Raw genomic sequence first — 57,671 nt, forward strand, 5'->3', positions numbered from 1 at the left:
TACAACTTTGCCAAACGCCTCAAACGGCTCAAGGGATTGACACCCTACGAATTTGTTTGTGCGGAATGGCGGAAAAATCCTAGTAGCTTTATTCGAGAACCGACCCACCATACTCCGGGACCATACAGCTAGCCGATTCTTTGCTAGCCGTGCGGGCCCGGTTGCTGGCCCGGGCGAACCAACAACCGAACAAGGCTCTGAATGCGGGCCATGAAACCGAGGTGGAAGCAGTGCTGCGCCCGGCTGACCCCGTTGGTCCGGCTCAAAAGTTACGGCAGCAGCAGGTGCGGTATATGCGCCACCTCCGGCTCTTCGTGCCAGCTCCGAGTACCTTGGCCGATGCGGTTGCCCGTGACGCGGAGTTGGCGGCTGCTGTAGCAAGACCTGATTTTTATTACGGCCGTCAGTCCGTTGCGGAAGCCGTGGCCCTGCTGACCCAACAAGTGGCCGCAGTGCGCGCCTACGAAGCTGTTGCGTTGCAAAATCAGGCGGGTAAACTGGGCTCCACATGGCACAATTACATGATAAGGCTAGAAGCACATGCGGTGCCGGAGTCTAAGACCGTTGCACCGGGGGAACTGTACCAGGCTGAGCTTTACCTAACCGATGTTCTAAATGGTCGGCCCCTTTCCATTACTGTCGATGGCCAACCCATACGTGTCGGTCCGGACGGCCGCGGCCACGTTGCGTTTCGGGTGCCCGCGGGTTCCCCGCCGGGCCTTGCGTATTGGGAGGGCCGCATCCGCGCCGTCATCTACGGGCAAGACACCACATTTCGCCTGCGCGTACCTTACACCATTAAGGTCAGGTGAGGCAATGAAACCGCCATTTCTGCGTTAGCTGGGCAACCTACGGGCATTTATCGCTACTTTTGGCGAGTTCCCGGGCCCGGTGCGGCCCCTCCACGACAGGTATTTACATGAAGCTATTTCCCCGGCTGGCGCTGGCCGCCACCCTGAGTGCTGCGGCACCCCTGGCTGCCCAGGCCCAGCAAACCCAGGTTTTTGCCTCCGATGAGCGGCACTTTCAGGAAGGGTTGGAGTTGTTTGACCGCGGCCAGTACGGCGCGGCTCAGGAAGCCTTTCGGGCCTACCTCGCCATCGAGCCGGTGCACAGCAGCCAGGCCGGACCCACCGCCAGCGACCGCACCGCCGATGCCGAGTACTACTACGCCGTGAGCGGCCTCTACCTCTCGCATCCCGACGCGGAGGGGCTGATTCTGGATTTTGCCGCCCGGCACCCGGCCCACCCGCAGGCGGCCTCGGCCTACTTCGAGCTGGGCAAGTTCTACTTCGACCAGAAAAACTACGAGTCGGCCGTTCGCTACTTCACCAAAGTAGCGCCCGACAACCTGGGCAACGACCAGCGCGCCGAGTCCGATTTCAAGCTGGCCTACAGCTATTTCGAGCAGAAGGACTACGAAAAATCCCGCCTGCTGTTCGACCGCAACAAGCAGGTGCAGAGCCAGTATAAATACGCCAGCGCCTACTACGCCGGCTACCTCGGCTACCGCGCCGGCGACTACGCCGCCGCCCGCGCCGACCTGGCCGTGGCCGAGCAGAACGATGCCTACCGGCCGGTGGTGCCCGCCATCGTGACCCAGATTTACTACAAGGAAGGCAACTACGACGGTCTGATTGGCTACGCCACCAAGGCGCTGCAAAATACCCCGCCGCCCCAGAACTCGGACGAAATCCAGCTGCTGGTGGGCGATGCGTACTACCAGAAGGAGCAGTATAAAGAAGCGGCCGAATATTTCGATAAGTACGCCACCGGGCATAAGAACAAGATTGAGCCGGCGCTGCAATACAAGATTGGTTTCGCCAACTACAAGATGGGCGACTTCCCGGGGGCCATCGCCAACCTGAAAAACGTGGCCGTGCGCCGCGACTCGCTGGGGCAGAACGCCGCCTACCACCTCGGCCTGAGCTATGTGCAGGCCAACCAGAAGCCCCAGGCCGTGACGGCCTTCGAGGCCGCCCGCCAGGCCACTTTCGATAAAGGCATTGCCGAAAACGCCACCCTCAAGCTGGGCCAGGTGCAGTACGAACTGGGCAACCAGCCCGAGGTTATCAGCGTGCTCAAGGACTTCCGTAAGAAGTTTCCCCGCTCGAAAAACCAGCCCACCGTGGATGATTTGCTGAGTACCAGCTTCCTGTCGTCGACCGACTATGCGCAGGCGCTGGCTTACCTCGAAAGCATTGATGACCGCAGCGCCAGGCTGGATGCCACCTACCAGCGCGTGGCTTACTCGCAGGCCGCTACTCTTTATAATAACGGCAATTATTCGGCCGCGCTGCCGCTGCTGGATAAGTCATTGAAATACCCGGCCGACGATGCGTTGCGCGCCGCCGCGCAGGTGTTGCGCGGGGAGATTTACAGCGTGGGCCAGCAGTATCCCGATGCTATTACGGCTTACGTGGCGGCAGCCCGCTCGGCCCGCCAGGGCGGCGTGAGCCCCGAAGAGGCTGATTTTGAGCAGAAGGCCCGCTACGGTCTGGGGTACGCGTACTACAACACCAAACAGTATGACCGCGCCCGGCCGCAGTTCCAGGCGTTCCTCAACGACACCGACGCCAAGCCCTCGGACCCCAACTACTACGACGCCACCCTGCGCCTGGCCGATACGTACTACGTGGCCAAGGGCTACCCGCAGGCCCTCACGCTATACGATAAAGTAATCACGGCCAACGCGGCCGATAAGGACTACGCCTACTACCAAAAAGGTCGCACCCTGGGCCTAATGGGCCGCCGCGAGGAAGCCAACAGCACCTTGGCCGCCCTGCTCAAAACCAGCCCCAGCTCGCGCTACGCCGAGGATGCCGTGTTTCAGCAGGCCCAGCTTTCCTTCGAGGCGGGCGACTACCAGCCGGCCGCTACCGGCTTCTCCCGCCTGATTGATAACCGGCCCAACAGTCCGCTAATTCCGCAGGCCTTGCAAAAGCGCGGCGTGGCCTACGCCAACCTGCAACAGCAGGAAAAAGCCGTGGCCGATTTCCAGCGCGTGCTCACCGAGTACCCGCGCAGTGAGGCGGCCTCGCAGGCCCTCTACAACCTGCAGGAAAGCCTCGCGGCCCTGGGCCGGACCGAAGAATTTGACGCGGCGCTGGCTTCGTTTAAAATCCAGAATCCCGACAGCAAGGCTACCGAGAGCGTGGAGTTTGAAGCGGCGAAGTCGCTGTATCTGGCGGAGAAATACCCGCCGGCTATTCTGCGGCTGGAATCGTATCTGAAGCAGTACCCGGCCTCGGCCCTGGGGTCCGATGCCCGGTTCTTCCTAGCTGATTCTTACCTGAAAACCGGCGACAAGCAGCAGGCCCTAACCCGCCTGCAAGCGGTAGTGACCGAGGGTAAGAGCGAGTTTGTGAACCGCGCCGTGGGCCGCCTGGCCGACCTGGAGTTTGAAAATAAGCACTACGCCGAGGCCGCCAACTACTACGAGCGCCTGCGCGGGGCCAGCACCAACCGCCGCGAGGTGGCCAACGCTACCCTGGGCCAGATGCGCAGCCTGTACGAAGCCGGCGACTACCCCGGCACCCGCCGCGTGGCCGAGGAGCTGCGCACGCAGGCCGGGGCCACTGCCAACGCCACCAACGCCGCGCTGCTCTACTTAGGCAAAGCCAGCTTCCGGGCCGAGAGCTACGACCAGGCGGCTACCGAGCTGACCGCCGCCGTCGCGGCCGCGCCCAACGATGTGAACGGCGCCGAAGCCCAGTATTACCTGGCTGAAACCTATTTCAAACAGAAGAAGAACGAGGAAGCCAAAGCAGCGGCCCTGAAAGTCAATTCCGACTTCAGCAACTACGCCCTGTGGCAGGGCCGGGCCTTCCTGCTGGTGGCCGAGGTGTACGCCGCTGAGGGCGACAACTTCCAGGCCCGGGGCACGCTCAATTCCATTATCGACAATAATTTCCCGGTAGCCGAAATCGTGGAGGCCGCTAAGCAGCGCCTCAAAACCCTGGGGGCCGACCAGCCCGACGAGCCGGCGGCGCCCGCCACTACCCCCAAGGCCGTGCCGGCTAAAACGCCCGCCAAAGCGCCGGCCAAGGCTCCAGCCAAAGCACCCGCCCCGGCCAAACCGGCGGCCACGCCCGCCCCGGCCAAGGGCAAAGCCGCCGTGCCCCGCACCAACCTGCGCGGCACCACCACGGCCCCGGCCGATACCACCCAGCGCTAGGCCCGGCGTATTTCCTCATAGAAACCCATTTGCTGATGAAGCGTTTGTTGAATACTGATTCCAAGTCTGCCGGGCGTAGTGGCTTAGCGGCCGGTGTGGCCCTGGCGGCCGTGCTGGTGGCCACGGCGGTGCCCGTCGCCGTAGCGCAGGCCCAGCCCACCAAGGGCAAATACAAGGGCAGCATTGAAGAAGCCGAGATTGAAATCGTGAAGGAGCGGGTGAACCAGCTGCCCGAAGCGACCCGGAACTTCAATAAAATAAAGCTGCCCGCTCCGCCCAAAGTCGAGCGCAAGATGGCCTATACTTTCCCCGATTTTCGCCTGCCGGCCGACCGCCTCACGCCATCGGTAAAAGTGCTGACCATCCGGGCCGAGGAGCCCGCGCCGCTCACCGGCAACTTCGTGAAGGCGGCCATTGGCAACTACGGTACCTTCTACGGCCGGGGCTATTTCCACAGCACCCGCAACACCGACCACGCCTACGGCCTCGACCTCAGGCATATCAGCTCGATTCAGGGGCCGGTCGATGGCAAAAACTCGCGCATGTCCGAAACCAGCGCCCACCTCATGGGCGAGCTGTACCGGGGCACCGCCGCCTTCGGGGCCAATCTGGACCTGGGCCGCGAGCGGTATAATTTCTACGGCTACGAAAAGGCGGCCAACGGCGGCCCGGCCATCACCCCCGAGTCGGCCGACATCAAGCAGGTGTTCACCCGCGTCGGCGTGAAAGCCTACGCCCACAACCGCGACCCCGCGCAACAGCTGCAATACGATGCCAGCCTCGGCTACCGCTATTGGGCCGACAACTTCGCGGCCTCGGAAAACGATGTGTGGCTGAATGCCAAAGTTGGCTACGCGCTGGGCGAAACCAGCCGCGTAACCGTGGCCGCCGATGCCTCCTTCATCTCGGATAAGGACCAGGCGGCCGTCACGCTGGCGCAGCCCAACCCGGCGGCGCTGTCGCGCACCCGCACTTTCGTGCAGGCCACGCCCGCCTACGAATTCCTGAGCAAGCGCATCGCCTTCTCGCTGGGGGCCACGCTGGGCTACTCGTCCGACACGGCCACCAGCGTGAGCAAAACCGTGGTGTACCCGGCCGTGCGCCTGGGCTACACCGTCGAGCCCGAGAAGTTTATGGTCTATGCTGGCCTCGGCGGCTCCATGCAGCGCGTCACTCGCTACGACCTCAGCACCGAAAACCCCTGGCTGAACCGGGGCCTGAACGTGGCCGACACCCACCGCGGCCCCACCATCTACGCCGGTTTCACTTCGACGCCCGCCCGGGGCCTGGAGTTCAACGTGAAGGCCACCTACGCCCGCGACCGCAACCTGTACTTCTACCTCAACAATCCCGTCGACCCCACCAAATTCGACCTCGTGTATGACCAGAACGCCACCGGCGTGCTCAACATCCACGGCGAGGTGCTGTACAACGCCGCCGAAAAATTCCGCCTCGGCACGCGGCTCGACTATAATAAGTACGCCCTCAAAAACCTGCCGCAGCCCTTTCATCGCCCCGAGTTTCAGGGTTCGGTGTTCGGTACCTATAATGTGTTCGACAAGCTGATGGTGGGAGTGGAAGGCTATTTCATGGCGGCCAGCTACGGCATCAGCTACCGGCCCGCCGCTACCGTGGGCGCTGCCCGGGTGGCCGATTTCTATCGCGCTACCGACCCGCTGGTTGACCTTAATCTGCGCGCCGATTACCGCATTACGCCAAAAATATCCATCTTTGTAATGGGTAACAACCTTCTCAACCGTCAGTACCAGCGCTTCTACGGCTATCCCGTGAAGGGCATCAACGTATTGGGAGGCGCTACTTATACATTTTGAGTTAAGAGTTAAGAGTTAAGGGTGAAAATGTTAGTTGCTAAAAAGGCAACGCTTGCGCTCAATTAACTCATGGCTTTTAACTCATAGCTTTTAACTGTCTCATGCACCTCGCCGACCACATCCGTCCCTTGCTCCGTGACCACGACTGCGTGATAATCCCGGATTTTGGGGGCCTTGTGGCCGACGTTTCCGCGGCCCGCGCCCAGCCCGGCCGGCAGGCTCTGAGCCCGCCCACCAAGCTGGTAGCCTTTAATCAGGCCCTTACCCGCAACGACGGATTATTAGTTGATGCCCTGAGCGCGCACCTCGGCCTCACCATTGCCCAGGCCCGCGAGACGGTGCGTACCGCCGTGGCCGGCCTGCAGCGCGAGCTCGATGAAACCAACCGCACCGAGTTGCCGGGCATCGGCATTTTCCGCCGCGCTGTGGGCCGGGGCCTCGCTTTTGAATACACCGGGACGGATAACCTGCTGGCTTCGGCTTACGGACTGCCCGAGTTGTCCGCCCGCCCGGTACGCGCCAATGATGCCCGCCTCAAGCGTCCGCAGCCGTTATTGCGCGGCACGGCTACCCGCCGCTCGCGCTGGACGAAAATATTGCCCGCCGGGGCCATTGCGGTAGCTGCCGGCCTTTTCCTGATGGCCAACTACCAGGTGGCGAGCCTGTCCGGCAACTGGCGCGGCCAGCTGCCCAAGTGGGAGTGGGCCACGCGTCCGGCCACGGTTGTCACCCTCACCGAGCCCCAGCAGGCCACGCTTGGCCAGCACGACTTCGGCTCGGCCCCGATTGGCACCGAAGGGATGACACCCGTAGAAACCCCGGTTTCCATCCCTGAAATGGCTGCCTCGACTCCCGCGCCCGAGCCCGCGCCCGAGCCCGCGCCCGAGCCCGCTCCCGTAGCTGTCAAGCCTGCTGCCATCGTCACGGCTGCGCCGGAGCCCGCTGCGCCAGTGCCTGCCAAACTCACCGAAACTGCTCCTGCCGAAATTGTCGTCGCTACTGCCGCGCCCGCAGTAGCAGCGCCCGCCGCGCCCAAAGCGCCGGCCAAGCTGGCTACCACGACAATTAAAACCCGTACCGGCCGTTACTATGTTATTGCCGGAGCCTATCGCAACCTGGCCGGCGCTGAGAAGGGCCGCAAGCTGTTGGCTCGCACGGGGCACGCTTCCCGCATCATCCTGCCGCCTTATGGCAGCCGGTTGTTCCGTCTCACGGCCGCCGATTACCCTGATTTGGTATCGGCCCAGCGCGAAGCCCAGCGCCTGCGCGTGAGCACCCACTGTGATTACAATACGTTGAAATTTTAACCGTCCGCATGTCCGTATTCCTCCTGCAAGTGGTTCCTGCCGCTGCCGATAGTCTCAATACCGCCGTCACCACTGCTCCAATTGTAAACTCCGAAGTCCCCGTCATCGACCTGCTGATGCGCGGGGGCTTGATTATGATTCCGCTGGTAGCCCTGTCCATCCTGTCGGGCTACATCATTATCGAGCGCTACTTCACCATCCGCAAGGCCGCCGGCAACCCCGATGCTTTCATGGCGGGTATTCGCTCGCTCATGGTGAAGGGCGACCTGGCCGGAGCCAAACTGCTCTGTGCCCAAACGCCCTCGCCGCTGGCCCGCATGGTCGAAAAAGGCCTGCGCCGCATTGGCCTTCCCCTGAAGGAAATCGAAACCAGCGTGGAGAACGTGGGCAAGATTGAAATCGCCCGCCTTGAAAAGAACATCAGCATCCTGGGCATCATCGCCGGCATCGCGCCGATGATTGGCTTCGTGGGCACGATTATCGGCGTTATCAAGATTTTCTATTCCATCGCGGCTACTAAAGAATTCGGTATCCCCCAGGTTGCCGATGGCCTGTATGTGAAGCTGGTTACGTCGGCCACGGGCCTCATTGTTGGCATCATTGCCCACGTAGGCTACCACTGGCTGAGCATTTTGGTTGAGCGCATGGTATTCCGGATGGAGAACTCGGCAATTGAGTTTATGGATATCCTCCAGGACAATTAGGGGGAATTATAAATTATAAATTTTGAATTATAAATTGAGGATAGACCACAAGTCTGATTCTGTTTTCAAAATTTATAATTTATAATTCAAAATTTATAATTCCCAAAAATGAATCTATCCCGCCGTCATCGTCTCACGTCGCACGTCGAAACCGGGGCCATGAATGACATCATGTTCTTTCTGATGTTGTTTTTTCTGATTGCCTCCACGCTGGTTAACCCCAACGTTATTAAGCTCTTGCTGCCGAATGCTAAATCGAGTAAGCAGGTGATGAAGCAGCCCATCACCATATCCATCGATGCGGCGGGCCAGTATTTCGTGAACAAAAAGCCCGTAACCCCGGCATCCGTGGAGCAGGAGCTAGTGGCCTTAGTTGGTACCGCGCCCACCGAGGTACAGCCCACCGTGGTGCTGCGCGTTGATGCTTCGTTGAACGTTCAGAAGCTGGTTGACATTCTGGAGATTGGTAACCGGCTGAAGCTGAAAATGGTAATGGCCACGCAGGCACAGCAGGCGGCCAGTAAATAGGCAGAATCAGTCGCACCTACGCACCCTTCGTCCATGGCAATTGATTATCCCGAACCGCACCGCCGCGAGGCCCTGATTGGTACCCTGGTGGTCCATGGGCTCCTGCTGCTGCTCTTCATCTTCATGGTTTTCAAGGGCCCAAACCCGCCGCTGGCCGCGCTGGGTGGTGGCGATGGCGTAGAGTTGAACTACGGCCTCGACCCCGCGGGCTCGGGCGATATCCAGAGCATGGCCCCGGCCAACGACTCGCGCAACCGCGAGGATAGTCGCCCGCCCATTGCCAGCCCCGACCCGCAGCCGCGCCCCGTAGCCACGGCCACGCCCGACCTCACGCCGCCTTCGCAGGAAAAAATAATTACCAGCGAAGCCGACGAAAGCCCGGTTTCGGTCGCCCCCGTCGAAACCCCGGCTCCGGCCAAGGAAGAAGTGAAAGTGGTGCCCAAAGCGCCGCGCAAAGTTGCCGTCGCGTTCTCGCCTAAAGGCAGCGCCACCGGCGGCGGCAACGGCGTTAATGGCACCAGTAATGCCCCCACAGGCAATAGCAATGGTGACCGCCCCGGCACCGTGGGCGACCAGGGCGACCCCAATGGCACGCTCGATGCCACGGCCCTGTATGGCAATGGCGGCGACGGCGGTGGCAGCGGCCGGGGTCGCGGCCGAGGTGTGGGAGATGGCAATGGACTGGAGATGAGTGGCTGGCGGTTCGATAGTACGCCCAACGTGGCGGCAATTGACGATGAGTCGGGCGTCGTTCGATTCAAGATTAAAATATCTACTGATGGAGAAGTAGAAGCCGTGACAAAAGTGTCGGGTAACGTTTCGGCTGCCCAGGAAAAGCTTTGCCGTGATAAGCTGCTCAATGCCAACTTCGTGAAGACGAACAGCGCGGCGGGTGGCGCAACCGGCTTCTACACCTTCCGCTTTTCGGTTCGATAATCGGCTCGATAACAGTAAAAAGCCCCGTGCTCTGCCAGCCAGACACGGGGCTTTTTCTTTAAATGCAGTGCTGCTGGCGTTAATTTGCAGGTTCACTGCCATTATTACCTAACCGCTCGTGACTTATCCTGAAACCCTGGCTTACCTGTATGACCAACTGCCCATGTTCCAGCGGGTGGGGGCGGCTGGCTACAAAAAGGGGCTGGGCAACACGCTGGTACTAGCCGAGGCGCTGGGACACCCGGAGCGGCAGTTTCGCAGCGTGCATGTGGCGGGCACCAATGGTAAGGGTAGCAGCTCCCATATGCTGGCGGCGGTGTTGCAGGCGGCCGGCTATAAGGTTGGGCTCTACACATCGCCCCATTTGCGCGAATTCACCGAACGCATCAGGGTGAACGGGCAGGAAATAGCGCCCGAATACCTGGTGGAATGGGTGGCCCGCTGGCGGCCGCTGTTCGCGGAAGTGCAGCCTTCGTTCTTCGAAATGTGCGTGGCGCTGGCCTTTGCCTACTTCGCCGAGCAGCGAGTGGATGTGGCCGTTGTGGAAGTGGGCCTGGGCGGCCGCTTCGATTCCACGAACATCATCACGCCGCTGGTTTCGCTCATCACCAACATCAGTTTTGACCATCAGGCGCTGCTGGGCAATACGCTGCCCGAAATCGCGGGCGAAAAAGCAGGCATCATCAAGCAAGGGGTGCCGGTGGTGGTGAGCCAGACGCAGCCTGAGGTGGCCCTGGTATTTCAACGGGAGGCCACTGCCCAGCTGGCGCACCTGGTAGTTGCCGACCAGATTTACCAGGCGAGTTTCGCCGCCGAGCCTTCGCCCGAAACGGGCTTGCGGCCGCTGGCTATCACCCAGCACGGCCGGCCCTACCTACCCAACGCCGAGCTGGGCCTGCCCGGCGACTACCAGCAGTCCAACCTGCCCGGCGTGCTCGCCACGCTCGACGAGTTGCGCGCCCAGGGCTTCCGCATCACCGAGGCGGCGGTGCGCACCGGCCTGCGCCAGGTCACGACCCTCACCGGGCTGCGCGGGCGCTGGAGCATTATCGGCCGCCGCCCGCTGGTGGTGTGCGATACCGGTCACAATGCGGCCGGCCTGGAAATGGTGGTGACGCAGCTGCGCCGCCTGCCGCACCAGCGTTTACATTTGGTAATCGGGACGGTGAACGACAAGGACGTACCCGGAATGTTGGCTCTGCTGCCAACTGAAGGCCTGTTTTACTTTTGTGCGGCCAATATTCCCCGGGCTTTGCCGGCGGCAGAGCTGGCGGCCATGGCGGCCGCGGCCGGCTTGCACGGCCAGGCGCATGGTTCGGTAGCGGCGGCAGTGGCGGCGGCCCGCGTGGCGGCAACGGCCGATGATGTAGTCTTTATTGGTGGCAGCACTTTTGTGGTGGCCGAAGTAGAAGAGTTGTATTCTTAACCTATTGACAGTGGTTGCGAGCCGACCTCTGCCGCGCACTGCTGTTTCCCATTTTTATTCTTACTGATTTGCCTCGCGTTAAACTTCAGCGTTTTACCGACAACGCTATCCGACCTGACATTATTGAACCGGGCAAGCCCGAATACGAACAGCTCGGCGGCCGCTGGCGCACCGATTTCTTTCAGGAACCGCATCCGCTGACGCTGGAAGTCGGTTGCGGTAAGGGCGAATACACGGTGGGACTGGCGCAGCGCCATCCCGGCCGCAATTTTCTGGGTCTCGACATTAAGGGCGAGCGCATCTGGCGGGGTAGTAGCCGCGCGGCCGAAATGGGTCTGACCAACGTCGGGTTCGTGCGAATGCGAGCCGAAGAGCTGGCTGCTCAGTTTGGCCCCGGCGAGCTCAGCGAAATCTGGATTACGTTTCCGGACCCGCGCCCGCGCGACCGCGACATCAAGCGTCGCCTGACCTCGCCGCGCTTTCTGGGCTTGTACGAACAATTGTTAACTCCCGGCGGCCTGCTACATCTCAAGACCGATAACGAGGGTCTGTTCGAATTCACGCTGGAAACCCTGGCGGCGCGTCCCGGTACTACGATTGAGCGGCTTACGCGGGACCTGTACGCTGAAACGGACCTGGAATTCACCGAAGCCCAAGCCATTCAGACCAACTTTGAAGGGAAATACCGCGCAATTGGCGTTCCGATAAAGTACGTGCAGTTCCGGCTCACGTAATGACCGGCATCTGGGACTGGCAGATTTGTAAAGTCCCACTTTCGCTAGAAGCAACGCCCCGGCACAGACGAAAACCTTTGGTTGGTTTCGTCTGCGCCGGGGCGTTGCTTTTGGCATTTGATACGCCGGAAATTAAGTTGTTAGTCATTAGTTGTCAGTTGTTGGCAGGATGGCAATCGTCTGACTGACAACTAACAACGAGCAACTGACAACCCATTTGCTTTTGAACGACTATTTAGTCGATTTCCAGCGCTTCGAATACCGCTTCGAGCTGGTCGAAATCGCGCAGGCCGGGCTTCACTTCGTTTCCCGAGGGGAAGGACAGGCCGGCCAGCGGCAGCTGCGTGGCCAGCTCGTGGGCGCGTGCGGGGAGTAACCCGGGGCCCAGCCAGAGCGGCCGCTCACCGGCAATTTGCCGCAGGGCAGCCAGCGTTTCGGCCGATGCCGTGGCCGGTAATTCAACTACCAGACCCAGTAACGAATCGGGGAGAGGCTGGGCCAGCGCCGGGGCATCGGCCGGAAACTCCAGGTACACAGGCGGGGCAATTTCGGCCAGTTCAGCGGCCGTGCGGGGGGTGTGAAGCAGGACGGCATCCAGCGCGCACTCGGCGGATATTGCGTTGATTTCATGTGAGCTGAGTTGGTCGAACTCACCAATTAATTCAACTCCGGCAATCCAGCCGGCCAGCTCCTTCACCGTCTTGGTATCCAAGTGGCCGGGCAGGGCGGGGTCGAGAATAAAGGTGAGTTTATCGGCACCCATGCCGGCGCAGTAGCGGGCATCGGAGAGATTGTTGATACCGCGGATGAGAAGGGGAACGAGGTGGGGCACGAGACGCGAAAAGTTAAAAGGAAACTAAGGGCAGGCTGGCCAAGTCACAACGAAAGGCCACCGCCGCAGTGCTGCAAAAGTAGAGCCGGAGCGCCGGCCGGGCCGCGTTTGGAGAGTGCGCGCCGGCCGTATCTTCGTCCCCATGAACTCAACCCGCCGTGCCCCCTTGCTGGCTCCGTCGTTTCTGGCCGCTGACCTGGCCAATCTGCAAGCCGAAACCGAGCGTCTGGCTACCAGCGCTGCCGACTGGCTGCACTTCGACGTGATGGATGGCCGTTTCGTGCCCAATATTTCCTTCGGTCTGCCCGTGCTGCAAGCCGTGGCCCGCTACGCCAAGCAGCCCATCGACGTGCATTTGATGATTGAGGAGCCGCAGCATTACCTGTCGGCTTTCCGCGATGCCGGGGCCAGCATCATTACGGTGCATTACGAAGCCTGCCCGCATTTACACCGGGTTGTGCAGCAAATCAAGCAGCTGGGCTGCCGGGCCGGCGTGGCGCTAAACCCGCACACGCCGGTGGCGCTGCTCGAAGACATCGCGGCCGACCTCGATTTGGTCCTGATAATGTCGGTCAATCCGGGTTTCGGAGGCCAGACCTTCATCCCCAATACCCTGAAAAAGGTGGCTATGGTGAAAGAGCTGCTGCTTGATGCCGGCTCCGATGCCCTGATTGAAGTGGATGGTGGGGTGAATATGACCAATGCCGGCCCGCTGGTGGAAGCCGGGGCCGACGTGCTGGTGGCGGGAAATTTTGTGTTCAGCGCTCCCGAAGGGCCGGTAGCTACCCTGGCCAGCCTGCGCGACCACCTGGCCGGGCTGGAAATGGACACTCCGGCCGGTGGCCGCCGGCAATAGTTTGCGCCGTTCGCTCGTTCCTGCCCTCGTGAAAAAACTTCCTACGCCGAGTCTGCCGTCCGTGTCTTTATTGTCGAAAAAATCAGGTGCCTGCCTTGTGCTGGCGGGTAGTCTGGTGCTGGTAACACTAGCCGATACCGCCGTGCTGGCCCAGACGGTCGGTTCGGCAGAGGCGACAACGGCAGCGATAGTCACCCTCACGGGTAGCCTGCGCGATGCCAACGGGCTGCCGCTGGAGCTGGCAGCCGTGGGCGTGGAAGGCCAGCCCGGCGGGGCCAACACCACGTCCGAAGGCACATTTACCTTGCAGGTACGGGTGCCGGCCGCCGGCCAGTCGGTGGTGCTGGTCGTGCGCCGGCTGGGCTACCTCACGCTACGCCAGACACTACGGCTGCCCGCCGATGCTGTCCGCCCGCTGCGCCTGACCATGCGGCTCGACACCAAAGCGCTGGGCGGCGTGCGGGTCTTTGGCCGGTCCGACCAGGCCGATACCCGCGAGCAGGTCAGCGTCACGCGGATTGACCCCCGCTCGGCCAAGGAGATTCCGTCGCCGTTTGGCGATTTCAACGCCATTCTGAAGACGCTGCCGGGCGTTGTATCCAACAATGAGCTGAGCAGCACCTACAACGTGCGCGGCGGCAACTATGACGAAAACCTGGTGTACGTCAATGGTTTCGAGATTTATCGGCCATTTCTCGTTACCTCGGCGCAGCAGGAGGGGCTGAGCTTCATCAACCCGGATTTGGTGAAGCAGGTGGAGTTTAGCAGCGGCGGCTGGCAGCCGAAGTACGGCGATAAGCTGGCCTCGGTGCTGAGCGTGGACTACAAAACGCCGGAAAAATTCGCGGCCTCGCTCACGGGCAGCCTCGTGGGTGGCGCGGCGCACGCCGAAGCGCGTTCGGCCAATGGCCGCGTGAGCTACCTGGCCGGGGTGCGCTACAAAAATGCGCAGTATGTGCTGAGCTCGCTCCGGCAGCAGCAGGGCGGCTACAACCCCACTTTTTACGATGCGCAGGCTTTTGTCAATATCGGATTAGGCAAAAAGGAGGACATGCAGCGCACCACGCTGGGGCTGCTGGGAGTCATCGCGCACAACGATTACCGCTTCTCGCCCGAAACCGGCCAGGCCACGTTTTCGACCGGTACCAACCAGTTTACCCGGGTTTTTATCGGCTACGAGGGGCGCGAGCGGATGGAGTTTGATACCTATCAGACTGGCCTCAACCTGAAGCACGATTTTTCCTCGAACCTGCAAATGGAGCTGTTGGGCTCGGCGTTGATTTCGCGGGAGTCGGAGTTTCGCGATGTGGAAGCGGCCTACACGTTTGCCGAAATCAACCGCGACCCGACTTCGCCCGATTTCAACCAGGCGGTGCGGCAGCGCGACATTGGCTCGCAGTTCAAGCACTCCCGCAACTTTCTCACGGCTCGCATTTTCACCGCCGAAACCCGCGGGCGCTGGACGCCCGGCGGCAACCACACCGTGCGCTGGGGGGCTAAAGTGGGCCGCGAAAAAATCAGCGATACGCTCGACGAGTATAGCTTCGCCGATTCGGCCGACTTCGTGCCCGATGCCCGCCGCCTGCGCCTGCGCTCCGATTTGAGCCTGCTCAGTACCCGCAGTCAGGGTTTTATCCAGGATACCTGGGCCCTGGATTCGTTGCGGACGTTTACTTATGGGGCCCGCGCCCACTACTGGACCACCAACGGCCAGCTCGTCATCAGCCCGCGGGTGCAGTTCTCGCAAATCAGCCGCCGGCATCCCAACCGCTCATTCAAGGCGGCCGTGGGCGTGTACTACCAGCCGCCGTTCTACCGCGAGCTGCGCGACCAGCAGACCGTGCGTCTCGGCGTACAGCAGGCCTCCCTCAACCCTGAGCTGCGGGCCCAGAAGTCTTACCATTTCATCGTGGGCAAGGAGATTAATTTTCAGCAGTTCGGCCGGCCGTTCAAGCTCTCGACCGAAGCCTATTTTAAGCACATGACCGATGTGGTCCCCTACGATGTCGACAACGTGCGGCTGCGCTACTTCGCTAAAAACAACGCCCGCGCCTACGCGGCCGGTTTCGATGCCCGCGTGAGCGGGGAGTTTGTGAAGGGCTCCGAGTCGTGGTTCAGCCTCGGGGTGCTCACCACCCAGGAAAACCTGGCCGGGGATTCGACTACGCTCCGCGATGCCAATGGTCGGGCCACGGGCCGCGAGGCCAAGGAATATATCCGCCGGCCCCAGGACCAGCGCCTGAACGTGGGCATTTTCTTTCAGGACCATTTGCCCAACAACCCCTCGGTGCGCGGCTATGTGAACATCGTGTACGGCACCGGCCTGCCGTTCAGCCCACCCAGCGAGCCCGATTTGCGCGGCACCAATGCCCTGGAGCGCAGCTATAAGCGGGTCGACCTGGGTTTTTCCAAGGTTGTTGGCCTGAAAAACAACAACGCTCCCAAAGCGCATTTCTACAGTTTCGAGAGCCTGTGGCTGGGCCTTGAAATCCTCAACGTGCTGGCTGCTAATAATGTGGCCGGTTACAGCTACCTGCAGGACGTGAACGGCGTAACGTATTCGGTGCCGAGCTACTTGTCGCAGCGCGTGGTGAACCTGCGATTGATTGCCCGGTTTTAGGCTTGGGGTAGACCTTGATTAACGCCTGGCGCTTGTCCTGCCAGCTGCGAATGATGCTAAAGTAGAGCGTGTCGTTTCGTTCGCTGACGACGGGGGGAAGGGCAATGAATTGCTGGTAGGCTAGGCGGTAAGGCTGTTTATCGTATTTAGAGGCGGCCACATCCTGGCCGTAGCCTTCCCCGCCCAGTACCAGCATAGCCTCGCTGGAGTCGGGGTCGGGCGCCAGCCGCTGGCCCTGGTAATTGAGCACCAGTCGGGAGCCGCCAAGCTTGGTTACGTTTCGGAAAAAGATAAAATCGTGACTTATGCGGGTTGGCTCTTCAACCCAGCAGTCGGTGAACTCGACGCGGTAATTTTCGAAACGGATAACACGGGGAGTCACCACATACTCGCGGAGTAACACCCCATTTTCACGGGCAGCAACCGAATTGGCCGAGTTCCATTGCCCGGAATAGCTGTCGCGCACCGAAACGTCGATGTAGAGGTAAGCCAAGTACAAGAGTAAGCCGATGGGAAGTAAGACCAGGAGGCAGCCGGTTTTGCGTTGTGACACGTTGAAGGAGTTGAGGAGAATGAGGCCTCAAAGCTCGTATGCGCACTTCCGCACGTTCATGACAATTATCATTTTCGCTACCCGCCGCCCTCGCTATGCCAGCCGGTTGCGCAGCCGGCTCAGCGTTTCCGGGGCCATGCCCAAATGCGAGGCGATGTGCTGCACCGCCACCCGCTGAAACACCGTGGGAAAGCTTTGCAGCAGCAACTCGTACCGCTCGGTGGCCGTGCGGGAGCGCAGGTGCTGGGCCCGCTGCTCGCTGAGCACATAATACTTCTCAATCAAAAGCCGCCCGGTGAGGTTGAACTCGGGAAAGTCGCGGTAGAGCGCCTGGAGCTGTTCGAAGGAAATGGAAAGCACGGCGGAGGGCTCCAGCAGCTCCAGGTACTCGGCGGAAGGTTGCTGCGTCAGGAAGCTCACGATGGAAATTACGAAGTCGTTGGCCTGCATGAACCACGACGATACCTCGCGGCCGTGCACCAGCGTGTAGCCCCGCACCAGGCCGGTTTCCAGGAAATACAACCGCCGGGCTACCTGGCCCGGCCGGAGCAGCAGGTGCTGGACCGGTAAATTTTCCCGCACGGCCGCCGCCGTAATGGCTTGCGCCAAAGCCGGGCTAATGGGCTGAATACGATGAAGAAAATCAAGGAATGGAGTCATTTGATGCAAATTTCAGGGCAAGTACGCTACTTCCCTGCAAAGCTGCTTTTTGCTGCCGCAAAACCTTTCGTTCCGATTTCGGTAGTAGCTACGCGACAGAAATTGGCTTTGCTTGTGCTTGCCGATGGCGTTTTCGCTATACCTTTGTGCCCGATGACCACCTTTTCCGCCTTTGTTTGTGCTGTTGCCGCCGCCCCGCTCACGGGCCGTCGGGCAGTTGCGGGCGTGCATCATCACCACCATCTGTGGGAGGCCGGGCCGTACGCCGGGTGCTAGTCTGGCACCCGCTGCCCGAGTCTCCACCGCCGCGCCCCGGAGTATATCTGCGCCGGGCCTAATCTTTTCAATTTCCGGGAAATTTCACCGCTGGCCAGTGCGCCAGTCGTGTATTTGTTCGCACCCGTGTGCGCCCCGCTTGTTTCCAGTTCCATGCTCCGTTTAGCTATTCAAAAGTCCGGTCGCCTCAGCGAGGACTCGCTTGCCCTCATTCGTGAATGCGGCATCAACTTCATCAGCAGCACCTACAAGCTCAAAACTGAAGCTACTAATTTTCCGCTCGAAATCCTGTTTCTGCGCGATGACGACATTCCCGGCTACGTGCAGGACGGCGTGGCCGACCTCGGTATCGTGGGCCAGAACGTACTGGTCGAAGCCGGTTTTCCCAATCTGGAAGTAGAAGCCCTGGGTTTCAGCAAATGTCGCCTGAGCCTGGCCGTGCCCCGCGCCGATGGCTACGCTTCGGTGGCCAGCCTGCAGGGCAAGAATATTGCTACCTCATACCCGAACATTCTGAGTCGCTACCTGGCCGAGCAGGGCGTGCAGGCTAATCTGCACACCATCAGCGGGTCGGTCGAAATTGCCCCCAGCATTGGGCTGGCCGAGGCCATTTGCGACATCGTGAGCAGTGGCTCGACCCTGCTCGGCAACGGCCTGCGGGAAGTAGAAACCGTGTTTCGCTCCGAAGCCGTGCTCATCGCCCAGCCCAACCTCACGGCCGAACAGGCCGACCTGCTCGAGCAGCTCCGCTTCCGCATGCAGGCCGTGCGGCGGGCCAAGCGCAGCAAATATATTTTGCTCAACGCGCCCATCTCGGCCCTCGAAGAAGTGCGCCGCCTGCTGCCGGGCATCAAGTCGCCCACCGTGACGCCCCTGGCCGAAGCCGGCTGGGTATCCGTCCAATCGGTGGTGCAGGAGGATGATTTCTGGCACATCACCAGCCAGCTGAAGGCCGTTGGGGCCGAAGGCATCCTGGTATTGCCCATTGAAAAGATGATTTCCTAGTCTGGTCGTCCCATGCAGTTCTATTCCAACCCCATTCCCAGTTCCTGGTCTGCCCTTCAGCAGCGGGCCGCGGCCGGCGAGGCGCCCCAGGTGGCCGCCCGCGTACGGGCCATTTTTGGTCAGGTAAGAGAGCAGGGCGATGCCGCGCTGCTTACGCTGGCCGCCGAGCTTGATAAAGCATCCCTGACCAGCCTGCTGGTTTCGGAGGCGGAATTCACCGCCGCCCTGGCCCAGGTTCCGGCCGATTTGCAGGCCGCCATCCGGCAGGCCCAGGCCAATATCGAAGCCTTTCACGCCGCGCAGCGGGAACCCGAACTGCGCGTTGAAACCATGCCGGGGGTGTTTTGCAGCCGGCGGGCCGTGCCGGTGCAGCGCGTGGGCCTGTACGTGCCGGGCGGTTCGGCTCCGCTGTTCAGCACGCTGCTCATGCTGGGCGTGCCGGCCCGGCTGGCGGGCTGCCCGCAGGTAGTGGTATGTACTCCGCCGCAGTCCGATGGCACGGTGAGCCCGGTTATCCTATTTGTGGCCCGGCTGCTGGGTATTTCGACGGTAGTGAAAGCCGGTGGGGCCCAGGCCGTTGCGGCGCTGGCGCTGGGCACGGCTTCGGTGCCGGCAGTCGATAAAATCTTCGGCCCCGGCAACCGCTACGTCACGGCCGCCAAGCAATTGGCCGCGGCGGAGTTCGGGGTGGCCATCGACATGCCGGCGGGCCCTTCGGAAGTGCTGGTTATCGCCGATGAAACGGCTAATCCGGTTTTCGTAGCGGCCGATTTGCTCTCGCAGGCAGAGCACGGCCCCGATTCGCAAGTCGTAGTGCTCAGCACCTCGGCAGCCATGCTCGAACAGGTGCAGGCCGAAACCACGCGCCAGCTGGCCACGCTGCCGCGTCGCGACGTAGCGGCCCTGGCGCTTGAGAACAGCCGGGCTATTCTATTGCCCGACGTCGCCGCCATGCTGGCCTTTTCCAATCAGTACGCCCCGGAGCACCTCATTCTGGCTACTGACAACGCGGAAGCGCTGGCCGCGCAAGTCACCAATGCCGGCTCAGTGTTTTTGGGCCACCTCACGCCCGAAGCCGTGGGGGACTATGCCTCCGGAACCAATCACACGCTCCCGACCAGTGGCTACGCCCGCCAGTACAGCGGTGTTTCCCTCGATTCGTTTATCCGGAAAATCACCTTCCAGCGGTTGTCGGCCACGGGCCTGCGGGCCCTGGGGCCAGTGGTGGAAACCATGGCGGAGGCCGAGGGCCTGGCCGCGCACGCCCGCGCTGTTACGCTCCGGCTCGCCTCATTGGCTACCTCCGATGAGGATTCATCGGCCGTTGGGGCCGCTGCTGCGGCCAATCCGTACGCCGGCCTCATCCGGCCCAGCGTGGAGCGGATGCAGGCCTATTCATCGGCCCGGGATGAATTTGAGGGCATGGCCCCGGTGATGCTCGATGCCAATGAAAACAGCCTGGGTTCGGTGGGGCCCGATGATTTCAGCCGCTACCCCGACCCGCACCAGCGGGCCATTAAGGTTGAGCTGGCCCGGTTGAAAGGGATGGCCCCCAACCAGATTTTCCTGGGCAACGGCTCCGACGAGGCCATTGATTTACTCGTGCGTCTGACCTGTACGCCGGGGGGGGACGACCACATTGTTATCTGCCCGCCCACCTACGGCATGTACGAGGTGGCGGCCAATCTCAACGACGTGCGGGTGGAACGCCTGCTGCTCACGTCCGATTTTCAGCTCCCGGCCAATGCTGCCGAGGTACTGGCGGCATCCACGGCCAAGCTGGTTTTTCTGTGCTCGCCCAATAACCCAACCGGTAATCTGTTGGCCCAGCAGGCGCTCGAAACCATTTTGCGCACCTTCAAAGGGCTGGTTGTGGTCGATGAGGCGTATGCGGATTTCGCCGATGCCCCCAGCTGGACTACCCGGCTCGAGGAGTTTCCCCGCCTGGTGGTGCTGCAAACCTTTTCCAAAGCCTGGGGCCTGGCGGGCCTGCGCCTGGGGGTAGCTTACGCCGCTCCGGCCCTCATTGCTTATCTCGATAAGATAAAGCCACCCTACAACATCTCTGCCGCCACCCAGCAGCATGCCCTGGCCGCGTTGGCCACGGCCCCAAGCCTGGACCAGATGCGCGATGAGCTGCTGGCGGGTCGCCAGGACCTGGCCCGGCAGCTACCCCAGCTGCCAGGCGTGGCAAAAGTGTTTCCCTCAGAGGCGAATTTTCTGCTCGTACGCTTCAATACCGATGCCACGGCGGTATATGACCAGCTTCGCGCCCGGGGCATCGTCGTCCGCAACCGGACCACCCAGCCTGGATGTGCCGGTTGCCTGCGCCTCACGGTCGGCACTGCGGTTGAAAATGAGCAACTGCTCCAGGCGCTCACCGAAATTGGGCGCGGGCCCGCCGGCTAGCACCGTCCGCGCTTGCGCGCAGGTTTTAGTCTGGGCGCAGTCCATTATTCATTGTTGTTAATCGTTTTTGTGATTTGAAAAAGGCCCTGTTCATCGACCGCGACGGCACTATTCTTATTGAGCCGCAGCCCAGCCAGCAAATTGACGCGCTCACTCCCGATAAATTTCAGTTCCTGCCCGGGGCCATCAATGCCCTGGCCCGCATTGCCCGCGACCTGCCCGAGTATGAGCTGGTGCTGGTGAGCAACCAGGATGGCCTGGGTACTGCCAGTTTCCCCGAAAACACCTTCTGGCCCGCCCACCAGCTGATGCTGGATATTCTGGCCGGGGAGGGGGTAGTGTTTGCCGCCGAGCACATCGACCGCAGCTTTCCGCACGAAGGCCTGCCAACCCGCAAGCCCGGCACCGGGCTGCTGGGCCAGTACCTGGACCCCGCCAATGCCTACGACCTGGCCAACTCCTACGTCATCGGCGACCGGCAGACGGATGTGCAGCTCGCCGTTAACCTGGGCTCAAAATCCATTCTGATAGGAGCGGAGCCTGACCCCACCGCCGCGCTCACCACTACCAGCTGGGATGCCATTTACCAATTTCTTCGCTACCCGACCCGGGTCGCGGTCATCGAACGCAACACCAACGAGACGCAAATCGCAATCCGCCTCAACCTCGATGGAACCGGACAAACCAACATCCACACCGGGCTCGGTTTCTTCGACCACATGCTGGAGCAGCTGGGCCGTCACAGCGGTGTCGATTTGTCCATAAGTGTAAAGGGAGATTTGCACATTGATGAACATCACACCGTTGAAGACACTGCTCTTGCTTTGGGCACGGCCTTCTCGCAGGCGCTCGGCGACAAGCGAGGACTGGCGCGCTACGGGTTTTTGTTACCCATGGATGAAGCCCTGGCCCAGGCGGCCATCGACTTTTCGGGCCGGCCCTGGCTGGTATGGGAAGCCGATTTCAAGCGCGAGCGGGTAGGGGACCTGCCGACTGAATTGTTCTTTCACTTCTTTAAGTCGTTCACCGACAATGCCCGCGCCACGCTCAATATTTCCTGCACCGGCGATAATGAGCACCATAAAATTGAGGCGATTTTCAAGGCAGTGGCCAAGGCTATCAAAATGGCTTTGCAGCGGGATGAGTCGGCCGCGATTCCCAGCACGAAGGGAATCCTTTAGAAAAGACTCGTTGATTGAAATGTGTAATATTATTCAATTGAATAATAGTGTTATTGTGAATTAGCCGATTGTAGCTGATGGAAATTGCAGTTGTAGATTACAAAGGGGGTAACGTTCAATCGGTGCTGTTTGCGCTGGAACGGTTGGGGGCCCATCCCATTCTCACCGCCGACCCCGAAGTCCTGCGCCGGGCCGACAAGGTGTTGTTCCCCGGGGAGGGCGAAGCTTCCTCTGCCATGCAAGCTTTGCGGGAGGCTGGCCTGGACCGTGTGCTGCCCACCCTAACCCAGCCCTTTTTGGGTATTTGCCTGGGCATGCAGCTGTTGGGGGAGCACAGCGAAGAGAACGATACCCCAATGCTGGGCTTGTTGCCATTCCGGGTGCAGCGCTTTGTGCCCGATTCGGCGCACAAGGTGCCGCATATGGGCTGGAACAATCTGCAAGCCCTGCAAGGGCCTCTTTTTGCCGGCCTTACAGAAGCTGACCACGTCTATTTCGTGCATAGCTACTGCGCGCCGGTGGGAGCTTATACTACGGCTCAGTCCGCTCATCCAGCGCCGTTTAGCGCGGCGGTGCAGCATGGCAATTTTCACGGCGTGCAGTTCCACACCGAAAAGAGCGGAGCCGTGGGCACCCGCATCCTGGCCAATTTCCTGGCCTTGTAGGTTTACATCACCGTCAAACAGATTTTTAGTCTTGGAAATTATCCCAGCCATCGACCTCATCAACGGCCAATGCGTGCGGCTGAGTGCCGGCGACTTTGCCCGGCAAACTACTTATGATGCCGACCCGGTGGCGGTAGCCCAACGCTTTGCCGATGCTGGTTTGCGTCGCCTGCACCTGGTCGACCTGGATGGGGCCCGCGCCGGGCACCCCGTAAATCTGGCGGTGCTGGAAGCCATTGCCAGCCGTACTACGCTGGATATTGACGCCGGGGGCGGAATTCAGACCGATGCGGCCCTGGCGCAGGTGCTCGCGGCTGGTGCCCACCACATCACTGCGGGCAGTGTGGCGGTGCGCGAGCCGGCTACCGTTCAGGCCTGGATGGCTCGTCACGGGGCCGATACCGTCTTTCTGGGGGCTGATTTCAAGGGCGAGCACATCGTCATAAATGCCTGGGTCGACAAAAGCACGCTGACGCTCGACGGTTTCATTGCTGATTATCTGGCGGCTGGCGGCACTACGTTTATTTGTACCGATGTGAGCAAGGATGGCCTGCTCCAGGGCCCCTCGCTGGCCACTTACCGTCGTCTGGTTCAACAGTTCCCGGCGGCCCGATTCGTGGCCAGCGGTGGGGTCACCACCATATCCGACCTGGAAGAACTGGCCGAAGCGGGCATGCACGGGGCCATTATCGGTAAAGCGCTCTACGAAGGCACTATTGCGCTCGCCGATTTGCGGACTTTTCTATAAGGTCCGATATCTCAACAACTCTCGTTATACAACTCGTGGTAAAGAAAAGACTGATTCCCTGCCTGGACGTGCGCGATGGCCGGACCGTAAAAGGCATCCAGTTCGAAGGGCTGCGCGATGCGGGCGACCCCGTGGCCCTGGCGGCGCGCTATGCCCGTGAAGGGGCCGATGAGCTGGTGTTTCTTGATATCACCGCTACCAACCAGCGCCGCCAGCCCCTCACCGAGCTGGTGCGCGAGGTGGCGCGGGTGCTGGATATCCCCTTCACGGTGGGTGGTGGCATTGGGACGGTGGCTGACGTGGAGGCCCTGCTGCTGAGTGGGGCCGATAAGGTTTCCATCAACTCGGCGGCCCTGGCCCGGCCGGAATTTATTACCGACCTGGCCCGGCGGTTCGGTTCGCAGTGCATCGTGGTGGCGGTTGATGCCCGCCTTGTCGATAGCCAGTGGCAGGTGATGACGCGGGCCGGAACCCAGGCCACCGGCCGCGAGGCCGTAGCCTGGTGCCGCGAAGCCGCCAATCTGGGCGCGGGAGAGTTGTTGCTGACCTCGATGAGCCACGACGGCACCAAATCCGGTTTCGCGCTGGAACTGACCAGGGCCGTGAGCGAGGCAGTCCCGGTCCCGGTTATCGCCTCCGGCGGAGCCGGCCAACCGGCAGACTTCACCGCCGTATTCCAGGCTGGTGGTGCCGATGCCGCTTTGGCCGCCAGTATTTTTCATTTCAATGAAACCGCCTTGCCAGCTCTCAAGCAGTATCTGCACGCCGCCGGAATTCCCGTGCGTTTGTAACTCCTGCCGAGGAACTGCTGAACGTACTCATCGTTTATAGCTACCGTACTCACTACTTTGCTGAGTGGTTTGCCAACTTCAGACTCATGAATTCTTCTTTTGTTACTGGCATCGCCGCCGAGCTGCGTTTTGACCCGGTTACCGGCCTCGCGCCCGCCATTGTACAGGATGCTGACACCGGGCAGGTTCTCATGCTGGGTTATGTCAACGCAGAAGCTTGGAGCCAAACGCAGCAGCAGGGCCGGGTCACATTTTTTTCCCGTTCCAAAAATCGACTGTGGACCAAGGGTGAGAGCAGTGGCAATTTCCTCACCGTAGTCAGCCTGCACGTCGATTGTGATGCCGATACCGTGCTGATTCGGGCCATCCCAACTGGCCCCACTTGTCACCGCGGTACAACCAGCTGCTTCGAGCAGCCGGAGCAGCTGCAGGCCCCGGTGGCACCCATCGGGTTTTTGGCCGCTTTAGAGCGTTTGATAGTGCATCGGCAGCAATTCCCAGAGCAGGCACCCACGTCCTACACCGTCTCTTTGTTCAATAAAGGCATGGCCAAAATTGCGCAGAAAGTAGGAGAGGAGGCCATCGAAACGGTTATTGATGCCGTTGGGGGGCAGCGCGATACTCTGCCAGGGGAAGTTGCTGACTTGCTCTATCATCTGCTGGTGCTGCTCGTGGCTGCTGGTGTACCCACGTCGGAGGTTATTGCTGTTTTACAGGAGCGTCACCGTCTGCCCAATACCAGGCACCTTACTGAGGGTTAATAACAGCAGGAGTTGCGCAAACGAAAAGCCCGGTAAATACAATACCGGGCTTTTCGTTTGCGCAACTCCTGCTGTTGGGCGTTACGCTAGTGATTTTGCGCTCTAGTACGGTCAGGCAATCCATCCCGACTTTCTGCTTTTAGAAAGCTATTCAGGTGTTGTCAGCCCTGTTTGCTTTGATTTGTCGGCGGATTTTTTCCAGTAAGGCAATGGTTAAAATGATGTCTTCTTCTTCAGTAATGGAAAGTATTGTATTTACGCCGGGTCCATTTATTCGAATTTCATAGCTCGTATTTGCTGGTCCAGGGGTATTATGAGCAGCGTCCCGGAGTGAAGATTCCCTGGGTTTTATGAGAGGAGACCGCGCTATTGGAATAGCAGCTTCTGCAGCAGCCTGGGGCCGTACTGGAGGCTTTGTAGATTCATTTCCCAAGATTCCAAATAAGCTTGCAATTGCATCCTGACTGGTATTTTGGTCCATATTTTCCAGTCTGTTATTTCCCTGTCCCAGTTTTTCCAGAGTCATTTGTGCATTCGCTGGGTAGAGTGTTTCTGATGGTTCCTCAGTTCTGTTTTTCCCAGATGCTTTCTCAAAAGAGGTTAACTCCGCTTTTCCTGCTTCCGGTAGATAATTTGTTATTGGTGGGGTCGGTGTTGCCAGCTGTCGGCGGGGGAGCTGATTCGTCGTCAAGGCATCTATATCTGCAATAGTGTTGTGTTCATCTAGCAGCCCGACCATTCTTGCACCGTCCACAAACGCTTTTGCAACGCCTTGTGCGTTGATTTCCTCCACGCCAAACTCTCGCATTAGCATTACGTCCAGCATCTGTACCGGTAGTTCACGAGAACGAAACTTTCGACATAGCTGGGTGAAAAGGGGAGGAGTAAGGAAGGCCTCACGGTGAAACATAAGTTCTTCCTGCTTGTCGTAGGCGTGCTTTATGCGTTTAAAGAGCGTTGTCGTCGTCAACATCTCTCGTTTGCTGGTTATCAAGCCGAATTTTACCGCGGAGCCTATTATGGCTTTAAAAGAGCCACTGACTTTCCGGTTCAGCTTTCGAGCAGCGGTTTCTATAGTAGATTTTCCACCAGTGTCGTCCGTGATTTCAGCGAGCTCCCACGCTCCGGTGTAGTTGGTTCGGGGATAGTCTATTAGTTTCGGCATGCTTTGAGTATATATTGTTCACGGGTTCTTGTGCTGCAATAGTAGTGAATATTTTCTGTTAAATTTTAGTAAAAATAAGTTTAAAATATCGGTAATTTATATACTTTTAATTACTATTTATCTCATCTGGTCATGCTGTACAATTATCTCCGTTTGTCGGAGGCAACCTTCGAAGCCTGAGTTTCACACTCTAAAATAAATAACTCAATCTAAGACTAAAGTTCCCTAAGTTTCTTATGATTCATCATCTTTACGCTTCTCCTAGTTTTGACAATAGGCTTATCCCTACTATATTAGTAAATAAAAGTATAAAATGTAATGTTTTTTTTACTTTTAAATATCATTAAACTTTCCGTTATTGGAAAAGAGTCCTAAACAACCCGCTCAATTCAAGAAATGGAATGGGGAAGGAGTCTAACCGGCGTATGAACGAACACGCGGCAAAAATCACCTGAGAGACAGTTGGATGCTTCGATAGCACAACTGAACCTTTCGGGAAACTACGGTAACACCAACACGGTAGTGCATCCGTAGAAAATGTGAACAGACCCGTTAGAAATCGACAGTACCACAGTTAGCAATATGACAAGGCCTGACCATAATCGTCAGATGGTCCTGGCCGCATCACGACGGTGTAACACTCAGGCTACCATCTGCCGACGGGCACACTCAATAGCCAACTAAAGGCAAGCATAATAAGAACCGGTACATGGCTGAGTTTGGTCAGCCACTTTACTGCACTGGAAACTGCGCTCGACGGACAGGTTTTCGAACTACAGTTGGGAGAAAAACGCCGACACAAAGCGAGCTTCATGACCACAAGTCTTGCATTAATACTTAAAGTGGCCTTGTGTACTGCCATTGCTTAGAACGTATTCATTACCTCGTCTATCAGAACCACCGAAAAAACAACTTTTGGAGCTAGATGAGTGTGCAGTAGCTGGAACTTACTACTGGACTAAAAATCGGTTATCTTGTGGAAAAGACACCTTATCTTTTTGTCTTATAATTTATATTATGTTAAGTTGAGTATGTTAAGTTGAGTATTTGAAAATAAACTGATTCCAAAAAAATAGCCCATCCACTTAATGGACGGGCTATCCCCTTCGCAGTAAAACTGACTGCTTACTTTTTATTCAGAGACTGGAGTTTGGCATTCAAACGCTCGGAATCGGCATTACGGCCAAGACGGAAATACACCTTTTGCAGAGACGCGAGCGTGTTACGGTCGTCGGGCTGTAGCACCAGCGCCTTTTCAAAATAAGGAACCGAGGCCTCAAAATACTTTTTACCTTGAGATTCAAACTTCTTACCCGAAACCTGGTAAGTTTTCAAGTCCATCTTACTAGCCTTAGTGTAAGAATCGGCGGCCTTATTATAGTTGTAAACTCCGAGGTTGAACTGCGCGTCAAAATTGTTCGCATCTAACTCAACAGCCTTTTTATAGTCTGCCAGAGCCAGGTCAGCCTTTTTCTGCTGGTCGTACATAGAGCCACGAACTGCATACAAATTAGAATTGGTAGGGTCAGCAGCAATGGATTTGTTGATTTTACCCAACGCGTCTTCTCCTTTACCACTGGCAAGCGACATGTTCAGGTCTTCCAACATAAAAGCCTTATTGGTGGGATACGCAACGAGTGCGTCTTTAATCACCTTCGCGGCTTCTGCTTCGTTTTTCTCCATTTTAGCCATTTGGAGCAGGCGCGAATACAACGTCACCGACTTGTAGTTCATGCCCAACAGCTGATTGTAGCTGGCTTTAGCACTGGCAAAATCCTGCTTAGCTTCTGAAGCATAGGCCGAATACAGGACGGCGGTGGTATCCTGTGGTTTAATTTGGGCAGCCAGTTTGTAGCTGGCAATGGCCTTGTCGTAATCCTTCGCGTTGTAGCTATTCACCGCATCGTTGAAAGCCTGACCGTATAGACCATCCATGCGGGTCACGGCTTGCTTGCCAAACTCGCCCGTCTTGGTGTCCAGTTCCACAGTCTTAGCATACGAATCGAATGCCTTCTGCACGCCTTCGCCGGGCTGCAGCTGCTTGCTGTAGATGGGACTCTCCACCATGCCCTGATAGATTTCACCACGGGTAAACCAGGTTTTGGCTTTGCCCATGGTTTTTTCATTTACAATGGCCTTGTCAATATCCACACGGGCTTTGTCGAGCAGGCCGGTGCGCTGATTCAGGATGGCATTGGTTACGGCCGAAGTTTGCGCCGAAACCATCGAGGGCAAGCCGGCCGCCAGCACGACAGCAGCGGCAAGCGTCAAAAAAGTCTTCTTCATATAATCGGGAATATGCCCTGAATACTATGTGGCAGGCGTTTTTTGCCTGTCCAGCTACGCTATTCACAGCGGAGAAAAAAGAAAATATACGTGAGCAGAAAAATGTGCGTCCTTTTCAAAAACGAATGACTTCGGTCTTGGGTTCGCCAAAAATAAACGGGGCGGCCCAAATGGACCGCCCCGCTCCTATTCAGTTATTATGCCAAATCAGCTTCTTCAGCGGCGTCGGCTTCTGAAAGGCCGATTGCCGGTTCATCGGGCACAGCACTAACGGCTCCGTCAACGGCTACAAAACCTTCGGTTTCCGTCGTGACCAAAGTGACTTCGGTTTCCTCTTCCTTCTCATCGGCCGCCACTTTGGCTACAGAGGAGATTTCGTCATTCGCGCTGATTTTAATCAGTCGCACACCCTGCGTGGCGCGACCAATGGTGCGCAAGTCGCTCATTCGCAAGCGGATGGTAATGCCTGATTTGTTGATAATCATCAGGTCGTCCGTATCATTCACGTCCTTGATGGCCACCAGGTTACCGGTCTTATCGGTAATCTTCATGGCCCGCACGCCTTTGCCACCGCGCTTGGTTACGCGGAACTCATCGAGCGAGCTGCGCTTGCCGTAACCATTTTCGCTTACTACTAGCAGCTCCTGGGTGGGGTCGGCCAGGCAAACCATGCCCACTACCCGGTTGCCTTCAACCCCATCGAGGTTGATGCCGCGCACGCCGGCCGCGGCACGACCCATGGAACGCACCTGGCTTTCGTTGAAACGAACCGCGCGGCCCGAACGCAGAGCCAGCACTACTTCCGAGTTCGGAGCGAGCAGCTGCACGTCCAGAATCCGGTCGCCTTCGTTGATGGTGATGGCGTTGATACCGGCGGTGCGGGGGCGCGAATACGCCTCCAGCGGGGTTTTCTTCACCGTGCCCTGCTCGGTGCAGAACATGAGGAAGGTGTTTTCGAGGTAGTCCGGGTCTTTCAGCCCGCGCACGTTGAGCACGGAACGCACCTTGTCTTCCCGCGGAATCTCGATAAGATTCTGGATGGGCAGGCCTTTGGTGGCCTTCCCTCCTTCCGGCACTTCGTACACCTTCAGCCAGAATACCCGGCCCAACTCGGTGAAGAACAGCAGGTACTCGTGGGTGGTGGCTACGAACAAATGTTCGGTGAAGTCATCCTTCTTGGAAATGGCACCACGCGAACCCGCGCCGCCGCGGCCCTGGGCGCGATACTCGTCCAGATTGGTCCGCTTGATGTAGCCCTCACGCGAGATGGTGATGACCATGGCCTCATCGGCAATCATGTCCTCCGTCGAGAAATCACCACCGATGTAGTTGATTTCCGTGCGGCGAGCGTCGCCGTACCGCTCCCGGATATCGAGAAGCTCGGTTTTGATGATGCCGCGCTGCAACTCCTCCGATGCCAGCACGGCATTCAGGTGGTCGACGAGCTTCATCAGCTCGTTGTACTCAGCCACGATTTTGTCGCGCTCGAGACCGGTAAGGCGCTGCAAACGCATATCAAGGATGGCGCGGGCCTGTACTTCGCTCAAGGCGAAGCGCTCGATGAGCTGGCCACGGGCCACCTCGGGGTCGCGCGAGCCGCGGATGAGGGCAATCACCTCATCGAGGTGGTCGAGCGCAATCAATAGACCTTCCAGAATGTGGGCGCGCTTCAGGGCTTCGGCCAGCTCGTAGCGGGTACGGCGCACGATAACCTCGGCGCGGTGCTCCACAAAATACTGGATGAGCTGCTGGAGGTTCAGCGTCATCGGGCGGCCTTTTACCAGGCACACGTTGTTGACACCGAACGAGCTTTGCAGCTGCGTGTAGCGGTACAGGTTGTTGAGGACCACGCTGGGCATGGCATCGCGCTTGAGGTCGTAGACAATGCGCATACCGTCGCGGTCCGACTCGTCGCGCATGTCCGAAATACCCTCAATCTTCTTGTCGTTGATGAGCGCGGCGGTTTTCTCAATCATCGACGCCTTGTTCACCATGTAGGGAATCTCGGTGACGACGATTTGCTCCTTACCGGTTTTGCTGGTTTCGAACGTCGCCTTGGCGCGCATCACGACGCGGCCGCGGCCGGTTTCGAAGGCCTGCTTCACGCCCTCGTAGCCGTAGATGATACCGCCGGTGGGGAAGTCGGGAGCCGTGACGTACTGCATGAGCTCGGCCACCGTGATGTCGGGGTTTTCGAGATAGGCAATAATGCCGCTCACGACCTCCGTCATGTTGTGGGGAGCCATGTTGGTGGCCATGCCCACGGCAATACCCGACGTGCCGTTTACCAGCAGGTTGGGGAATTTGGCGGGCATTACGCTGGGCTCTTCCAGCGAGTCGTCGAAGTTGGGCTGGAAGTCGACGGTGTCCTTGTCGAGGTCACCCAGCATTTCGTCGGCAATGCGCTTGAGGCGGGCCTCGGTGTAACGCATGGCGGCCGGTGAGTCGCCATCGACGGAACCGAAGTTGCCCTGGCCGTCAACCAACGGATAGCGCAGGCTCCAGTCCTGGGCCATGCGCACCATGGTGTCGTACACCGAGGAGTCGCCGTGCGGGTGATATTTACCCAACACTTCGCCCACGATACGGGCCGATTTTTTGTAGGATTTGTTGTAGCCCACGCCCAGCTCGCTCATGCCGTAGAGCACGCGCCGGTGCACTGGCTTCAGGCCGTCGCGGACATCGGGCAGGGCCCGGGAGATGATAACCGACATCGAGTAGTCGATGTAGGCGCCCCGCATCTCGTCTTCGATGTTTATCGGAATGATTTTTTCGCCTTCCGCCATTGAGGGGGTTGATAGGCAGCTTAAAAAAACCCAAACGAGGGGGTTTTCAGCCGCACGGTGAATGGTTCTTTATATACGTGCGAAGATACAACAAAAAGGCCGCAACGACAAGCGCTGCGGCCTTATATGAGGTTCAACCGTTCCCCGTTTTGAGGTCCTGACTTCGGATATTTTTGAAACAACTCCCTCAGAATACCAAACAAAAAGCACGCGGACAGGTAGCGGCGAAAGGCTATTTGAGCGACTTGCTCTTATCCTGCGGATTGGTGCCCGACTTGGGATTATGGGTCTTGATTTTTTGGCCGATAGCCGGGTTCTGCATCTTCCAGAGCGGCTGGCCGCGGTAGCGCTGGCCGCTGTGCATATGCACCTTGCGCACATGGCAGGTTTCGATGGGGCAGGTACGGCAGCCCACGGCCACGAACAGCAGCAAACAGGGAACCAGGCGGAGGAGCAGCTTCATGCGGGCAAAGGTAAGCAGGCGAGACAACGGAGGAGAAATAGCGGTAGAACGCGGGCTCCTCCCCTTTTAAGCAGTCGTTCAAAAGCAAACGGGTTATTAGTTGGTCGTTGTTAGTTGTTAGTCAGCCGATTACCACCATACTAACAACTAACAACTTAGTCGATACCGTCCCACTCGGCCAGGAAACGCGCGACGTAGGTTTCCATGAAATCATGCCGCGACTGCGCCACCTGGCGGGCGGCATCGGTATGCAGCCGGTCCTTGAGGTGCAGCAGCTTTTCGTAGAAATGGTTGAGTGTGGGCGCGGTATTCTGCTGGTAGCTGGCAAAGCTGTCGTGGACCACGGGAGCCACGGCGGAGTCGTGCAGCGGGCGGCCCTTGTGCCCACCATAGGCGAAGGCCCGCGCGATACCGATGGCCCCAATGGCATCGAGCCGGTCGGCATCCTGCACCAACGCGGCTTCTACCGACGAAACGGGCGTTTCAACGCCTAAGCCCTTGAAAGAAACCTCCCGAATAATGGTTTCGACACGGCCAATGAGGGTTTCGGGCGCGTGCTGACCGCGCAGCCACTCGCGGGCGGCGCGGGGACCGGCCTCGTAGTCGCCGCCGTGAAATTTCCAGTCGGCGATGTCGTGCAGCAGCGCGGCCAGCTCGGTTACTTCCTGGTCGGCTTCGAGGGCGGCGGTGGCCAGCCGGCGCGCCATGAGCCACACCCGACGAATGTGCGCCCAGTCGTGGCCACTGCCTTCATCGGCAAATTTCTGTTCGATGAAGGCAGCAGTGGCGGTGATTAAATTCGAATTCATGCGTAGTTGAAGGCGTGGATTTTCAGGTTGGGAAAAGAACAAAAAAACGGCTGCTACCCAGGGTAGCAGCCGCCAGCGGGGCAGGCAAAAGTAGCGGCCTACTGCTGCACATTCAGCGACCAATCGTAGGTCAGGTAATTCAACGTCGCGTCGGGCTTGATTTTCTGGGTGGCGTAGCGGTTGATAAAATCCTGCACCGAGGTGCTGCCATTTTTGGTGAAATCCTTGGGGTAGAAGTTAAAAATGGACGACACCTGCGGCTTGTCGGGCGGCGTGAGCTTGTTTTTGGCGGGGTTGTTCACAAAATCCCGGCCCTGGGAATCCAGCTGCTCATTGAGGCGGGGGCCGGTGAAGGCTTCGTTGCGCAAACGCGGGCACGACATGGCGGCGCACACCAGCGCGACGTGAATGCGATTATCGTCGAATTTCTTGCGGATAATACGGTGCTCGATGTCATTGAGCGAGTACCGGGTATCGGCCAGCTTGATGAAGTGCTGGTCCCAGGGCGTATTCACGAAAATCTTGTCGCCGCCCAGGTCCTTGATGCTTTTGACCGGGTAGCCGCGGATGATGCGCTGCACCGTAAAGGCATTGTAGGCGTTAATCCAATACGCGAGGCGGTCGGTTTCGGTCCAGCTGCTACTGGGCAAATGGGCCGACAACTCCTGCAGGTAAGCGTTCAGGGCCAGGCTATCGGCTTGCAAGGATTTATAGTTGACCAAGCCCTGGTCGTTCACGTATTTTTTCAACAGGCCGTCCCAGGCCGCGTGCGTCAGGGGCGGCGCATCGGTCTTCGCTTTGGGGTCAAGCGGAATGAGGTAGCGCACATAGCCGCACCCGCCAAAGCTGGTAGTCAGACAAAACAACAGACCACACAAGGCCAAACGGGAAAATACACGCATCAGCGAAAAATAAAGTACGGTGGAGTAAGCTGACTGCGGAAGTGAAAAAGCCGGCAGCATGGTCCACATCAGCAGCAGGGCAGATACGCAGCCCCCAGATGTGAAGTTTGACCCAGACCAGGTACGCATCGCCGCTCCGGCGCGAATTCGGCCGACAGCCGCTCCCGCGCCAACCAGCTGTTCAGGCAATGACCGGGGCGCGCTCAAATGGCCTGGTACGGTCGAACAGGTAGCGGTACGTGGCGTGGGTGCGCCAGATACTGCCCCCGAGGGCTTCGGCTACGCGCATCATTTTGGGGTTGAAGTCCCCAATCCAGTTCATCACGAAGTCCTGATAATGCACCTTGGCAACATCCTGCACGGTGTTGCAAACGGTGAGAATGAAGGCCGTTTCCAGCCCTTTGCCCTGGTGGGCCGGCACGATGCCAAACGCAATGCCGGTGAACGTGCGCACCGCCCCCCGCCAGCGGTACCAGGCAAATTTGAGCTTGCCCCACCAGTTCAGATTGCCATCAACGTAGCGAAAAAGCTCATTTAGCTCGGGCAGCGCGATAAAAAAGCCCACCGCCTCCCCCTTGAAATACGCGAACCAGCAGACCTGCTCATCGATGATGGGCCGCAGCTTTTTCATAATCTGGGCCGATTGCGCGGGCTGCATTTCCTTCACCCCGTCGTGCTTCACCCAGGCTTTGTTGTATACCTGCCGAAAGTCTTCGGTGTACTTGGCCAGGTTAGCCAGGCGCAGGTGCTCAAAACTGTAATCCGGGTTGTTGAACAGCACCTGCGCCTTCTGCTGGTAGGCCGGCGACAAGGGCGCGGCCACCGTGCGGAAATACGTGTACTGATTGAAATAACGACCGAACCCGTAGGCTTCGAGGAGGCGTCCGTAGTAGGGTGGGTTGTAGTTCTGACCGTAGAGCGGCGGCCCGAAATTATCGAGCAGGACTCCCCACCACTGGTCGCGGTCGCCGAAATTGATGGGGCCGTCCATGGCTTCCATCCCCTGGGTGGTGAGCCAGGCGCGGCAGGCATCGAGCAGCATATTGGCGGCGGGCTGGCTATCGATGCACTCGAAAAAGCCCATGCCTCCGGTGGGCTGAGCAAAAGTATGGGCGGTGTGCTCGTTCACAAAAGCGGCCACGCGGCCCAGGGTTTGACCTGCATTGCCCACTAAAAGCCAGCGGCAAAGGTCGCCATGACGAAAATACTTGTTCTTTTGTCGGTCGAACACGGCTTCCAGGTCTTTATCCAGGGGCCGTACGTAGTTGACATCCGCAGCATACAGGCGCACCGGAAATTGTAGAAATTCCCGGGCCTGGGTTGGGGTTTCAACCTGCACTAAACGCATACACTTTAAAATAAGAAACCAAAGAATTCAGAATGGAACAGCAAGGTAACAGCCCCAACGGGGCCATCTGACGATTGGAGAGGTATCCGCTCTGCATCAAGGGCGAAACCGCTCGCTGGCAAGTACAATTCCTTATCTTCCTTTAACTTACAGGCAGAATGTTTTCCCGCTATATTATCACGCTGGCCCTGCTGCTTCCGCTGGGCAGCCCCCTATCGCAGGCCGTTGCACAGGTGCCGCAAACTACTATCCCCGCCGACACCATCCACAAATTTCAAAACCCCACCGGGGTTTCCTCAGGCACCCGGAAACCGTTTTATCGCAGCAAACTGTTTCGGGCCAGTGTGGTGCCGGCCGTGCTCATTGGCTACGGCATCAGCACCATCAACGGCCACGGATTCTACTCCTCCTACGATGCCCACCGTGATATCACCCGGGCATTTGGGCCCGGCCCCCACACCCGGGTCGATGATTTTCTGCAATTCGTGCCCTATTTTGAATTAGGCGGTGTGCTCCTGGCTGGGGTCGAGAGCCATAACGACCGGGTGAACCTGGGGCTGGTCATTCTCAAAAGTGAGGCTATTATGCTGGCCAGCGTCTACACGGTAAAGATGCTGACCCGAATTGACCGCCCCAGCGGGGCCGCAACGGCCTTTCCGTCGGGGCACACGGCACAGGCGTTTATGGCCGCCAGCATTGTCCACACCGAGCTGCGCGACAAAAGCCAGTGGTATGGTATTGGGGCCTACGCCGTTGCGACCAGCGTGGCCGCCCTGCGTATGGTGAACGAAAAACACTGGCAGTCTGATGTGCTGGCCGGAGCCGGCTTCGGCATCCTGTCGGCCCACCTGGCCTATCTCAGCCACCGCAACCGCTGGGGCCGCAAGCCCATTGGCCGCGATGTCGGAATGGTGCCTATCTGGAGCCCAAGCGGGGGCACAGGTGTCAGCCTGAGCTGGCGACCCCGTTAAAGCTCTGCGAACGAAAACGCCCCGGCTGCACTAGGTGCGGCCGGGGCGTTTTGCCCGAATGGCATCGAGGGCGAACGGGCTTTACTCCCGCACCACGCGCCGCATTACCGTGCCTCCCGTGGCGTACTGCACGCGCAGGTTGTACACGCCAACGGGCAGAGCCGTCATATCAAAGCTGAGCTGGGAGGTGGCGGAGCTAACCGACCGGGTTAGCACGCAGCGGCCCAGGGCGTCATACAGCTCCACGCGCTCGGGGCGGGCGGTGGCGTCGAGGCGCAGGTGCAGCTGGTCGTGGGCGGGCACGGGCCAGGCGTCGGTGCGCGGCGCGTTTGCGCCGGCCGTGGCGCGCAGCACGTTGGCGTCGCGCAAGCGAACCAATGCCAGGTGAGCTACCCCCGCCCCCACCTCGCTGAACTGACCGCCCACCAGCAGCCGCCCGTCGGGCTGCACGGCCAAGGCAAATACCGTACTGTTGGGGGTGAGGCTGCCGTCAAGCGAAAAGTCGTAGCGCCCATCGGGCAGCAGCCGGGCCAGACTCTGGCTCCCAATCCCGACACCACTGAAAGCGCCCCCGACCAGCACCCGGCCGTTGGGCTGCAGCGCGGCCGCCAGCACCGTTACATTGGTTGCCGACAATCCCGAAACGAAAGCCGGGTCGACCGCGCCCGTGCTCGAGAGCCGGGCCACCGACCGGGTGGTTAGCCCTCCCAAGCCGGTGAAATTCCCGAATGCCAGCAGCCGGCCATCCGGATAGCGGCTCAGTCCGTTGATGCTGAAAGGCTGCCCGGCCGCGGGGCCAGCCGGCCCCACAAAACTCGCATCCAGATTGCCGTTGGGCAGCAGGCGCTGCACCACGGGCTGGCTGAGGTCGGTGCTGCCCACAACGAGACTACCGGAGGGCTCTGCCAGCAGGGCCACCGGAACTAAGCCCGCGGGCGGCTGAAAGCTGGTATCGGACGCGCCATTCGGCAGCAAACGTAAAAAGCGCTGAAAAGCCCCGCCGCTGGAAAGCTGCATCCCGCCCGCGAGCACCACTGTCCCGTTAGGTTGCAGCGCGATGGCAGAGACTGAATTAACATTGAATGTGGGGGAAGCAAACAACGCCGGCACAAAAGCCGGGTCGGGGGCACCAGAAGCCAGCAGGCGGCCCAGCGATGGGGCACTCATCCCCCCGAGGGTGTTGAAGCGTCCGGCGACCAACAGCTTCCCAGGAGTGAAAAAGAAATCCGACCATAAAGATGGCTACCAATTCTTCTAACCAGCCCTCGCCCATTGCCAAAATGGCCTAAACGCAAAACAGGTTTCCTCCACTTAAGGAAGAAACCTGTGCTGCTAACGTATGCTGAGCCGCCTGTCGGAACCCACCCATCCCACCGAAACACTCGGTAAACACTAAATTATCAGCCGCTTACCTCACTGGTAGCGGCTGCTTTATTTTAACGGGGGGCGTGAGAGGGGGCGTTTTCGTCCAGATGCCTCCGAACCTCCCCCTTATCGAAGCCCAGCGACTCAATAACTTCCCACAGCCGCTCAACCGTCACATCGGGCGCAGTGGGCAAATAAGTAGAGAGGTAACCACGGACGCGCCATAACTCGGTGATGTCGGCCGTGTCCAGCGGATAGGGCCGCCGGTGCCTGTTATCCGAGTGCAGCAACACTTCCGAATCCAGGTCGGTAATCCGCTGCCGGATGCGTTTCAGCATCACGCTTTCCGTTGTCACCACTACATACATATCATCTGGCACCAATAGCCGCCAGTTATCGACGTAGGAGCACACCACAATATCCCGATGGTTCAGCGTGGGCTCCATGCTGTCGCCGGCCACCTCGAACGCCCGGAATTTGCCGTGCTCGAAACCCGGCACCCGGTAGCGCGGCAGGTCCTGCACAAATACTGCTTCGTTGTGCTGCACCGCATAACCAGCCTGCGCGTGGATGGGCACCAATTCCAGGTTGTCATTACCGTCCTTATCCACCGTGATGGCCAGAACCTTACCACTATTAACCACCGGAAGGCCCCTGACTGACACCGCCCGGCTTGAAGTTGCGACAGCCGTGCCTGCTTCACTACGCAGCATCGGGCCATCACCCAGGGTCAACCAGTCGCTCGATACGTCGGGAAACGACCGCAGCATATCTACAAGTGTGGGAAAACTAGGCTCCGTGCCCTGCAAGATTTTGTACATCTTGCTATTGGTCGCATACCCCAGTTTCTGCGCTACACTGTTGGCATTCAAACCGTAATGGTCCAACATAACCTGTATGCGGGAAGTAACAGTGACTTCATTGCTCATATCTGTAGGTATTAAGACAGACAATACACACAAAACTATGCGTATTATTGTGGGTTAGAAGTCCAGATTAGAAGCTCCAAATGTACTTAATTACCTACATAATACCTACAACTATGGCAAAAGAACCCAAAGAAAGAACTGTGTTGCAGCGGGTGCTCGATACCCTACCCCGCAACCACACCGCCCTGCGTGATGCCCAGACAACCCTGGCGGGGAAAGGAACCGAGGTTACGCGCGGTGCCCTCTACGAAGTAGTGAAGGGTCGCAGCAAGAACCCGGAACTGATTGAGGCCATTCTCGATGCCGCCGAAGCCAGCAAGGCCCGAGCCGCCGCACTAGCAGCCCGCGCCGAGAAACTAGCCGAGGCGTAGCCATGCAGCCCGCCTACATCGTCCCGGCGGCCGAGTGGGACACCCTCACCGCCCGCCTCACCCGCCTCGAAGCCGCCGAGCAGGCCCGCACTGTGGCCAGCACCTCCCCACCCGACGAGGTCCTGAGCACCCGCGCCGCGTCCGATTACATCGGCCTGAGCATTGATGCCCTACTACGCGCCCGCCGCGCCGGCCGCATTGCCGGCGTGCGCCTCAAAGAAAAGGACTGGGGTTTCCGCCGCTCCGTGCTTGATAAGTACCCCCGCCGCTACCACCGCGCCGCCGCATGAGCCAGGTCGTGATTTCTCTTTTTGACCACTCCGGCCGCTTCGTCGAGCCGTGGGCCGCCGCCGGCTACACCTGCTATTGTGTGGACGTGCAGCACCCCGCCGGCGAAACCTGGATGGGCAATGTCTGCCTCGTCGGCGGCGACGTGCGCCACTTCACCCCGCCCCCCGGCCCCATCGCATTCGTGGCCGCTTTCCCACCCTGTACCGACCTGAGCAACGCCGGCGCGCACCTGTTCCGGGTGAAAGGCTTGCGGGCGCTGGCCGCCGCCCTTGACCTGGTGGGCACCGCCGCCGACCTCTGCGAACGCCTGGGCGCACCCTACTTCATCGAAAACCCCAAAGGCCAGCTGCGCCACTACTGGCGGGAGCCGGAGCACCGGTTCAGCCCCTGCGAATACGCCGGCTGGCTCGCCAATCCCACCGATGAAGCCTACACCAAGCACACCTGCCTGTGGACCGGCAACGGCTTTCGAATGCCGGAGAAACGCCCCGTTTTCCCCATTCATGGCTCCATGGTCGACAAAGTGTCCGGCTCAAAAAACCGCGCCAATATCCGCAGCCTCACCCCGCGAGGGTTCGCCGCCGCAGTATTCACCACCCACCACCAGACCCTCCCAACCCAGTGAGCACCGAACTTACCCCCATTGTCGGGCCCCAGGCCCATAAATCCCTTCTCACCATCCAGAAGGCCACCGTCAAAAAGCAGTTGCTGGCCGCCGAGTTCAGCGAGCAGCTGGACCTGCAGAGTAAGCCCCGCGAGTTTACGATGCAGGGCACCGAACTCGTGCATCCCGCCCTCGAACGATGCTTTGCCCGACTCGTCCCGCATTTCTGCCTCCTGACCGAGCAGTTGAGCGAGAGCGCCGACTTCTGGCCCAGCGACGAAGCCACCGACCCGATGCCCGAGCACTTCGAAACCTACGGCGTCACCGGCCTCATTATCGGCAAGAAAGACGGCGTGACCCTCATGGGATTCCGCAAGCTCGAAAGCGGCAAGGTCCTCAACCTGACCGGCCAGTACGTCAGCTTCGCCGAGCAGTCCGAGGAGTTCGAGGAATCCGACGCCTGGTACTACCCCCACACCGACGAACTAAAAACGCTGGTAGAAGAAGCCCTGGCTGAGATTGACGCGGCCCTGCGCGGCAAGTGCAGCGAGGCCGGCCGCCAGCTCGAGATGTTCCAGCAGGAACCGGAGCAACCAGCGCAGCAAGACCAGGAGCAGCTAAAGGAGCAGGTAATAGTCGAGCTGAGCGAGGTAGCCAAAGCAGCAGCTCCCAAGCGCAAAGCCAAACGCAACCCAGCGGAGTAGTGAGCCAGCACCTTGAATTACGTCAGCCACACCCGCGCCGCCCACGAGCACCTACGCCGGCAGCCCGAAGCCCGCCCCCACCACGTCAGCTTGTACTGGGCGCTATTCTTCGCGTGGAATAGCGCCCGGTTTCCGGCAGCCCTCCCCCTCGAACGCGACGAACTTATGGCCGCCGCCCACATCGGCAACAAGGACACGCTCACGGCCACCATCCGAGCCCTCGAATCATTCGGGATGCTTCAATACAAACCCAGCCGGAGCATCGGCGGCAGCTGCGTGGTGATGGCCAGTCTGGGCGGGCAGGTTACCCCAGAACTGGGGCAACCGGAGGCCGAAGGTTCTCCCACTTCTGGGGTAACCGAAACCAGCGAGGCTACCCCAGAAGTGGGGGAACCAGTTACTCCAGAAGTAGGGCAACCAAAGCCCGAGGTTACCCCAGAACTGGGGGAACACTCCTTATTATATAAAACAGTTGATGTAAACAGTAATGTAAACGTCGGCGCACCACCGAAAAAAAACAAGGAGGAAGGTCCAGCAGGCGATGGGCTTTCAAGTGCGGAAGTCCTCGACGAAACCGCCCCACCTGACGGTGCAGTACCAACCCCAGGCGCAGCCCCAAAAAAGAAAGTTGCGCCAAAGAAAATGCGAATCAAGCATTCCGAAGGGGTGCGGGCCGAAACCATCGGAGCAGCTGCCACCGCCGGCCCCGCCGAGCCTCGACGCCGGGGCGGCCGGCCGCAGCGCCCCGAAACCACCTTCCAGGAATCGGCCATTTTCGACAAAGCCAAGTTCACCGCCGCCTTCACCGGCACCGACTACGCCCTGGCCGACCTCAACCACTACCACGAGGCCGTCAACCTCTGGCGCGACAAGCAAACCGGCGAACCACCCCGCCGCACCGATTGGGTAGCCACCGCCAAACGATTCATGTTCAACGATGCAACCGATAACCGCCTCAAACTCGCTCCAGGTGTCCAGCGCCACGAGCCAGGAACCAGCGAAAACTCCGGAATCCCATCTACTGGCTACCGTTCAAGCCGCTGGGATTAGGGACCTGGCCCGCGCTACCACGCCCGAAGTCCGTGAACTACTGGCCGAAATGTCCTTCGGCCTCACCAAACAGGTTGCCCTGGCCGCCCCCAAGATTTTCCAACTCAACAGCCGCCTCGGTGAGCAGGCGGTGGTGAAGCTGCTGGTGGCCGTGCTCCGGGCCTTCGTCGATTCGCTCCGCGTCAAAGACAAGCCCGATGCCACCGACCTCATGGAACTGGCCGAAACGCTGGCCCAGACCTACACCCACGATAGCATCAAGGACATTATGCTCGCCCTGAAGGAAGCCCGCACCAGCGGCCACAATTTCTTTCAGGCCCTCGATATCAGCACCGTATTCGCCATCATCATCAGGTATTTCGAAGCCAAAGCCCACTACCTCGAACAACGCCACCTCGACCGCAAAGCCAACGGGGCCAGCCAGCAGGCCACCGATGTGAAGCTACTCGGCGATGCCGCCCCCCGGATGCTCGAAAACGTGGCCCAGCAAATTGACGACGACCACCCCAACGCCGCCGCCCTGCGCGAAAAGCTCAGCATCACCAACGCCAAAGCCCGCCGCGGCCTCATCACCCCCCAACAGGCCCAGCAGCAGCGCGCCGAGGTCCGAAAAGCCACTCAGCGCAAGGCCCGCCCCGACTGGAAAGCTAACCCCGAAGCCCAGCGACTCATCGACCAGCGCCACGCCGCCGAGAACCGCCAGCTGATGGACCAATACCGCCCACCTAGCCAGTAGCCCCATGCCAGACCCACGCACCACCGAAGAACTATGGACCAGCTACGATGCCCTGATGCGCCGGGGCGGTACGCTGACCACGGCCGAGAAGGCCGAGCTGCAGCAACTACGCGCCTCGCTGATACTGGCCGGCATCGTCACCGAAGGAGACTTTTAGCCCCGGTACCATGAGCACCACCACCTACTACCGCGCCCGCTGCGGCAGCCTCTACCGCGTCACTCACACGCCCGCCAGAGCCGCCACCAAAGATGCCCACGCAAGGCCCGCCAGCACCATGCAGGCCCGCCGCAGTACCTACGCCACCACCTTCAGTCCCGAATACCCCACCACCAGCGCCGAAGTAGCCAGAATGGTTAGCTACGGTGCATTTACCGAAGTATCCAAGCCATGAAGCACGTAACCAAAGCCACCCGCCCGCTCACCGAGGCCGAGCAGATGACCGCTGACATCCTCACCTACCTCGATACCCACGGCTTCAGCGCCTGGGCCCAACCAAACCGCGGCGAGTACGACCCCAAAACCAACAAGTGGCGCCCGCATCCCAACAGCCGCCGGGGGGTAGCGGACATTCTAGGCTTCCGTCTTTCAGATGCCAAATTCCTGGCCGTCGAAGTTAAAGCTGGCACCGACCGACCACGCCCCGAGCAAACCCAATTCCTCAACGAGTTGCAAGCCGCCGGCGGCCTGGCCTTTATCGCCTACAGCTTCGCCGGCTTCGTCCAGTCGTTCCAGCGGCGCGGGCTTCACACCCTGACCACCGTAGCGGCCCCAGTTCCGCCCGGCCCCCTCACTACCTACGACGAGCCCGCCCCCTACACCACCCGCAGCTCATGACCCCGCACGAACAACAACACCTCGACGAGCTGATGGACCACTTCGACTTTGCCCGCGTCGCCCACGCCATGCGGGCCCTGCAGTGGCGCTGGGCCTCCGCCTATAACAGCATACCCAACGAACCCCATATTCGCGCCACCGTGCGCAGCTACGCCCGGCAATTCATCCAACAGGCCCGTATCAACACCGGCCACCAACCCGGCCGCGGCTTCATCGGCACCGGTGGCTTCCACATCGAAGCCTTCAGCGAAGCCGGCACCCTCACCGGCCTCTACGCCCGCTTCACCCTCAACGAGTACAGCACCATAGTATGAGAAACATTCCCACTCTCACCACCTACTTCAACAGCAAACACACTAACGGCACTAACCATAGAGGTTCGAATCATTCAAGTTGTGCGGGATTTACATAGCTTCGCCGCACCACTTTTAAATCTACCTAAACCTTGTCCGCCAAGCTCCTTCCTTCCGACCCCAACCACCGCTCCATCCTGGCCCAACTAAACGAGTCCCTCAAGCTGGCCACCAACCTCTACGCTTCGGTCTGCTTCTGGAGCATCGGGCCCGGTGTGCTCAGCCACCACCTCGAAAGAGTATTGGCCCAGCCCAGCTCCTTTTGCATCGCTGACATTCATTGCCCCACCAATGTCGATAAGCTGGCGCAGTTTCATGCGTTAGGCGTTACCAAACTCTACTTATTTTTCAAAGAAATTCAGCCGAAGAAGCTCGAAGCCCACTTGCAGCGCCACCTGCTCCACACCAAAATGCTGCTTATCGACCTGCCCGATAATCGGGCCGAGCTGTGGGTAGGCAGCCACAATTTTACCAAGCAGGCCCTGAAGGGCATCAATCGTGAAGCTACCCTGGTCATCCCTTGTTATAAGGACGATGTACTGTACACCCAAGCGCAGCGATATTTCAGTAGCATCCTCCAGGACCCCAATTGTCGTCAGTTCGACCCCAACCTGCTCGATACTTACAAAGAGCTTCAGGGCTTGCCCAAAGAAGAGGTGGAGTCCGGCCCTTACGTACTACCGTTGGCTTGGGATTCTACCGAGTGGCCGGCGCCGGCCACGCTTGCCCAGCAGCTAATTCTATTGGTTGGACACAACCCCGACGAAAAGCGCCAATTCTCCGCTATTGGTGATGATGTACCCCTCGCCATTCGGGCGTACGACCTGGCCACCGGCCACATCAGCTATTTCTCGGCAACTTCCTACGGGGCAAATTATATCGACCCCAACGACCCTGGTTCCTACGAAATTCAGTTCAGTCAGCGTCACCTGGCCGTGCGCAACCATACCCAGCTGCCATTCATCGCGCCCGTTGGGCAAGAACATGCCCACGAAACCCTGCGTAAGTTTCGCTACCACGTTTCCATTCGCATTCTCGACGAGCTGCCTGCCGATTTACAATTTGCCGATGACGCTGCCCCTGCAGAGGCCAAGTGGCAAGCCGACTCCGATACAAATACCCTCCTTGCCCAGACAGATATTCGGAGTGACTCGGCCGATGCACCTGGCACTTATTATCGCATCGCATCAGCCCGCAACCCGGCGCAGAAGCCAAGAGCTACCGATGGTATTGCTTCTACAGCCAGCTCCCCTGAAGCAGTAGCGCAGGCCGCCAAAGCCCGCGTAGCAAATTGGCTAGAGCATGCCCGTCATCGTCGCTTTCGTACGGCTCCAACCGAGCCCAAGGCCCTTCGGGTAAAATTCTTCCACGAGGATGAATTCAAGCACTTACCCGATGCCTTCGCTGCCCTCGACCAAGAGTTCCAGCCCGAAAACCTGCCTACTCTGCGAGCCGAATTTGAACAGCCCTTGCGTGATGTCTACTACCGTAACGACGCCCAACACTTCCAGGCACCCGACTCCACCCAGGGCCCGCAGGTAAGCAAGCTACTTAAGCGTTACCGCCTTAAATAGGCAAGGCACTATAAGTGAGCACTATTTACAGATTTCTTAAGCAATATTTGCCGACCCGCGCCTCGACCTGCGCCCTTCCGTGGTGGGCGGCGAAGACGTCATCGGTAACGCTTACGAATACCTCATTTCCCGCTTCGCCGCCGATGCCGGCAAGAAGGGCGGCGAGTTCTACACCCCTGGCGAGGTGGCCGAACTGCTGGCCCGCCTGCTCAACCCCCAGCCCGGCGCTCGCATCTGCGACCCTACCTGTGGCTCTGGCTCCCTGCTCATCAAGATGGCCCGCCAGGTAGGCTCGCGCAACGTGGCCCTCTACGGCCAGGAAATAAACGGCTCCACCTACGCGCTGTGCCGCATGAACATGTTCCTGCACGGCCTCGACGATGCCCAGATTGAGTGGGGCGATACCCTGCGCAACCCCCGCCTGCTCGACGGCGAAAACCTGCGCCGCTACGACGTGGTGGCCGCCAACCCGCCCTTCTCCCTCGACAAGTGGGGCCACGACGAAGCCGGCCTCGACCGCCACGGCCGCTTCTACCGCGGCCTGCCGCCCAAGAGCAAGGGCGACTACGCCTTCATCCTGCACATGATTGAAACCACCCTCGACGGCCACGGCCAGGCCGGTGTCATCGTGCCCCACGGCGTGCTGTTCCGCGGCGGCACCGAGGGCAAGATTCGCCAGCGCCTCATCGAGGAAAACCTGCTCGATGCCGTCATCGGCCTGCCGGCCAACCTCTTCTTCGGCACCGGCATTCCGGCCGCCATCCTGCTGTTCCGTCGGGGCCGCACCACCGACGACGTGCTCTTCATCGACGCCAGCCGCGACTTCGACGCCGGCAAAAACCAGAACCGCCTCGGCGAGGCCCACATGGCCCGCGTGGTGGAAGCTTACCGCCGCTACGAAACCGAGGAGCGCTACGCCCAGCGCGTCACCCCGGCCCAGATGCTCGAAAACGACTACAGCCTCAATATCCCGCGCTACGTGGATACCCAGGAGGCCGAAAAGGAAATTAGTTTGGTCGATACCCAGCGGGAAATTACCCGGCTGGAAGGCGAACTGGCTACCGTGCGCGGCCAGGTACACACCTACCTGCGCGAGTTGGGCATTAGCGTGGAGGCGTAAGCATGGAGACGATGGAAATGACAACCGCATCAGAAGCCGCCGGGAAGCAAGGCTATAAGCTTACACGCTTCGGGTGGATTCCGGAGGAATGGGAGGTAGTAAAACTTAAAAAGTGCTGCCAACTGATTAAAGACGGCACCCATTTCTCTCCTGTTTCGAAGGATGGCCCCAAGATGTATATAACGTCTAAAAACATCCGAAACGGACATTTGGACTTGGGAAACCTTAGCTATATCTCTGAAGAAGAGCACAGAAGTATTTACTCACGGTGCCCTGTGCAGAAAGGAGATATTCTTCTGACCAAAGACGGTGCTAGCACAGGCAACGTTTGCCAGAACCCTCTTGACGAAGAATTCAGTTTACTGTCAAGCGTGGCGGTTATCCGAGCGGATGAACGTAAGGTTCATAACTCCTATCTACTTCAATTTTTATTGAGCCCTTTAGGAGTAAAAGCTATTGACGACGAGATAGCTGGCCAAGCCATTACCAGAATTACGCTGGATAAAATACAGGCAATACAATTGCCATTGCCTCCTATCGAGGAGCAGGAGCGGATTACGGATTTTCTTAATAGCATCGACAAAAGCGTAAGGCTGCTCACTGGTATCCTCGAATCCAAGCGCACCTACAAGCGCGGCCTTATGCAGCAACTACTGACGGGAAAACGACGGTTTCCCGAGTTTCAGGGGCAGCCGTTGCCGCTGGTTGCCATTGGCGAAATGATAACAGAAAGCCGCGAGTCGCTTCCGGTTTCCAATCCGCACCAGCGTATCACGGTACGCCTGAGCTTGAACGGTGTGGAAGCTCGGGACGTGCGAGGCACTGAATCCGAAGACGCTACTGTCTATTACCTGCGCCGCGCTGGGCAGTTCATTTATGGCAAACAGAATCTGCACAAAGGCGCAATGGGCATCATTCCGGCTAAGTTGGACGGCTTTAGCTCAACCCAGGACATGCCCACCTTTGATTTCGCTGGTACGGTAAACCCGCAGTGGTTTCTATACCTGATGAGCCGGGAAAATTTTTACCTCAACCTCGAAAAAATAGCCACCGGCACCGGTTCCAAACGGATTCAGCCCGCCAGCCTCTTCAAAATCAAGGTCCCGTTTCCCTCCCTGCCCGAACAGCAGCGCATTGCCGCCGTGCTCACCGCCTGCGACCAGGAAATCGAGTTGCTCCAGGCCCAGCTCCGGCAGTGCCAGCAGCAGAAAAAGGGCCTGATGCAGCAGTTGCTCACGGGTCAGCTGCGGGTGCCTGCTATTTAATTTCTTACACTTCTTCTTATCAAGTATGTATTCTCTCTTTCTTCAGCTTCCTGCGGCAGTGCCTAATGCAGATGAAGCATACAAACTTCTTGGGGCCTCATATGCCGATTGGCTAATGGCACTAGGTGGGCTTGCGACCTTTGGGACGCTGATTTATTTATTGGTTTCAAGCAAGGGACAGCAGGAGTCAATAAATGCTATTAGCACTTCTTTGACCGAGCTTACGAAGCATAGCGCTGAACTTACCAAGCAGAGCCAAGAAATGTCGGTAAGAAATCAACTGCAAACGCAGCTTAATAATCTTATGGGTGAACAAGTGGCCATCATGCGACAGATGCACCAAGCAGGAGAGGTGACCAACGAGGCGCATAAGCGCATGATACAACTTGAAGAAGAAAAACGGCGAATTGAATTAGAGCCGGCCTTTGCTTATACAAGTGCTTTGGGTGATGCCAATACCAAAGCGTTAGGCATCAATGTCACCAATTTTGGCAAAGGTGTAGCTATCGTTAATTCTTTAGTTGTACAACAGGGTGGCCGGTATTTTCAGCTTGCTCATAATCAATTTCCATTGCAGTTAGGGCCCGGAGCAGGATTTACAATAGCAGGCGTATGGAATAACGTCTCCTACGAGCGCCTATCGTTCACCCTTGCAATGCGCTACACAGACGTTTTGCAAAACGAATACGAAGTCATCATTGACAATTCGCCAAAAGGTCTTGACATCAAAGCGCCCACATTGATTACACGTGCTAATAATTTGATATCGACATTATAAAGGCGTACCTAACCGATGGTCGTGCTCCCTTGGCACAGCGTCTAGAATCGTGGTGGCACGCAAAGGGCTTCGCGGTGCGCGGCATGACCGCCGATTGGTTCACCAACTACCAATGTCGTTATCAAAATGACTCTGGTGCAGCATAAGACATTATTTCGCAAAGGCATAATCTTGACACAACTGTAATCGTAATGGCCGAGCCTGTCTCCCTCTCCCTCACCAACTTCCTGAACTTTGTCACCAAAACCGGCATCCAGAAGCTACGCTTCGTGGAGCAAGTGAAACGCGACGAGCAATTCGATTTCTACGGCCCGCTGCGCGACCACATCAAGCGCGTCCACAAAACCGACAAGCCCAAAAAGGAGCTTGAAACGGTACTGCAAGGCTTAGCCAACAAGCAAAAAGCGAAGTGCTACCCGCCCGTAGTGAAAGGCTACCAGAAATTCTGGGGCCGCAAGAAGCTGGAGTGGATTCAGCCGCCCAAAGCCATCTGGCAACACGCCGACATCGTGGTGAACGTAGCGCCCGAGTTGGGCCTTGTCATCGATGGTAATGTGCACGTCCTCAAGCTCTATTTCCGCCAGGAACGCCTTACTAAGGAGCGTGTCTGCGCAATCAATCACCTTCTTGAGCAGCAGCTCCGCACCAAGCTCACACCCGAAGTGCAGTTGGGCATCCTGGACATACACCGCTCCAAATTCCTGCCTGCCGTTGCCAACCCCGACTACCAACACCTTCTGGAAGCAGAGGCCGAAATGTTCCGCCGCTATTGGGACAAGCCTTAAAAATAGAAAGATACCTATTGCTTGAGCTGGACCTAATCATAATCAAAGCTGTCAACAAACATGATTACCCCAACAGAACTGCAAATTGAGCAACGCGATGGAAGCATTGAGAAGTTTTCTATAGCTCATGCTAACGAGTACCTACAACAATACCGAGATGAATTTCCTCCTGGAGAGCACGAATACCGCGTTTACAAGCGTAAACCGATTACGGGCTTTTCCATAGTAGTCCAGGAAAAGGAAAACGCTCTTTTTATTACACATGTAAGCTGTGATTCTCTTGATTGCAAGAGAAAAAACATCGTCGTTGAAGCTCTTCGCTTTATTTCTGACCAGCACAGGGTGCCTATTTTCTCTTCGTTAAAAGAGGGCTACTACGACAATAATGAATTAGACCGATTGGTGCCCGACACGATGGGCAAACGATGGGAGAAAATGCTGGAAAGCTACCCCGACCGGGTAAAATTCTGGGAGGATTTGGGGCGCTATGTTTTTCTTCCAAAGCAGGCATAGCTGCAATCGATTGGCTCTGAAACAAGAAAAACGCCCGGCATCTGGGCCGGACGTTTTTCTATCTGTTCCCTCACATGGCAGGGTCAGACTCTGAGCAAAGATATATCAAACACGCAAAAAAGCACCTCACAACAGCAGTATGATACACGGCGACCCCAAAGACCGAGACATCTTGAAGCGCTACATTGAGTCGCTCATTGGCGCCATCGATGCAATCGGGGAGCCTTATGCTGGCCGGCCGTTACCCATTCCAATTATTGAGCAAACCTACCTCGACCTGATTCGTCGGATTAAGGCCAGTCTGATGGGTATTCTAGCCCAATTAAACTACTGGCCCGAACATGGTGAGATGAAAGTCCCAATCTCATTGCTATTTCGTTCCTGCGTTACAGACGTTCTACTACTGCTATACTTAAAGAGTCTAGAGGAGCACGAACCTACTTTCGAAAACGAATTACACGTTCTTGATACTCTATACGTCAAGTTCGTGAAAGGCTTGCTAGATGCAGACCAACTCACGACTACTGAAGATGCGAAGCAAGAAGCATTTAAAAAGCTGTATGCAGATGCGGCTTACTTGATTGAGGAAGTTTCTCCTCTCTTAAAATTCAAGAACAACAAAGCTCTTCGGCATGGTAGTGACGAAGAATTGTTAAAAAAAGGCGGCAAGACTTTGTCAAGTAGCCTTACTACTGAATCACAGTTTGCCTACTTGTCTAAACTGCCGGAATTCAGTTCGTTGTCCAGCCTTTATTGGTTGTACAAGCACTTTTCTCAGCATGAACACTACTCGCACGCTGGTAGTGTAGTTATTCACTTACCGCAATGGTTTGAGTGCTTGCAGTGGTACAAAGCTCTGTATGGCTGCTTTAGAGCGGTACAATTAACCAGCAGCAAAATCGGGGCAACAGACTTGCTTTTAGATGATTTGACCATCAACATGGGGCATATCTATTCTCGCTTGATAGAGCACCAGGAAGACATGGACGCTGATAGCAAGCAGGAGTAACTACTAAATTCTACGATTGTGCCCGCCTCCGCTACCCCCAACCTGCGCGAAGACCACGTTTCCCAGCTCCCGGCCCTGCTGTGGCTGCAGAAGCTCGGCTACACCTATCTCGCCCCCGCGCAGGCCCTGGCCGCCCGGAGTGGGCGCACCGACAACGTGCTCCTCGAAACCGTGCTGCGGGCCCAACTCGCCCGCCTCAACGCCGTGCGCCACCGCGGCCAGCAACAGCCCTTTTCCGACGATACCCTCTCAGCTGCTATCCAGGCCCTGCGCGACCTGCCCGGCCCCCTCGGCTTCGGCCCCGCCACCAACGCCGCCTACGAGCTGCTCACCCTCGGTAAGAGCTTCGAGCAGGTCGTCGACGGTGACCGCAAAAGCTTCTCCCTGCGCTACATCGATTGGCAGCAGCCCGCCAACAACGTCTTCCACGTCACCAGCGAGTTTTCGGTGCAGCGCTCCGGCCTGCCCGATACCTACCGTCCCGACGTGGTGCTCTTTGTTAACGGCATCCCCCTGGCCGTCCTCGAATGCAAGCGTCCCGCCGCCAACATGCTCGACCAGGCCATTGCCCAGCACCTGCGCCAGCAAACCGAAGACGGCATCCGCCCGCTCTACATCTGGTCGCAGCTGCTGCTCGTCGCCGACGGCGACCAGGCCCGCTACGCCACCACCGCCACCCCACCCGAGTTCTGGGCCACCTGGCGCGAGCAGCACCCCAGCCCCGAGGCCCAGGCCGCTTGGGAGCAGCAGCTGCTCACCCTCAAAAACCAGCCCCTGCGCCCCGAGCAGGAATCCGCCATTTTCAGCGGCGACTTCGCCTACGCCCAGGCCCACTTCCGCCAGCTCCGGGCCGCCCCCCAGTTGCCCACCGGCCAGGACCGCGCCCTCTGGAGCCTCTGCCAGCCCCAGCGCCTGCTCGACCTGGCCTTCCACTTCGTGCTCTACGAAGACGGCCTCAAGAAAATAGCCCGCTACCAGCAGTTCTTCGGCGTGCGCGCCACCCTCGAGCGGGTGCAGCAGCGCGACTCCGACGGCCGCCGCCTCGGCGGCGTGCTCTGGCACACCCAGGGCTCCGGCAAGTCGCTCACCATGGTTATGCTGGCCCAGCTGCTGGCCACCGACCCGCGCCTGCCCGGCGCCCGCATCCTGCTTGTTACCGACCGCACCGACCTCGACGAGCAGATTGAGGGCACTTTCATCAAGTGCGGCAAGCTGCCCAAGCGCGCCCGCTCCGGCAAGCACTTGGGCAAGCTCCTGCACGACCCCCGCGCCGAGGTCATCACCACCCTTATCAACAAGTTTGAGAAAGCCATGAAGCACCTGGCCGAGCCCCTCGACGACGACAACATCTTTGTGCTGGTCGATGAGGGCCACCGCTCCCAGTACGGTTCCCTGCATACCCGTATGCGTCAGGTGCTGCCCAAGGCCTGCTTCCTGGCCTTCACCGGCACCCCGCTACTCAAGCATGAGAAGAGCACTGCCGCCCGCTTCGGCGGTATCATCGACCCGCCCTACACCATCCGTCAGGCCGTCGAAGACAAGGCCGTCGTGCCTCTGCTCTACGAAGGCCGCCACGTCGCCCAGTCCGTCAACGCCCGCCCCCTCGACCGCTTTTTCGAAGTCGTCACCGAGCCGCTCACTGAGTACCAGCGCGCCGACCTCAAGCACAAGGTCAGCCGAGCCGAGCCCCTCAACGAGGCCGAGCAGAAAATCCAGGAAATCGCCCTCGATATCAGTCAGCACTTCACGGCCACCTGGGCCGGTACCGGCCTCAAGGGCCAGCTCGTGACGGGCTCCAAGAAAGCCGCCCTCAAGTACAAGGCTGCCCTCGACATGCTGGGCCAGGTTACGTCCGAAGTCCTCATCTCCGGCCCCGACGAGCGCGAGGGTACCGACGACGCCTACGCCACCGAGTCCACCGACCCCATCGTGCGGTTCTGGAAGCGCATGATGGACCTGCACGGCTCTAAGGAGCAGTACCAGAAAAACGTCATCAACGCTTTCAAGTACCAGGACAAGCCTGACCTGATTATCGTCGTCGACAAGCTCCTCACCGGTTTCGACGCCCCCCGCAACACCGTCCTCTACCTGACCCGGGGCCTGCGAGAGCACAACCTGCTCCAGGCCATTGCCCGCGTCAACCGCGTGCACCCCGGTAAAGACTTCGGCTACATCATCGACTACTACGGCAACCTTCAGCAGCTCGACTCAGCTCTGAACACCTACTCCAGCCTCGACGGCTTTGACGAAGCCGACCTGGCCGATACCCTGGCCCACGTCCGCACCCAGGTCGACGAGCTGCCCCAGCGCCACGCCGCCCTCTGGGACCTGTTTCGCGCCGTGCCCAACCGCTACGAATCCGAAGCCTACCAGCAGCTTCTGGCCGATGCTGCCCTCCGCCACGATTTCTACGAGAAGGTATCCGTCTACGCCCGCCTGCTGCGCCTGGCCCTGTCCACCCTGGAGTTCACCCAGCGCAACCCGCCAGCCAAAGTCGAGCAGTATCGCCACGACGGCGCTTTCTTCCTCAAGCTGCGCGAGCAGGCCAAGCAGCGCTACGCCGATACCATCGACTACCGCCAGTACGAGGCCCAGGTGCAGAAGCTCATCGACACCCACATCAGCACCGAAGAAGTCATCCGCCTCACCCAGCTGGTCAACATCTTCGACGAGCAGCACTTCGCCGACGTCGTGGCCGAGGCCGGCACCCCCGCCGCCCAGGCCGATACCATTGCCCACCGCACGGCCCGCACCATCACCGAGAAGATGGACGACGACCCGGCCCTGTTCCGCCGCCTCTCCGAGCTCATCGAGGAGACCATTGCTGACTACCGCGCCCGCCGCATCTCCGAGGCCGAATACCTGCAACGTGCCCGCGACGTGCAGCAGCAAGTGCTGCGTCACCGCACCGCCCCCGACACCCCCGCCGCCCTCCAGGGCCGCCCCGCTGCCCAGGCCTTCTATGGCCTTACTGAGGAAGCCCTGCGCCCGACCACCGGCCTGGACGCTGCCCCGCTCCGCGAAGTAGCCATCCACGCCGGCCTCCACCTCGACGACCTGCTCCGCAGTCACCTGCTCGACCAGGACCGCCCCATCGTCGACTGGCCCCACAAAGACTCACTCGTCAACGCCGCCCGCCTCGCCCTCGACGACTACCTCTTCGACCTCAACGCCCGCGAAAAGCTTGGCTTGTCCCTGGAAGCCATCGACCGCCTGCTCGACCAGGTATTCGCCGTCGCCCGCCGGCAGTACGCATGAGTGTCACCACTTCCTCCATCACCTATGGCACTCACGAGCTGGCCTTCACGGTAGAGGTGCGCCCGCGCCGCACCCTCAGCATCTCCGTCCACCCCGACCAGCGCGTGCACGTCCTCTCGCCCCCCGACGTGCCCCTCATCCAGATTCAGGCCCGCGTCACTCGCCGCGCCGCTTGGATTCTGCGCCAGCAAGCCTACTTCCAGCAGTTCCGCCCCTCCACGCCGGACCGGCGCTACGTCAGCGGCGAAACTCATCTTTACCTCGGCCGCCAGTACCGTCTCCGCCTCGAAGATGCCGCCACGGCCCAGGTCAAGCTCATCCGCGGCCGCTTGGTAGTCCACACGCCCCGCCCAGAAGACGCCGACCACACCGCCCAGCTCCTGCGTCAGTGGTACAAGCAGCACGCCGCCGAGCAGTTCCCGGCCGTGCTGCGTCAGTGCCTGCCTCTGCTGAGCGAGTACCAGTTGCCCCCCACCACCCTTCACCAGCGCTATATGCAAAAGCGTTGGGGCAGCTGCAGCCCCGCCGGCCGCATCACCTTAAACACCGACCTCATCCGCGCCGACAAAAGCAGCATCGCCTACGTCATCCTCCACGAGCTCTGCCATCTCATCGAGCCCAACCACTCCCGCCGCTTCTACCGCCTCCTCGCTAAAATCCTGCCCGACTGGGAGCGCCGCAAGGAAAAGCTGGAGAAAGCGCTGAGCTAACTCGCTTTCCAAATGTCCAACGATTCAATACTGACCGGTAAAGCCATGGATTCTAGCTTTAGCGCCAATTCCTGCTTTTAATTGCCTCACACAATGGAAACGGTCGTATTCGATTTCTACAAATACGCTCAAACAAAGCTTTGCGCCGAAGACCAACTGTATGTATGGGCTCGCCAGTTTAAAACGGCCAACATTTCCCGCGTTAAGGTGAATAATCTTTCCCAGCCGGAGTACGAGAGGTTGATTGAATATCTTGAGGTTGGTATCACCTGTCAGTTCAACCCAGTCCGTTTCGAGATATATCTCCCTTTGCATCAGGCGCTAACAAATGCGCAAAGAAGAGCAGACCATTATGCCGTTGAAAAAAAGCAGTATATAGATACGATAGTCAAGTGCGATACGACACTGATTCAGGGAGACGATATCCCAGCTCAACTAGCTGAGATTATCAGGAAAATCACGGAACTGCAGGGGCAATGCACCAGCAAAAAAATGCATGCGCAGCTCAGGGCCAATTCAAATTATCAGGCCCTCAAGAAAGAAAGGGTCTGGCTGGAACTATACCAATTCTCGCCCGAAAATCTGGTAAAGAAGCGAGATATGGCTGCCGAATACCTTTATCATTTGGAATCAAGAGAGCAGCTATTAGTATCCAGAATGAAGGCGCTCGAAGTGAAGTGCGAAGAGATTCTAAAAATATCTTCCCACTACAAAACGCCCTCGGCTGTTGCGCTGATGCCACTCCGACCTGGCCCCCCTGGGCCGGGAACATCTGACCTGCCCAATCAAACCATTCAGGTTGAATGGCAGGACCTGTACTTTGGCGACGGCAGCTTTCTGGTCAAATACCGCGGAATTGCTCTCAATAGCTGCTTACTGCCCGAGTCCAGACGTTTTCTCAATGCCATAAAAGTCCATTACAAGTTTCGAAACGCTCCCCTTCTCCAACTACTCATTAATGGTCGGACTATCCTTAGAGTCATCAACAAGGAGGTTATCCTTTTTTACGTAAAGTTTCTTACCGATTCTTGCAGTCGCTTAGAAATCGATTCTGACATCCGACCTCGCAGCATTAGCCGCTTTGCCCGTTACAATAAGAGCTATTATCAGACCCATCTACCTAATCTGTTTCAAAGTAGGTGTCTGCATTACCTATGCCAGCTAACCGCTGCCGACTCATTTATTATTCCAACCCCTGAATTAGTGATTACCACTAATGGTACCACCTCAATCGACGACTCCTTTCTATTTCCGATAAAGAGTCACCAGCGCTATTTCATCGCTTGGGAAAGCACTGAAGAATCTAAAGCCACTTATCTATTTCAAGCTTCCGCCAATGGCTTATTGTCGACTCTGCAGCTGATTTACGATTACTTGGTGGGGCCAACCGTTAACAAACGGGAGACCCTTATATTTTCTCCAGTGCTCCAACGCCAACTTGGCTTTGTTACTCGCGTCAAGCACACCAGCTTCACAGATTGGAAGGCTGAAGTTCATATCTGTTGTTCAGTACGGACAAGGGTGCCCCACACAACAGTCTAAGTGCTGGATTTTGCATCTGCTCAGGAATGCTGTTCGGCCAACAGTAGCTCAAAGCAACTGCGCTCTTTACCAAACCCGTTCAGTTTGACTGGCTTCAAAATCCTGTCTGACACTAGCACCTGTCTGGCACTAGCAGCAATGGGGCCAGCTAACCGGACATCGCGCCTGGCCAGCTGGCCCCATTGTTTTTGCTGATGCAGTCTGCCTACTCAGCCTGCTTCGACTGGTTCTTCTTCCGCTCCAGAATGGCCGAAAGAATCACAATAGCCGCGTGTGCAATAATTCGCCACATAACCACTACCTGAAAAAGTGAAACCATAAACCCCGGCCACCCGGCCGGTTACCTCGGCACCTCGAAATGCGGCATGTCCAGCGACTTCTCATCATCGCTACGCCCATCCCCATCCCAATCCCCACCCCACCGAATCCGCCAGTCCGCCGCCAGAATAAGCCGCGAGAACTTTTGCAGCGCATCCACCGGCCAGCTCACCGACCCATCGGCCTGCAGCATCCCCACGTCCAGCGCCCCGCTCGGTAGCTCCATGTGCCGGCTCACCGTTACCCACGTCACCTTGCGCCCCGCCTCGGCCGACCCCGCCGGGAACACCGGCAACCCCGCCAGCTTCCGCAGCCGGTTCAGCATAGCCAACGGTTGCCGGCCCTGCGCGTACAGCGCCGCCTGCTCCGCGGCCGGCCGGTACCCCTGCGTTACCAGCGGCAGCCCCAGCGCCATCAGCGTCCGGTCGAGCATCCACCGCGTCAGCGCCACCCCATAGGCGTGCGCCAGGTCGCCCCGCACGTCCCGCAGCCGCGCCACCTGCACGGCCGCCTGCGCACTACTGAGCTGGAGCATCGGAAGCCGGCCCGCTGGTCGTGGTAGTAGTCGAGGCAACCGGCACCCGCAACACCGATTCCGGCTTCTGCAGCGCCTTGCGGACAGTAGCCCAGATAGTCACGACCGCCACCAGAATCTGAATGACGAGGTGCCCGTACAGCTCAATTTGGCCAGGGTCCGGCGGCGTGAGCTGGGCTACAACCGCGTTACCGAGCAGGCCGGAAGTAAGGATTTGCGCGAAGTGGCCCGTTTTGCTGGTACTAAAAAGCATGAGTGACATACGTTTGTGATTTACAGTTATACGTATAATTGTACGACAAAAGTACACCATAGCCTGAAACACAAGACCCGCTTTTAAGCATTGCTTTAATTGCACTTTGCAGCAATTAGGCGCATCCCCCTCCGCTTCCGTTGGTCGCTCCGGGGGTCGGGCTGTCCAGGGGTCCGCTTCGCTCCCGTGCTGCGCACCCGGCCGGGGCGATACTCGACGACACCAGCGGCCCCAACGATGCTACAGTCATCCCCCCGGCCGGCCCTTCCCATCCCTTGCGCATTTCTCCGGCAACGGCAGCCACCAGGGCGGGCCAGCTACCTTTCAGGACAGCCCACCCGCCCCGATTCCCCAGCCACAACCCCACAAAGACACCCCCAGCCACCGGTCGCCGTGCCCCAAAAAAGCACCGCCCCCCGATTCAGCAGCAGCAGGGCCGGCCAGCTTCCCGAGGGTCAGCCCACCACCCCCGATACTTGCCCAGCGCCGGAGGCCGGAAAAGCCCACCGGCTACCAGCAACCCGGTTTCTCGTTACCATCGTGTCGGGGGACGCCGGGCTGCCGGCCAGCAAAAGGCCGTCCCCCGGCATCCCCAAGTTGCTGCTGATACCAAAGACTCCCCCACCGCAGGCACGGCCAGCCATCCCTTTGCTTCGCCCCTAAAAGTTTGTCGCTTTGTGAACCAGCAGTACGGCGGCTTTCATGCCCAGGCTAACGCCCGGTCATCCTCATCGGCCCAGAAGCAGCAACAGCGGCAACAGCGGCCCAAAGCGGCCACCGCAGCAGGGCCTCATAAGGTGCCTGCGGCCAGTCGGCGGGCTTCGCGCCGCCCGATAAAGAAAAGCATCTAAGGGGGCAGTCCGGCCGGGCCGCCAGGTGGGCATTTTGCCGGCTGGCAGGGCGCAGGGTGGGCATTCAGCAGCCGGGCGGTGCGGTAGCAGGGCCGGCGGGCCGGCATCGCTTAGCGGGCCTGTTTCCGCGTGGGCCGCAGCTGCTACAGGCCCAGGCCGCCGGCTACTGGGGCCACGTCGGGTGCCGGGGC

Annotated in this window: 55 protein-coding genes and 1 pseudogene (1 of these 56 running past the window's edge); 41 read left to right on the plus strand and 15 right to left on the minus strand. The window is 58.8% G+C overall.

Translation table 11 applies throughout. The annotated features are described in order from the left end of the window. The 10 genes and pseudogenes from ABD819_RS17260 to trmB all read left to right on the plus strand — a co-directional run. Positions 1-132, plus strand: a pseudogene (locus ABD819_RS17260) (IS481 family transposase); the annotation flags it as partial. A gap of 200 nt (positions 133-332) precedes the next feature. Further along, positions 333-812: a hypothetical protein gene (locus ABD819_RS17265; RefSeq protein WP_345126287.1), complete on the plus strand. Its 480-nt coding sequence runs from the start codon at positions 333-335 to the stop codon at positions 810-812. A 107-nt stretch (positions 813-919) separates the two neighbouring features. After that, positions 920-4,177, plus strand: a complete 3,258-nt coding sequence (locus tag ABD819_RS17270) for a tetratricopeptide repeat protein (protein WP_345126289.1) — start codon at positions 920-922, stop codon at positions 4,175-4,177. A 35-nt stretch (positions 4,178-4,212) separates the two neighbouring features. Further along, complete coding sequence (locus tag ABD819_RS17275) at positions 4,213-6,009, plus strand: TonB-dependent receptor (protein ID WP_345126291.1); 1,797 nt, start codon at positions 4,213-4,215, stop codon at positions 6,007-6,009. A gap of 101 nt (positions 6,010-6,110) precedes the next feature. After that, positions 6,111-7,316: an HU domain-containing protein gene (locus tag ABD819_RS17280; RefSeq protein WP_345126294.1), complete on the plus strand. Its 1,206-nt coding sequence runs from the start codon at positions 6,111-6,113 to the stop codon at positions 7,314-7,316. A gap of 8 nt (positions 7,317-7,324) precedes the next feature. Continuing rightward, positions 7,325-8,020 carry a MotA/TolQ/ExbB proton channel family protein gene (locus ABD819_RS17285; RefSeq protein ID WP_345126296.1) on the plus strand — a complete coding sequence of 232 codons (696 nt, stop codon included), beginning with the start codon at positions 7,325-7,327 and terminating at the stop codon, positions 8,018-8,020. 108 nt (positions 8,021-8,128) lie between these two features. Further along, the gene (locus ABD819_RS17290; RefSeq protein WP_345126297.1) at positions 8,129-8,548 is read left to right on the plus strand and encodes an ExbD/TolR family protein; all 420 of its coding nucleotides are present in this window, start codon (positions 8,129-8,131) and stop codon (positions 8,546-8,548) included. Between the two features lie 33 nt (positions 8,549-8,581). Further along, positions 8,582-9,484 carry a hypothetical protein gene (locus ABD819_RS17295; protein ID WP_345126299.1) on the plus strand — a complete coding sequence of 301 codons (903 nt, stop codon included), beginning with the start codon at positions 8,582-8,584 and terminating at the stop codon, positions 9,482-9,484. Positions 9,485-9,602: 118 nt separating this feature from the next. Beyond that, positions 9,603-10,910, plus strand: a complete 1,308-nt coding sequence (locus tag ABD819_RS17300) for a bifunctional folylpolyglutamate synthase/dihydrofolate synthase (RefSeq protein ID WP_345126300.1) — start codon at positions 9,603-9,605, stop codon at positions 10,908-10,910. Positions 10,911-10,978: 68 nt separating this feature from the next. After that, positions 10,979-11,644, plus strand: coding sequence for a tRNA (guanosine(46)-N7)-methyltransferase TrmB (trmB, locus tag ABD819_RS17305; protein ID WP_345126301.1), 666 nt, complete (start codon positions 10,979-10,981; stop codon positions 11,642-11,644). Between the two features lie 235 nt (positions 11,645-11,879). Here trmB and ABD819_RS17310 read toward each other — a convergent pair whose 3' ends face one another. Further along, positions 11,880-12,476 carry a beta/alpha barrel domain-containing protein gene (locus ABD819_RS17310; protein WP_345126303.1) on the minus strand — a complete coding sequence of 199 codons (597 nt, stop codon included), beginning with the start codon at positions 12,474-12,476 and terminating at the stop codon, positions 11,880-11,882. A 142-nt stretch (positions 12,477-12,618) separates the two neighbouring features. Between ABD819_RS17310 and rpe the strand changes: the two genes are divergently transcribed. Both rpe and ABD819_RS17320 read left to right on the plus strand, forming a co-directional pair. Then, positions 12,619-13,332, plus strand: coding sequence for a ribulose-phosphate 3-epimerase (gene rpe, locus ABD819_RS17315; RefSeq protein ID WP_345126304.1), 714 nt, complete (start codon positions 12,619-12,621; stop codon positions 13,330-13,332). A 28-nt stretch (positions 13,333-13,360) separates the two neighbouring features. Beyond that, a complete protein-coding gene (locus tag ABD819_RS17320; RefSeq protein ID WP_345126305.1) occupies positions 13,361-15,952 on the plus strand; it encodes a TonB-dependent receptor in 2,592 nt (863 codons plus the stop codon). On the opposite strand, the gene ABD819_RS17325 is transcribed toward ABD819_RS17320, so the two are convergent. Together ABD819_RS17325 and ABD819_RS17330 are read right to left on the minus strand one after the other, a co-directional pair. Next, positions 15,840-16,445, minus strand: coding sequence for a hypothetical protein (locus tag ABD819_RS17325; RefSeq protein WP_345126306.1), 606 nt, complete (start codon positions 16,443-16,445; stop codon positions 15,840-15,842). The two genes, ABD819_RS17320 and ABD819_RS17325, sit on opposite strands and share 113 nt — an antisense overlap. 153 nt (positions 16,446-16,598) lie before the next feature. Continuing rightward, complete coding sequence (locus ABD819_RS17330) at positions 16,599-17,114, minus strand: Crp/Fnr family transcriptional regulator (protein ID WP_345126307.1); 516 nt, start codon at positions 17,112-17,114, stop codon at positions 16,599-16,601. A 24-nt stretch (positions 17,115-17,138) separates the two neighbouring features. Here ABD819_RS17330 and ABD819_RS17335 point away from each other — a divergent pair, with 24 nt between their 5' ends. The 8 genes from ABD819_RS17335 (at position 17,139) to hisIE (ending at position 25,001) form a co-directional block, all read left to right on the plus strand. Then, positions 17,139-17,441 carry a hypothetical protein gene (locus ABD819_RS17335; protein ID WP_345126308.1) on the plus strand — a complete coding sequence of 101 codons (303 nt, stop codon included), beginning with the start codon at positions 17,139-17,141 and terminating at the stop codon, positions 17,439-17,441. A 153-nt stretch (positions 17,442-17,594) separates the two neighbouring features. Continuing rightward, positions 17,595-18,446, plus strand: coding sequence for an ATP phosphoribosyltransferase (gene hisG, locus ABD819_RS17340; protein WP_345126310.1), 852 nt, complete (start codon positions 17,595-17,597; stop codon positions 18,444-18,446). A 12-nt stretch (positions 18,447-18,458) separates the two neighbouring features. Then, on the plus strand, positions 18,459-20,855 hold the full coding sequence (hisD, locus tag ABD819_RS17345) for a histidinol dehydrogenase (protein WP_345126311.1): 2,397 nt from the start codon (positions 18,459-18,461) through the stop codon (positions 20,853-20,855). 74 nt (positions 20,856-20,929) lie between these two features. Continuing rightward, a complete protein-coding gene (hisB, locus tag ABD819_RS17350) occupies positions 20,930-22,036 on the plus strand; it encodes a bifunctional histidinol-phosphatase/imidazoleglycerol-phosphate dehydratase HisB (RefSeq protein ID WP_345126312.1) in 1,107 nt (368 codons plus the stop codon). 77 nt (positions 22,037-22,113) lie between these two features. Then, positions 22,114-22,701 carry an imidazole glycerol phosphate synthase subunit HisH gene (gene hisH / locus ABD819_RS17355; RefSeq protein WP_345126313.1) on the plus strand — a complete coding sequence of 196 codons (588 nt, stop codon included), beginning with the start codon at positions 22,114-22,116 and terminating at the stop codon, positions 22,699-22,701. 31 nt (positions 22,702-22,732) lie between these two features. Further along, positions 22,733-23,449, plus strand: a complete 717-nt coding sequence (locus tag ABD819_RS17360) for a 1-(5-phosphoribosyl)-5-[(5-phosphoribosylamino)methylideneamino]imidazole-4-carboxamide isomerase (protein WP_345126314.1) — start codon at positions 22,733-22,735, stop codon at positions 23,447-23,449. Positions 23,450-23,484: 35 nt separating this feature from the next. Further along, positions 23,485-24,240 (plus strand): imidazole glycerol phosphate synthase subunit HisF, encoded by a 756-nt coding sequence (gene hisF, locus ABD819_RS17365; RefSeq protein WP_345126315.1) that lies wholly within the window; start codon positions 23,485-23,487, stop codon positions 24,238-24,240. An 86-nt stretch (positions 24,241-24,326) separates the two neighbouring features. Continuing rightward, a complete protein-coding gene (gene hisIE, locus ABD819_RS17370) occupies positions 24,327-25,001 on the plus strand; it encodes a bifunctional phosphoribosyl-AMP cyclohydrolase/phosphoribosyl-ATP diphosphatase HisIE (RefSeq protein WP_345126316.1) in 675 nt (224 codons plus the stop codon). 151 nt (positions 25,002-25,152) lie between these two features. Here hisIE and ABD819_RS17375 read toward each other — a convergent pair whose 3' ends face one another. The 7 genes from ABD819_RS17375 to ABD819_RS17405 form a co-directional block, all read right to left on the minus strand. Further along, positions 25,153-26,166 (minus strand): hypothetical protein, encoded by a 1,014-nt coding sequence (locus ABD819_RS17375; protein ID WP_345126318.1) that lies wholly within the window; start codon positions 26,164-26,166, stop codon positions 25,153-25,155. A 1,125-nt stretch (positions 26,167-27,291) separates the two neighbouring features. Continuing rightward, entirely contained in the window at positions 27,292-28,452 is a 1,161-nt protein-coding gene (locus ABD819_RS17380; protein ID WP_345126319.1) for a tetratricopeptide repeat protein, read from the minus strand. Positions 28,453-28,649: 197 nt separating this feature from the next. Beyond that, positions 28,650-31,238: a DNA gyrase subunit A gene (gene gyrA / locus ABD819_RS17385; protein ID WP_345126320.1), complete on the minus strand. Its 2,589-nt coding sequence runs from the start codon at positions 31,236-31,238 to the stop codon at positions 28,650-28,652. 232 nt (positions 31,239-31,470) lie between these two features. Next, positions 31,471-31,701 carry a hypothetical protein gene (locus ABD819_RS17390; RefSeq protein WP_345126321.1) on the minus strand — a complete coding sequence of 77 codons (231 nt, stop codon included), beginning with the start codon at positions 31,699-31,701 and terminating at the stop codon, positions 31,471-31,473. Between the two features lie 155 nt (positions 31,702-31,856). Continuing rightward, positions 31,857-32,510 carry an HD domain-containing protein gene (locus ABD819_RS17395; RefSeq protein WP_345126323.1) on the minus strand — a complete coding sequence of 218 codons (654 nt, stop codon included), beginning with the start codon at positions 32,508-32,510 and terminating at the stop codon, positions 31,857-31,859. A 98-nt stretch (positions 32,511-32,608) separates the two neighbouring features. Continuing rightward, positions 32,609-33,412, minus strand: coding sequence for a DUF547 domain-containing protein (locus tag ABD819_RS17400; RefSeq protein ID WP_345126324.1), 804 nt, complete (start codon positions 33,410-33,412; stop codon positions 32,609-32,611). A gap of 181 nt (positions 33,413-33,593) precedes the next feature. Next, positions 33,594-34,760 (minus strand): hypothetical protein, encoded by a 1,167-nt coding sequence (locus ABD819_RS17405; protein WP_345126326.1) that lies wholly within the window; start codon positions 34,758-34,760, stop codon positions 33,594-33,596. Between the two features lie 158 nt (positions 34,761-34,918). Between ABD819_RS17405 and ABD819_RS17410 the strand changes: the two genes are divergently transcribed. Continuing rightward, positions 34,919-35,731, plus strand: a complete 813-nt coding sequence (locus tag ABD819_RS17410; protein ID WP_345126327.1) for a phosphatase PAP2 family protein — start codon at positions 34,919-34,921, stop codon at positions 35,729-35,731. 81 nt (positions 35,732-35,812) lie between these two features. Here the strand turns inward: ABD819_RS17410 and ABD819_RS17415 are convergent, their stop codons facing one another. Both ABD819_RS17415 and ABD819_RS17420 read right to left on the minus strand, forming a co-directional pair. Continuing rightward, positions 35,813-36,931 (minus strand): T9SS type A sorting domain-containing protein, encoded by a 1,119-nt coding sequence (locus tag ABD819_RS17415; RefSeq protein WP_345126329.1) that lies wholly within the window; start codon positions 36,929-36,931, stop codon positions 35,813-35,815. A gap of 236 nt (positions 36,932-37,167) precedes the next feature. Continuing rightward, the gene (locus ABD819_RS17420; RefSeq protein ID WP_345126330.1) at positions 37,168-37,740 is read right to left on the minus strand and encodes a S24 family peptidase; all 573 of its coding nucleotides are present in this window, start codon (positions 37,738-37,740) and stop codon (positions 37,168-37,170) included. A 398-nt stretch (positions 37,741-38,138) separates the two neighbouring features. Between ABD819_RS17420 and ABD819_RS17425 the strand changes: the two genes are divergently transcribed. The 20 genes from ABD819_RS17425 (at position 38,139) to ABD819_RS17520 (ending at position 55,523) form a co-directional block, all read left to right on the plus strand. Then, complete coding sequence (locus ABD819_RS17425; RefSeq protein WP_345126331.1) at positions 38,139-38,396, plus strand: hypothetical protein; 258 nt, start codon at positions 38,139-38,141, stop codon at positions 38,394-38,396. Between the two features lie 2 nt (positions 38,397-38,398). Continuing rightward, a complete protein-coding gene (locus ABD819_RS17430) occupies positions 38,399-38,686 on the plus strand; it encodes a DNA-binding protein (protein ID WP_345126333.1) in 288 nt (95 codons plus the stop codon). Then, positions 38,683-39,312, plus strand: a complete 630-nt coding sequence (locus ABD819_RS17435) for a hypothetical protein (RefSeq protein WP_345126334.1) — start codon at positions 38,683-38,685, stop codon at positions 39,310-39,312. Before ABD819_RS17430 ends, ABD819_RS17435 begins: the two co-directional genes overlap by 4 nt. Next, positions 39,309-39,995 (plus strand): hypothetical protein, encoded by a 687-nt coding sequence (locus tag ABD819_RS17440; protein WP_345126335.1) that lies wholly within the window; start codon positions 39,309-39,311, stop codon positions 39,993-39,995. Before ABD819_RS17435 ends, ABD819_RS17440 begins: the two co-directional genes overlap by 4 nt. A gap of 642 nt (positions 39,996-40,637) precedes the next feature. Then, positions 40,638-41,045 (plus strand): hypothetical protein, encoded by a 408-nt coding sequence (locus ABD819_RS17445; protein ID WP_345126337.1) that lies wholly within the window; start codon positions 40,638-40,640, stop codon positions 41,043-41,045. Between the two features lie 49 nt (positions 41,046-41,094). Further along, positions 41,095-41,781: a hypothetical protein gene (locus ABD819_RS17450; protein WP_345126338.1), complete on the plus strand. Its 687-nt coding sequence runs from the start codon at positions 41,095-41,097 to the stop codon at positions 41,779-41,781. Between the two features lie 4 nt (positions 41,782-41,785). After that, a complete protein-coding gene (locus ABD819_RS17455; protein WP_345126339.1) occupies positions 41,786-41,938 on the plus strand; it encodes a hypothetical protein in 153 nt (50 codons plus the stop codon). A 10-nt stretch (positions 41,939-41,948) separates the two neighbouring features. Beyond that, on the plus strand, positions 41,949-42,173 hold the full coding sequence (locus ABD819_RS17460; RefSeq protein WP_345126341.1) for a hypothetical protein: 225 nt from the start codon (positions 41,949-41,951) through the stop codon (positions 42,171-42,173). Next, entirely contained in the window at positions 42,170-42,616 is a 447-nt protein-coding gene (locus ABD819_RS17465) for a VRR-NUC domain-containing protein (RefSeq protein WP_345126342.1), read from the plus strand. Before ABD819_RS17460 ends, ABD819_RS17465 begins: the two co-directional genes overlap by 4 nt. Next, a complete protein-coding gene (locus ABD819_RS17470; RefSeq protein ID WP_345126343.1) occupies positions 42,613-42,930 on the plus strand; it encodes a hypothetical protein in 318 nt (105 codons plus the stop codon). Before ABD819_RS17465 ends, ABD819_RS17470 begins: the two co-directional genes overlap by 4 nt. Positions 42,931-43,061: 131 nt before the next feature. Continuing rightward, positions 43,062-44,543, plus strand: a complete 1,482-nt coding sequence (locus tag ABD819_RS17475) for a phospholipase D-like domain-containing protein (RefSeq protein WP_345126344.1) — start codon at positions 43,062-43,064, stop codon at positions 44,541-44,543. A 79-nt stretch (positions 44,544-44,622) separates the two neighbouring features. Continuing rightward, positions 44,623-45,663: a type I restriction-modification system subunit M gene (locus ABD819_RS17480; protein ID WP_345126346.1), complete on the plus strand. Its 1,041-nt coding sequence runs from the start codon at positions 44,623-44,625 to the stop codon at positions 45,661-45,663. A 2-nt stretch (positions 45,664-45,665) separates the two neighbouring features. After that, entirely contained in the window at positions 45,666-46,928 is a 1,263-nt protein-coding gene (locus ABD819_RS17485; RefSeq protein WP_345126347.1) for a restriction endonuclease subunit S, read from the plus strand. 25 nt (positions 46,929-46,953) lie between these two features. After that, positions 46,954-47,706, plus strand: a complete 753-nt coding sequence (locus ABD819_RS17490) for a hypothetical protein (RefSeq protein WP_345126349.1) — start codon at positions 46,954-46,956, stop codon at positions 47,704-47,706. Between the two features lie 191 nt (positions 47,707-47,897). Beyond that, a complete protein-coding gene (locus ABD819_RS17495) occupies positions 47,898-48,491 on the plus strand; it encodes a hypothetical protein (RefSeq protein WP_345126350.1) in 594 nt (197 codons plus the stop codon). A gap of 60 nt (positions 48,492-48,551) precedes the next feature. Then, positions 48,552-49,004: a hypothetical protein gene (locus ABD819_RS17500; protein WP_345126351.1), complete on the plus strand. Its 453-nt coding sequence runs from the start codon at positions 48,552-48,554 to the stop codon at positions 49,002-49,004. 172 nt (positions 49,005-49,176) lie between these two features. After that, complete coding sequence (locus ABD819_RS17505) at positions 49,177-50,013, plus strand: hypothetical protein (RefSeq protein ID WP_345126352.1); 837 nt, start codon at positions 49,177-49,179, stop codon at positions 50,011-50,013. 18 nt (positions 50,014-50,031) lie between these two features. Then, positions 50,032-53,271 carry a type I restriction endonuclease subunit R gene (locus ABD819_RS17510; protein WP_345126353.1) on the plus strand — a complete coding sequence of 1,080 codons (3,240 nt, stop codon included), beginning with the start codon at positions 50,032-50,034 and terminating at the stop codon, positions 53,269-53,271. After that, entirely contained in the window at positions 53,268-53,981 is a 714-nt protein-coding gene (locus ABD819_RS17515; RefSeq protein WP_345126354.1) for a M48 family metallopeptidase, read from the plus strand. The genes ABD819_RS17510 and ABD819_RS17515 overlap by 4 nt, the downstream gene beginning before the upstream one ends. A gap of 93 nt (positions 53,982-54,074) precedes the next feature. Continuing rightward, on the plus strand, positions 54,075-55,523 hold the full coding sequence (locus ABD819_RS17520; RefSeq protein ID WP_345126355.1) for a hypothetical protein: 1,449 nt from the start codon (positions 54,075-54,077) through the stop codon (positions 55,521-55,523). A gap of 340 nt (positions 55,524-55,863) precedes the next feature. Here the strand turns inward: ABD819_RS17520 and ABD819_RS17525 are convergent, their stop codons facing one another. From ABD819_RS17525 to ABD819_RS17535, 3 genes are all read right to left on the minus strand, one after another. Beyond that, positions 55,864-56,376, minus strand: coding sequence for a M15 family metallopeptidase domain-containing protein (locus ABD819_RS17525; RefSeq protein WP_345126358.1), 513 nt, complete (start codon positions 56,374-56,376; stop codon positions 55,864-55,866). Further along, the gene (locus tag ABD819_RS17530) at positions 56,360-56,629 is read right to left on the minus strand and encodes a hypothetical protein (protein ID WP_345126359.1); all 270 of its coding nucleotides are present in this window, start codon (positions 56,627-56,629) and stop codon (positions 56,360-56,362) included. The genes ABD819_RS17525 and ABD819_RS17530 overlap by 17 nt, the downstream gene beginning before the upstream one ends. A gap of 994 nt (positions 56,630-57,623) precedes the next feature. After that, positions 57,624-57,671: the 3' portion of an SLOG family protein gene (locus ABD819_RS17535; RefSeq protein ID WP_345126360.1), read on the minus strand. The gene runs 381 nt beyond the window's last position; the window shows 48 of its 429 coding nt (coding positions 382-429); the start codon falls outside the window, past its right edge — the gene reads right to left on this strand; it ends in the stop codon at positions 57,624-57,626.

The sequence above is a fragment of the Hymenobacter antarcticus genome (assembly GCF_039539545.1).
Taxonomy (GTDB): Bacteria; Bacteroidota; Bacteroidia; order Cytophagales; family Hymenobacteraceae; genus Hymenobacter; species Hymenobacter antarcticus.

Coding starts and splice junctions, on each gene's coding strand:
- ABD819_RS17435 (WP_345126334.1), top strand. CDS start 38,683: ATGAGCCAGGTCGTGATTTCTCTTTTTGACCACTCCGGCCGCTTCGTC.
- ABD819_RS17530 (WP_345126359.1), bottom strand. CDS start 56,629: ATGCTTTTTAGTACCAGCAAAACGGGCCACTTCGCGCAAATCCTTACT.
- ABD819_RS17515 (WP_345126354.1), top strand. CDS start 53,268: ATGAGTGTCACCACTTCCTCCATCACCTATGGCACTCACGAGCTGGCC.
- ABD819_RS17390 (WP_345126321.1), bottom strand. CDS start 31,701: ATGAAGCTGCTCCTCCGCCTGGTTCCCTGTTTGCTGCTGTTCGTGGCC.
- rpe (WP_345126304.1), top strand. CDS start 12,619: ATGAACTCAACCCGCCGTGCCCCCTTGCTGGCTCCGTCGTTTCTGGCC.
- ABD819_RS17425 (WP_345126331.1), top strand. CDS start 38,139: ATGGCAAAAGAACCCAAAGAAAGAACTGTGTTGCAGCGGGTGCTCGAT.
- ABD819_RS17500 (WP_345126351.1), top strand. CDS start 48,552: ATGATTACCCCAACAGAACTGCAAATTGAGCAACGCGATGGAAGCATT.
- ABD819_RS17490 (WP_345126349.1), top strand. CDS start 46,954: ATGTATTCTCTCTTTCTTCAGCTTCCTGCGGCAGTGCCTAATGCAGAT.
- ABD819_RS17380 (WP_345126319.1), bottom strand. CDS start 28,452: ATGAAGAAGACTTTTTTGACGCTTGCCGCTGCTGTCGTGCTGGCGGCC.
- ABD819_RS17395 (WP_345126323.1), bottom strand. CDS start 32,510: ATGAATTCGAATTTAATCACCGCCACTGCTGCCTTCATCGAACAGAAA.
- ABD819_RS17525 (WP_345126358.1), bottom strand. CDS start 56,376: ATGCTCCAGCTCAGTAGTGCGCAGGCGGCCGTGCAGGTGGCGCGGCTG.
- ABD819_RS17470 (WP_345126343.1), top strand. CDS start 42,613: ATGACCCCGCACGAACAACAACACCTCGACGAGCTGATGGACCACTTC.
- ABD819_RS17445 (WP_345126337.1), top strand. CDS start 40,638: ATGCGAATCAAGCATTCCGAAGGGGTGCGGGCCGAAACCATCGGAGCA.
- ABD819_RS17400 (WP_345126324.1), bottom strand. CDS start 33,412: ATGCGTGTATTTTCCCGTTTGGCCTTGTGTGGTCTGTTGTTTTGTCTG.
- ABD819_RS17495 (WP_345126350.1), top strand. CDS start 47,898: ATGGCCGAGCCTGTCTCCCTCTCCCTCACCAACTTCCTGAACTTTGTC.
- ABD819_RS17460 (WP_345126341.1), top strand. CDS start 41,949: ATGAGCACCACCACCTACTACCGCGCCCGCTGCGGCAGCCTCTACCGC.
- gyrA (WP_345126320.1), bottom strand. CDS start 31,238: ATGGCGGAAGGCGAAAAAATCATTCCGATAAACATCGAAGACGAGATG.
- ABD819_RS17280 (WP_345126294.1), top strand. CDS start 6,111: ATGCACCTCGCCGACCACATCCGTCCCTTGCTCCGTGACCACGACTGC.
- hisD (WP_345126311.1), top strand. CDS start 18,459: ATGCAGTTCTATTCCAACCCCATTCCCAGTTCCTGGTCTGCCCTTCAG.
- ABD819_RS17375 (WP_345126318.1), bottom strand. CDS start 26,166: ATGCCGAAACTAATAGACTATCCCCGAACCAACTACACCGGAGCGTGG.
- hisH (WP_345126313.1), top strand. CDS start 22,114: ATGGAAATTGCAGTTGTAGATTACAAAGGGGGTAACGTTCAATCGGTG.
- ABD819_RS17520 (WP_345126355.1), top strand. CDS start 54,075: ATGGAAACGGTCGTATTCGATTTCTACAAATACGCTCAAACAAAGCTT.
- ABD819_RS17290 (WP_345126297.1), top strand. CDS start 8,129: ATGAATCTATCCCGCCGTCATCGTCTCACGTCGCACGTCGAAACCGGG.
- ABD819_RS17485 (WP_345126347.1), top strand. CDS start 45,666: ATGGAGACGATGGAAATGACAACCGCATCAGAAGCCGCCGGGAAGCAA.
- ABD819_RS17270 (WP_345126289.1), top strand. CDS start 920: ATGAAGCTATTTCCCCGGCTGGCGCTGGCCGCCACCCTGAGTGCTGCG.
- ABD819_RS17285 (WP_345126296.1), top strand. CDS start 7,325: ATGTCCGTATTCCTCCTGCAAGTGGTTCCTGCCGCTGCCGATAGTCTC.
- ABD819_RS17275 (WP_345126291.1), top strand. CDS start 4,213: ATGAAGCGTTTGTTGAATACTGATTCCAAGTCTGCCGGGCGTAGTGGC.
- ABD819_RS17450 (WP_345126338.1), top strand. CDS start 41,095: ATGTCCTTCGGCCTCACCAAACAGGTTGCCCTGGCCGCCCCCAAGATT.
- ABD819_RS17465 (WP_345126342.1), top strand. CDS start 42,170: ATGAAGCACGTAACCAAAGCCACCCGCCCGCTCACCGAGGCCGAGCAG.
- ABD819_RS17455 (WP_345126339.1), top strand. CDS start 41,786: ATGCCAGACCCACGCACCACCGAAGAACTATGGACCAGCTACGATGCC.
- ABD819_RS17430 (WP_345126333.1), top strand. CDS start 38,399: ATGCAGCCCGCCTACATCGTCCCGGCGGCCGAGTGGGACACCCTCACC.
- ABD819_RS17335 (WP_345126308.1), top strand. CDS start 17,139: ATGAAGAAAATCAAGGAATGGAGTCATTTGATGCAAATTTCAGGGCAA.
- ABD819_RS17410 (WP_345126327.1), top strand. CDS start 34,919: ATGTTTTCCCGCTATATTATCACGCTGGCCCTGCTGCTTCCGCTGGGC.
- ABD819_RS17405 (WP_345126326.1), bottom strand. CDS start 34,760: ATGCGTTTAGTGCAGGTTGAAACCCCAACCCAGGCCCGGGAATTTCTA.
- ABD819_RS17295 (WP_345126299.1), top strand. CDS start 8,582: ATGGCAATTGATTATCCCGAACCGCACCGCCGCGAGGCCCTGATTGGT.
- hisIE (WP_345126316.1), top strand. CDS start 24,327: ATGAATTCTTCTTTTGTTACTGGCATCGCCGCCGAGCTGCGTTTTGAC.
- hisG (WP_345126310.1), top strand. CDS start 17,595: ATGCTCCGTTTAGCTATTCAAAAGTCCGGTCGCCTCAGCGAGGACTCG.